The sequence below is a fragment of the Shewanella sp. A22 genome (assembly GCF_053850585.1).
This window is the reverse complement of record NZ_JBSQBN010000009.1, coordinates 1-57671: the sequence shown is the minus strand read 5'-3', so window position 1 is coordinate 57671 and position 57671 is coordinate 1. Positions and strand designations below refer to the sequence as shown.

Sequence of the window (57671 nt, the reverse complement as noted above, 5' to 3'; positions counted from 1 at the left end):
CGCCTCGATTAAAACGTTTTTATCTCGAACAAAACTTAACCAGCAAAGATCAACAGGCCCTAGTCATTAGTCAACTGCATTACAACCGTGTCGTTACTCGGTTGTCCCAGCAAAAAACAAAAAGCCTCATTATTTGAATGAGGCTTATAGTGGTGTCAAATAACTACACCGGTGCTAGATTTTTTTTTAGCGAACCATGGTGACCATCACGCTTCCAATCCACATCGAGTAATTCTAAGCCCGACAAGCTAAATGCTTGACCAAACCCTTTTACATATAGACCATGGTGCGGTGTTAATTTAAACAAATTAAAATCAGTTAAACTTGCAAGATTATCAACCATGTCACCAAAGCGCGAGGATAACACGCTAACCCCTTTACTAAACGTTACGCTGTTACGATCAACGATCTCTGCAGTTGCATCAAAGGTTAACCGTTTACGGGCAAACACACTTTTGGCTTCAGACTCATCTTCTATTAACATGACAGAAAGTCTTGAAGAAGCCTTTAAGTTAGTACCGTGTCGTGCGAGCTCGCTGACCAAAATATAGAAACCATCATCAGCCAATGCAAAAGGTGCGTAACTTGCGTTAGGGATGCCGTTTGCATCTTGAGTTGCCAATTGCAAAGTGGTTCGTTGTGCTTTAAACGCTTCTATTTCAGGTAATAATTTTTCACGCAAACGCTGATCTGTTTCTGTCGACATCAATAGTCTCCTTTAACGTAATATGTTGATTAGGTATGCTTGCCTACAACATCAGTTATTAGGCTGCACTACTCACTCTAGCTTTTAGCGCTTTAAAACGAACCACTTGGTCGTCCAATAGTACTCTTTGCCTGTCACGGCCAAGGTACACTTTAAATATCATTTCACCTTGGTCGCCAAAGAAGTTAATCGAATGGCTTTCATTACCTCTAAATGGCTTACTAATCAATGCAATTGCACTAACGTTGTCTAACTTTAAATGTCCATGCAACCCATCGCCCTTGGTAATTAAGTTGTAATAACCATGTGCATATTTACCCTTAGGGAATGGGCCTTTAAATTCAAAAACACTACCAGACACTGCAATAATGGTTGTCATCGGCCCCCATTCCGGTAGCGATGCTAATAAAGAGTCCTTTTCAAGCAAAGGTAATAACGTGACTTGCTCTTGAGGTAACAGAGAAACAACTTGCCACTCACTAACCTTAAGCATTGTCGCTATCTGGCTTGGCATCGCGTCAGGATTTTCAATTAAATAACGTTGAATATTGTCTATTGACTCAGTCATAAATAACTCCAATTTTTCAATAGATTATTGCAATATAAAAGTGCGGCGACTTAACATCGCTCGCAGCTTTATTGATCAATTTACGATAAAGGGAATCGTTGAAAACTGGCGCCCATTAAAACGAATAACGTGCAGACAACTTGAAATTACGGCCTTGTGAATACAAAGTTTGCCACGCCTGACGATATTCTTCATCACCGATATTTTCAATCGCAAAGTCGACTCGAACACCTTCAAACGTACCCATTGCTGGTTCCCATGCGGCATAAACATCCCATAACTTATATGAATCATATTGATTAAGATTATCGGTAGGTAATTGGTCTTGATTGGCCACATAAGTAAAGCGAGTGCCTAACTTCATATCGCCATCCATAATGACTTGCGATAAATCGACCCCAAACTTTTTAGCAGGAATACCGGAAAGGTATTCATCTGTAGTGTCGTCCTTTCCTTCTGTCTGTCCATAATTGAATATAAGACGCGTTTGTTGATAACGATAACGCGTCGTCAATTCAAAGCCCGTTAATTTAGCTTCATCAACATTATTCCAGGATGTGGTTTGATCTAAACCAGGAATACCATAAAGAGGGTTAGATACTGATTGCTCGATGAAATCATCCACATCGTTTCTAAATACACTCAAGCTCAATGCTAATTCATCATCACCGGCTAAATCAGTAAAGCGTAGATCGGCCTTAACCTCTTTGTTTTGTGCTTTTTCAGCTTTCAAATCAGGATTAATCTCGAAGGTATTGCATAACCCATTGGGCAAGAAACCAGGAATAGACGGAATACAGTAATGTGAACCAGTCGAATACATTTCTTCAATACTCGGTGCACGGAACGCCTCATCGTAGCGGGCACTTAACGTCAACCAAGGCATAGTTTTCCATACCAAACCAATTGAAGGTGTAAATGCGTTATCGTCAGCAGACAGATCTAAACTGTTACTGTCATTTTGATAAGTGTCATAACGCACTGCGGCATCTAATGCGAGTGTATCGGTTAGTGCAACATCGGCTTTTGTAAATGCCCCCCAAACGGTGGTTTCACCATCAATATCATCAGGTCTTTCTCCCACCTGACCACTATCATCACGCACAGTACTAATGCTGTCTTTATAACCATCTATGCCGTACGTCAACATGGTATTTGCAAACGTTGAACTGTTATTTAAGCTAAAGCCTAAAGTTTTAAATTCTGTACTGTCTATTTGGTTTTTCGTTATTCGATCTTCATCATAGTCAGTATCGTTCCAATATAATGTGGCATTAAGATTAAGTAATGCGCTATCAGCAGGATTAAGGTGATAATCAAGTGTCACATTTTTGTCTTTCGTATTACGTTGTACTAATGGAACTGAGCTGCCAACATTGGTCGATGGATTACTTGGCACCAGCTCGTCGGTGTCAGAAAAACGAGCTGAAAATTGTAAGCGTTGGTCATCATCAGGCTCCCACCCCAACTTAGCTAAGCCACTACTCGCCTCTGAAGCACTATTTTCTAGTGCTTGGTCATTACCAATATTGATATTATTACTGTCATGGTAACTTCCACTTAATAACCAATCTATTTGATTAGCTAAACCGTAAACGGTAGCACTGGTTTTAAATTTATCGCCATTGGTTTCGAACCCTTGTTTAACGTAGCCACCAAATGTATCGTCATGTTCAAGAAAGTCTTGGGCAGATTTAGTATTTTGCGCAACGACTCCTCCAATAGCCCCACTGCCCCACAAACTACTTGCTGGACCGCGTACCACTTCAATCGAACTTAATAATTCAGGGTCCATAAAGAACGTACCACGATGACCTGAATTAGTGTTTTGCCTTGCTCCATCAATTGTTTGTAAAACTCTTTGACCACTTAAGCCACGAATTTCAACGCCTTGAGAAGAAGCTCTCGGTCCATTAGTGACGGTTACGTTTGCTTCATTTTTTAATGCATCAGCCACCGATGCAGGTTGAGACTCTTGCATCTTCTCTTCTGTGACAACAATGACACTACGACTGGTATCAGAAGACTTTTCGTTGATGCGGGTGGCTGTCACCAATACTTCATCAAACTCAGTAACCGCTTTTATTGGCTGCGCATACGCAACGGTGCTAAAAACCATTGCCATTGCTACTACTAGTGGCTTTTTGGTCATTGTAAAACCCTCGAACTAAAGAACATGAGAAAACTCAATACCGCGCAATTTTAAAACGATGCATTAAGTGAGATTTAAGGCCATTGACTGACGATTTCTCGAACTTTACCTGAGAATAAAAATTAGATCAAATAGAAATCATTATCATTTGCATTAAGGCTAATATTGCAGTAGATTAATAACAAATAGTCGACAAGTAACTGTTAATAAAAGATTTGTAAAGAGTGTAAATATTCCAGCAATCATTATAGCAATATAAGGCTACATCGTTGATTGTGTGAAATTTAGTCAATATAGCAATTTATAAGAATCCAGATAATGACCCCTAAACGATATTTTGCTTTTGGTTGTTTAACCATTTTTGTTCAAGTTGGCGTACTTGCTGCGCAAAATAACCAGCAAACAATTCCGTTAATCTCGGGCATAGTCACGGGATCGCACCAAGCTGTAAAGGTATCAATAATGATGCCGAACAAACGTCCGTCTATATCGACAACATCATTTAAACAACGGCCGTTAGATTCAGTAAATCCAATTCAAGTGCAACAATCAGAGAACACAACAAAGAGTACAACAGCTAAAATAATGCCATTAAACACGACAACTAATGCCACTAAATCAGCGGCTATAAGCACAGTCGAAATGAACAAACCTCATGACCGAAAAATGTATCAACCTATCACAAAAATGGCGCATAAAACTCAACACGTCCAGCAAAATACCGATGCTGAAAGTATTGTAAAAACTCATTCAGATGTTTTGGCGTTAAGTTCAAGTGAACTCAACTCTGTAACCGCGCCCCCCCCCCCTTTAGTGGCCTCGCAAGGTGCGATTCAACACACTATAGCGCTTCCAAAACCCACGTTTTCAGTACCACCAAGCCAACCTTACTATCCCAAAAAAGCCCGCCGACGAGGATTAGAAGGTACTGCTACAGTTGAGGTTATGTTCAACCAACTGGGTGAACAACTTTCACTCACTCTAGTAAACAGCTCAGGATTTAGTTTACTAGACGCTGCAGCATTGGATGCTGTCGAAAAATGGCAGTTTGCCGCCCCAGCCTCCTCAGAAGCTTATGCCTACACCGTCAGAATACCCGTTAAGTTTGCGCTAAATTAATAGGGCAACATTGGTCTCTAACTAACTTTTATTACTAATTTTTACCATTAAATAAGCAAAGGAACACCATGTCGCAACCGTTATATATTCAGCTTTCGCAACAACTTGGCAACCTTGCTTGGCCATTATTTATTTGTGCATTTCTATGCCTATTGATCGTACTGGAGCGCTTAGCATTAGTCATCAGTGAGCAGTTAACACGTGATACATGGTTAACCGATTTACGTCAACAGAGCCTAAGTGCGACTCCTGTAAAAAGGCAACAGCTGATAATCTCACTCAATCAAGGCCGTAGTATGCTTGCACGAGGAGCAGCTTTACTGCTCATACATGCAGAACAACATAAAACAATGCGTGAAGAAGTAGTGAACCTTTGGTTGTTAAAACAAAAAGAAAAACTGCAATCAGGTTTGCGTGTATTGCAAATAATCGGAATTATCACCCCGTTATTAGGATTACTCGGCACAGTTCTTGGTTTAATTGAAATGTTTCACCAACTGGGTTTATCAAATGGTCCAGTAACCCCATCCCAGTTAGCTACGGGGTTAGGGCTAGCCATGAACACCACCGCTGCTGGATTAATTATTGCCGTTCCAGCCATAACAATGGCCCACCTGTTAACGTTATGGGCAGATCGACGTTGCAATAAAATGGCTCATGCATTAAACCAACTCAATTTATGGTTAGATGGCTTAGATCAAGCATTAAACATTGGTGTCGATGCTCCGGCACAGTTGCCCCAAACACCCACTTCACCAACAAAAATAAACAATGACAGTTCCTCTTGTGATGTAGAGGTGAATTGATGATCCACACAACAAGTACCTCTAACTATTCTTCAAACATGTCCAATGTTCAGCTTGGCTTAGATTTAACACCCCTTATCGACATTATTTTTATTGTGTTGGTGTTTTTATTACTCACGGCCAACACACAACTTCTCACTCTACCTGTTGATGTGCCGACACAAGCTGGCTCAACATTAAGCGGATTATCTCAACAGCAGCACATCACCATTAATATCTTAACAACAACACCTTATTGGGCTCTTGACGGACAAAAATTTACACAGTTTGAAGCTTTCGAAACGGCATTCATTAATACCATGAGTAGCAAGCCCAAAAGCACAGTGGTGATAGCAGCAGACAAAGATGCGCCTGTACAACCTTTGATGACAGTACTCGCTTTACTTCAGCGCCAACAAATCAGCCAAACTCAAATTGTCATGGAACCTTAGATGGATACGACTAACGTTTTTCCTTCACTCAAAAATTAATTATAAATCACGTAGATTCGGAGTTACCTCATGCCCAAGCTAGAACATAAACCATCATTAACCCGCTTTTTCAGTACAACTTTGGTTGTCAGTATGCTGTTTTCAACCTTGTTCATCAGTCATTTAGCCTCTGCCGAGAATCGTGTAGTGAGTGCTGGAGCTGGAATAACAGAGCTTGTACTTGCTTTAGATGCAGGAGACGAATTAGTGGGAGTAGACTCTACCAGCCAACTGCCCAGTAACATGACATCAGTGGCCATATTGGGTTACCACAGAATGCTTTCTGCTGAAGGCATACTCGCGCTATCTCCTACTTTAGTGTTGGGCTCTGATGCTATGGGCCCCCAAACGACCTTAACGATATTATCGGGTGCAAATGTTGCCGTTACAGTACTGCCAAGCGCAGAAACTAAAACACAGCTATTAACTAATATTGACCAAATGGGACAGCTGCTTGATCGCAAAAGCCAAGCAGTAAAACTTGCTGCGCAAATTGAACAAGCATTTACACGCCTTGAAGCCAAACAACAACAAATAACCGCAATGGGTAAAGTGCCAAAAGTGTTATTTTTATTGCTACAGCAAGATAGGCCTGCTCGTGTGGGAGGCGACAACACCGCAGCAGATATCATTATTAAGCTTGCAGGCGGCCAAAATATTGCGGGGTTTGATGGTTATAAAAGTGTGTCTCAAGAAGGCATTTTAGCCATGCAACCAGATATGATTTTAATTTCAAATCGCAGTGATGAAGACACACCAACCGCGGCAACGACCTTACTGACAAAAATGCCCTTACTTATTCACACACCTGCAGGTGAATACAATCAAATCAAAAGTTTACCGCCACAGGCTTTACTTGGGGGGTTAGGGCTTAGTGCCATTGAAGCTGCAGATCTGCTTGCCAATGAATTTATTGGCCTAAAAAACCACTAGTTTACTGTCTATTTTACACGGTTTCATTAGCCATTATCGTCAGGAAATATTATGAAAAATCAGCGTTGGCTTTGGCCCTGCATAATCACAGCGCTAGTGATTATAAGCCTGTTGTCTGTCAGCATAGGACCATTACATATTAGCCCGTCCACCAGCTTCAATGCCATGATTAACTGGGCTACGCAGCAGCCTCTGTCTGTTGTTGCGCCACATGAACAACTGGTTATTAATAATGTCAGATTACCCAGAACACTTCTGGCACTAGCCGTCGGGGCGACACTTGCTCAGTGCGGCGCCGTGATGCAGGGACTATTTCGTAATCCACTAGCGGATCCGGGGATCATTGGTGTGTCATCAGGTGCAGCATTGGGCGCGGCACTATGCATAGTATTATTTCCACAAGGCGGTGAATACTTGGTGGCTTTCAGTGCCTTTGGTGCTGGTTTATTTACCACTTTATTGGTGTACAAACTGGCATCAAGTGTCAGTGGTACTTCTGTCGTATTACTATTATTGTCAGGTGTAGCCGTTGCAGCATTGGCAGGGGCAGGAATTGGTTTACTCACGTATATGGCCAGCGACATGGCATTAAGGGATTTAACATTATGGCAAATGGGCTCTATTGCAGGAGCGCAGTGGCATTATGTCATTCTTAGTCTAGTCGCTCTGGGACTTCTCAGTTGGCAATTTACACAAAATGCCAATGCACTAAACGCTTTATTATTGGGTGAAGCCGAAGCACGACACCTGGGGGTCAATGTCGATAAACTCAAACGAAAGCTGATAGTACTATGTGCTATTGGGGTTGGTATTGCGGTGGCAGCGACCGGCATTATCGGTTTTATAGGTTTAGTTGTGCCACATTTAGTTCGCATGCTAATTGGCCCAGATCATAAGCTATTGCTGCCTCTAAGTGCCATGTTAGGTGCTGCCATTCTGGTGCTTGCTGATATTGGAGCACGTTCCATTGTTGCACCATCAGAGTTGCCAGTCGGCTTAGTTACTGCGTTATTAGGTGCGCCATTTTTTATTGTTTTATTACTCAATCAGCGCAATAAGTTGGTATAACATGCTCAGCTATTTTAACAGAAAACCGACCCAAACCACTCAACAACAAACGGTTGCTACACCAACAAACACTGTAGTCATCGAGCTCAATAACGTATCGGTACACATAGGTAAAAAGTCAGTGTTGAATAACATTAACCTGCAAATAAAACCCGGCCAAGTGACTGCATTACTTGGCCCAAATGGCGCAGGAAAATCAAGTCTTCTCAAATGCCTATCGCAAGAGATTACGCTTACTGGCGGAAAAATAAAAGTCTGGGGCAAAGCGTTACCACTATGGGAGCGACCACATTTAGCTAAGTCACTCGCCGTACTACCTCAGCATGCCTCGCTTACCTTCCCTTTTAAAGTACATGAAGTCATTAAAATGGGGCTTTATCCACTAACGATTAGCCAGCAAGAAGGTAACAATTTAGTTGATTACCAATTAAAACAGGTCTCGTTATCAGCACTTAAATATCGCAGTTACCCTACCTTATCTGGTGGTGAAAAACAGCGAGTGCAATTAGCTCGAGTATTAGCCCAATTGGCCCAAGCAGAACATTCACCTATATTACTTTTAGATGAACCAACCTCAGCATTGGATTTAGCCCAGCAGCATAGAGTGTTATCACTGGCAAAAGAATTAGCTCACCAACATAACTACACTGTTATTGTGGTTCTACACGATTTAAACCAAGCCTCTCGTTACGCCGACAGGTTAGTCATTCTAGACAATGGTTGCGTTGTCAGTGATGGAGCACCAATTGAGGCGCTAACTGCAGAGATGATTAACACAGTATGGCATTACAACCCGGTGGTGGTGATGGAACCAGGTAATCCGACGCCATTACTGTTTTAATCACTAAGCATTCGAGACTTATCGCAGATAAACAAAAAAGCCCTCACATCTTTATTGATATAAGGGCTTCACAAAATCTGATTAATGCATTAGCAAAATAATTGCTACAAACACGCCCCCCAAGTAATACCATCCTTACTGCATTGTTTTATATTAGTATAATTACTTTGCTCTGTTAACCGAGTCCAGCTAATCACCCCAGTATTTGCATCATAGTTTTTATCGGTGGTCACTCGATGTTCTTGAGAGTCGTCAGTTTTACGTTTGTACCAGCTAAAGTCAGTATCTTGTAAGCCAGTATCATCTGTAAATGTATAACCATAATCAGTTAATAAAGTGACTAACTCTGTGGTTGAATATTCTGCAGAACGGTCTTGTAAATTAACCCAATCATTAAGCGTGGGAAACGCCCCATTCGTTTTAAATTGTGAAAACTGCATAAGATAATGAATATTGTTTTCGCTATAATTAACGTAATAAACACGCTCATAAGCTTGAGTAAAAATGTCGGCCGCGAATTGACACTCACCAGTATCTGTTGAGTAGGTATTGCTTAGTGTAAATTGTACCGGTAAGAGTTCGACGTCATGAGTAACCATAACACTTTCGTTATTAAAACAAGTCTCTAACTGACCATCTGCGGTATTTCGCTCATCATAACTAGCGATGTACCTGCCATTATCCCCCCATGAAAATGCGTTGTTATGACGGCGATAATAGACATATAGAACGGCATCAGTTACGTCGCCATTATCATCGCTGACCATTCTTGCTGATTCTGAGAAAAATTGACTATCGTCAGGGTAGAAAACAACGATATCTCGGTACCAGACATTTTCAGTAAGCTCTTCTGCAGCAGGCGCTTTATCGAGATAATGAATGACTCGAATATAACTAGCGTCTTTGTATGAATCATTTTTTAACAGTTCAGCTTTCTTCTTCAAACTTAAGCTCAACCCAGTAACGTAACGGCGCGCCGTTTGTTGCAGTGCTTGATTGCCATTTTCAATAAAATCACTGAATAAATCATCAATCGATATATTAGATTTTTGAGTAAAATCATCAATAGCTTCATTGATAAGCGAAGCATAGTTTAGCTGGCTTTGAGGATTTTCAATGAGCTGCTTACAACTAGCTTGAAGGACCTCGGCATTTTTATCTGTACTGTTAACGGTAGGAGATGAAGATAACATGTCCCAAACAGCAGACGTTAGAGGCGTAATATACGCTGCTTTTTCAGGATTAAACTGACCATAAAGCGGTGGGTAAACAAGCTGATAAGCGGAGGTAACAACGCCTTCGGTTTCATCAATTGCACCGACAGGAACATCTACTCTTACCGGTACTAAAGTTGCACAAACTTGTTGTTCGGCATTATATTTCAACGAATATTCACCGCCTGAATCGGTGACGTCATTTGGCTCATCTTCATCAAACACACCGTTATTGTTAATATCTAACCACACAGTTGCACCCGTTAAATAGCCATCAATCACTCTCCCCTGATGCCCTTGTTGTAAAGGGATAGGTAATACCGTCAACAGTGTTTCAGCACTGTTTGTTGCTCCTTCATTATCGGTAACAGTCAGTTGGATATGAAATTCGGTTTCTTGTTGTACATCAGGAGCAATAAAACCAGTTACAGATTGTGTGGCATCAAAAAAAACAACTGTGGGTGCACCATTGTCAATTTGTAGCCATTGATAAGTTTGAATTTGACCATCGGAATCAGCACTACTGGCGCCATTCAATTGAACTTCTGTCATAGAAATAACTGATGAAATAAACGCAATATTGGCTATTGGAATTATATTTTCCAAAGGTGGAGGCTGGCTCAATGATATGGGGTCTGAATCACCGTCACTGCCACCACCACATGCTGTTAAACCCAATAATATCGTTAATGTAACTATCCTTTGTAAATTCACTGTATATCCTTATCTTTTATAGATTTAAAATCGGTATTTATCGGCAAGCTAATTGTTACTAAATTGATGGTTTTAGGTAAATTTCTTGAGGGATACTATCATTTAGCAATATATAAATCTAACTAAGATTATACTTTTAAAGGAAAAAATATTGCGTTAATGACTATTACCATTGTTAGCAAAAAAACGCATTAACGATTCCGTGTTGTCAATATACTGTCATAATGCACGTTATTTTATTAAACTAAGCTTATCTCTGGATATTTGTTGTTCATGGCATGTATTGTCAGTTTTATTATGCAGTGATATCGATATAAGAATTGAAATTTAAAACAATAACGCGAATAAAGGCGCGGTGATCACCATGGCTATACCCGTAAAAATCATGGTTAAACTTGCAACAACCCCTTCCTCTCGACCAATTTGATTTGCTTTAGCCGCTCCCGCACCATGGGCTGATGCGCCTAATGATATCCCTCGAGCCAGGCTGCTTTTTATCTTGGCTGCTTTAAAAAGAGGATCACAAATGAGCATTCCCATAATACCTGTCACTAAAACTAACATTGCGGTTAGTTCAGGGACGCCACCAAATGCGCTTGTTGCTTCAATAGCAAATGGAGTTGAGACCGACCTGACTATCAAGCTGTGTGAAAGCTCTGACGGCATATTGGTAAATTGAAGAATCAACCAGGATGAGCCAACGCCTAAGCATAAACCTGTCAATACTCCAAAGCTTATCGTTAATGGGTAGCGCTTAATGAGTACGCGCTCTCTATATATGGGAACAGCAAATGCAATGGTGGCAGGAGCCAGTAAAGCGGGTAACCAATGAGTAAATAGAAAGTAGTCAGCCAAAGGTATGTTAAATATCACCACAGTCAATAAAATAATAGTAGGCGCTAAAATAATGGGGGCAAACCAAACACGTTGCTGGCGTAAATACAAACGCTTACTGAAATAATAACCGGCTAATGTGAGCAATAAACACAACACACCTAATAATGAATCATTCATTTTTGTAACCTAAAATTTAACCTAAAGCAGCATTTACTTAAATGCTAAGCGTTGCGAAGTAATGTTATGTAAACGTTGTTTTCGTTCGAACTTAAATAATCTGTCTACGATGAACGCTGTACCCACTAACACACTCGCACTCGCCAGTAACATGCACACAATCAACTCTGCTCCATAACTTTCGAGTATTAACTTATATTTGGTAATGGCAACGACTGGGGGAATGAAAAATAATAACAAATCACCAATTAACCAAGCTGAACCTTGATTAACAATTTTTTCGGGAACCCACTTACAAGACAATAAGACTAATAACATCGCCAAGCCAATAACACTGCCAGGAATAATAGAATGGACAGAGTGAGCAGCCAATTGACATAACCAAGCAAATAAACATAAACCACTTACTTGAATGATTAAGGTTGTTTTACACTTTAAATAGGCATTATGGGTATTCAGTAGAGATAACATTTGGTTTCACGATATGATTTTGAGTTGATATGAGGAGTTTACGCTTGCTTAATTGATAAAAAAAATGAATATTAATGATTGACTACATCACCTTTGGTTATGCTAATGAATCTTAAAACACTACACTATTTCACTGAGGTTGTTAACGCTGGCGGTTTCGCTAAAGCATGTGATACAGCATTTGTAACTCAACCAGCCCTCTCTAAGGCGATACGTCTACTGGAAGAAGAACTTGGCATGGTATTGTTAGAACGCGGCAAACGTGGTTCACAAATACGATTAACTGAAGCCGGTCAAGTTGTGTATCAACATGCATTAACGTTACTGGAAGGTCGCCAACTGATGCTGGCTGAGCTGGATAGTTTGCGTAACTTAAGTGGTGGTACACTGAGATTAGGATTAGCGCCGCTTGGAAGTGCAGAGTTATTTGCCCCAGTGATAGCGAAGTTTAGGCAACAATATCCTAATGTTGAATTGAAGTTACTAGTACGCGGTGGGATTGAACAAACGGTAGCATTACACAAAGATGAAATAGAGCTTGCGACTGGTATTATTGATTTCGACGATGAATTTGATGGCATCCGTGTTCGTAACGAGTCTATGGTGGTGGTACTACCTGCAGCTCATGAGTTAGCGAGTAAAAAAACGTTACAGTTAAGTGAACTGAATCAATTAGCTCAAGTGATGTTTGAACCAGAATACGCCCTATACGAACTAGTATTAGCGGCTTGTACAAAAGCAGGGTTTAGGCCTATTAATATTACAAGAGTCAGTCATGCAGACTTTGGGATCGCGCTTGTCGCCGCCGGTATCGGGGTAATGATACTTCCCCAAATTATTGCAGAGCGATACAGGGTAGATGCGGTGGTCAATATTCCCTTAGCGAGTGAGGATTTACGTTGGGAGCTTTCATTATTTTGGCGTAAACAAAAACACTTATCTTTTGCCGCTCAAGCCATGCTCAAGCTAGTAAAACAACATTTGAGTCAACTAGAGAGTCAACCCAAAATCTAATCAACTGAACAACGTATACGTTTTGCAAAGAATTTCTACCCCAAGTCTGATGCTCTGTCTTTCACCCAATAAAAAGCCTTTATTTTTGAGAGGTCTTGTTCGTTGGCTCTTGCGGAGGGATAGCTTGCTGCTAATAAAGAGGAACTCTTGGGGTCAAAGTCCTATCTTTCGCCCAAATAAAAAGGCCTTATCTTTCGATAAGGCCTTTTTATTTGAATGTGGCGGAGGGATAGGGATTTGAACCCAAAGCTCTCGTATTAAATATTAAATTAGTCGTTTAAATTCATTTGGTTGCAGAGTTTTACATCATCAAATTCTGCAATTGCTAACTAAGATTGACTTTATTCCTGAAGTTGAAAAAAGTCAATAATTATGAACTGATTTCATTTGGGGCGCTGCTTGGCTGTTAAGCCCGCTTCTTTATAAAGATCAGGACAGCACAACTGCTTCTAGCGGTAAATGAGCGCATCAAAGCAATGACAAGTGTGAAGAAATAGAATAGAAAACTAAGGCCAAAAAGCTTTGGGTGAGCAGAGTATTATCTTGACTCACCGGGAGCGTCCATATATGGCCATGTTATTTTTCAATCTCATTCATTGTTAGTTCTTGCATAATATTATCATTAATTTAAACTCTTTTACGTATGTTTGCCTAAGCGCTTACTGTATCACTTCGACACAGCCAAACCTTAAGCGACTGTCCAAGGGCGTGGTTTCCCGCGAAAGTTGCCGCGCCCTTGCTTTAAGCTGATGAAATATTGGCTTTATTTTGTTGAATCCAGATATTTCACCTTCCTAAATTCTTTAACTATTTTCTCTATTTTTAAAAATTACCAAGCTTATGGTTACTTCTAGTACCCGTTAACTGCTGGATTTGCTCTGGGGTATACACTTTACCTTGATGCATAACGACTACCCTGTCAGCCTGTTTTATGGTTTCAGGTCTGTGGACAATAGTAATCCGCACCATCTCGAGGTATTTTATTTGCTCACTAACTTTTCTTCATTTTCAATGTCTAAATGACTGTTTGCTGTTAGATAGGTTACTCATACATTTTGGCGGTTGTCGTCAATCGGGCTAAAATGCTGCTTGAATGATTCGATATACATAATCTGACTCCTGAAAAAGGAGTATAAGATCACAAGCGCGTGATCAGATCAATATTTTTCTAAAATCGCTCAAATAACATTCACGATCTGACCTTGGCGATACTGCTGCCAATAATCTCACCATTTGATACGGTTGAGCTTAATTAATCTGTATATTTATTAGTTGCATTAGACTTTTTTGACTATATCTTGATTCTATGTAGAGATTAAAACTATAAATATAGATATTAGAATTATTAACACTGAATTATAAAATCGTTTTCTTTTACTTGAGTATTCCAGCATGATCATCTCTGCAACAGATTCATCATTTTCATATGTTTTCGAAAATCGATTTATTACAAATTTATTAGTATTTGGTATTTTCGTGAAGAACTCACTTTTATTAAGAATAGGTTTTAAATCTCCAACTTCAATTCCTGTTTCTTTAGATAACTTCATTAGGCTGATACCACTTTTATTTGCAGCTATTGTTTTTACAATTTCATTTAATATCATTAAACTCCACCCCTACGTTAAATCTCGGTAACAAATGTTACCGAGATACATTTACTTTAAGAAGCTTTCATAAACTTCATCACATCAGCGCCAATTAATTTACCAGCTTGATATGCAGCGTAGGCAGCGGCAGCCAGAACAAAAAAACCACCATTCACTTCATTTATTTCATTTATTGTTAATTCTTTCATTCTTCATCCTAATTATTAAAAAACTTTCTTAATAACCTTATATTTATAAATATAAGAATAATTTAACAGAGGTCTATGGGCACATTGTAAACAACTATATTACAAATTAACCGTAACGATAAAAAATCTTCTTACATCATTAAAGGTCACTTAATTAATATTACATTTCTTGTTGCATGCCGATCATGACACCAATCAGAAAACAATCGACGACAAATGCACCTGCAGCAATAGCAAAAATAATACCACCATCAACCTGTTCAATCTCTTCAAAAGTTAGCTCTTGCATTATATTTCCTTAATTTAAACTGTTTAACGTTATGTTTGCCTAAGCGCTTGCTGTATCACTTCGACACAGCCAAACCTTAAACGACTGTCCAAGGGCACGATTTCCCGCTAAAGTTGCCGCGCCCTTGCTTTAAGCTGATGAAATATTGGATTTACTTTGTTGAATCCAGATATTTTACCTGCTTAAATTCTTTAACTCTTGTCTCTATTTTTAAATATTGCCAAGCTTATGGTTACTCATGAGTACCCGTTAACTGTTGTATTTGCTCTGGGGTATACACTTTCCCTTGATGCATAACGACTACCCTGTCTGCCTGTTTTATAGTTTCAGGCCTGTGGGCTATAATGATTCGAGTCATCTCTAGATGTTTTATCTGCTCACTGATTTTTGCTTCATTTTCAATATCTAAATGACTCGTCGCTTCATCCATAAACAGAAGGCTGGGTTGTTGATAGAGAGCTCTTGCAAGCAATAATCGTTGTACTTGCCCACCTGAAAACTGACTGCCCATATCGCCAACCAAAGTGTTGTAGCCCATGGTCATCTTACTAATGTCTTTATCTATGGCAGCATGTTGAGCACACTGCTGCATCCGAAGGTAATTAGGCTCAGGGTCAAAAAATGTCAGGTTATCGGCAATAGAGCCAGATAGCAGAGTATCGTCTTGCATTACCGCGGCTAGTTGCTGGCGATACTGGATTAAGCCTATTTGGCTTATATCCTGACCATCGAGCAATATTCGCCCCTGTGTTGGCGTCAATAATCCCAACATTAATTTTACTATAGTAGTTTTACCGCAACCAGATTCGCCGACTATGGCCACAGACTCATGGGCATTGATGGTAAATGACACTTTATCAATAACATTTTGCTCATTATCACTGTAGCGAAAACTCACATTTTCAAGCTGCAGCTGACCACTAACCAAATTTAAAGGGCTAATACTGTCTCGATTCGCCTCTTGCTCACTTAGAGCTATATCAGAAATACGGTCTAAATGCAGCCTTAGCATTCGAAACAATATCAGTTGCTCTATTAAGCTGGCAAAACGCTCAGTTAGCTGATTTTTATAGGCAATAAAAGCGAGCACCATGCCGATAGTTAACCCGCCGCTCATCACTATGGACGCAGCCAGGTATACCACTATGATATTTTCTAGCCCAAACAATAATTTGTTCATCGCATCAAAACTTATCTTCAACTTGCCTAAACGAATATCGGTATTAATGACTTCACTGTAACGGTTTTGCCATAGGTTTTGTCTTTGTGGTTCACAAGTAAATAATTTGATTGTCTGTATTGCACGAATGTTCTCTAAGAAATTCGTCTGCTCCTTCGCCGACGCCTGAATGGATTCTTCAGTGGCCCGATGCAGCGGCCGGTACAAAGCTAATCTTAGCAAGGCATAGATAAAAATTGCAGCTACTACAACCAAGGTTAATTTTACGCTGTAAATGAGCATCATGATCAATACCGCTATCGACATCACACCATCAACCACGGTTTCAACCAAACCAGTTGTAAGCCTTTCGCGTACCTGTGCTAATGAACCAAAGCGTGAGACTAAATCACCGATGTGGCGCTTCTCAAAATAGCTCATTGGCAGACGGAGCAAATGCCTAAGTAGATTAACCCCCATTTGCATATTTAATAAGCTGGAAACTCTTAGTACTAACCAACTACGAATGCCAGTAGTCAGAACATTGATAATAGCGAGTAGTCCGAAACCCAATGCCAGCACAGTTAATAAAGGCTTATCTTGACTTATTAGTACCTCATCAACCACCCATTGCATATAGTAGGGCGTTACTAAGGCGAATACCTGCAGTAAAATAGACAATACAAAGAGTGTAGTTAAGGTCTTTGTGAGGCCTGTCATCTTACTCCACAGTTGAGACAGCCCCATCTGTTGACGCTCGTCCTGTTTTTCAAAACCTTTAGTCGGAGTTAACTCTAACGCTATGCCTGTAAAGTGATTTGAAAACTCTTTAACCGTGAGCTTTCTTTTACCTAAAGCAGGATCATTAATGCTTACTCCAGACTTAGTCACACCAGTGAGCACAACGAAATGATTCATATCCCAATGCAACACACAAGGTAAAGCTAATTTCCCCACATCTTCTATCGGGCATTTAAGTGCTCGACTTGCTAACCCCATGTTATCGCTTAGGGTTATCATGTGCTGTAAACTCATCCCCTTGAGGTCAGCACTAAAACGTTTCCTTAACCCTGCCATATCAAGTTTGTGACCATGAAAACTGGCAATCATAGCAAGACAAGCAAGACCACATTCTGCCATTTCAGCCTGTAGAATAAGCGGCACTCGTTTTTTACCTGAAAACTCAAGCAGCTCAATAGGGTTATTGACTTCACCATCTATTTTAACAGTTGTATTCATTAACCAACTCTTCCTTGCAAGCTATAAATTGGGTCTAATAGCCAGTCGAGTAAACTGCGGCTATCTAGCACTATATCAGCCTCCAACAGCATGCCGCTTTTCAGTGGGAAAGCTTCACCATAAGCCATCATATCTTGAGTCGTTAATTGAGTCCGCACTCTATAAACTGGTTCTGATAATGCCACCGGCACGATCGCTTCACCGTCTAGCAACAAGGCTTTATCAACACTAAAAATACGACTCTTTAGAAAACCAAATCGCTGGTATGGAAATGCGTCAAATCTTAATCTCGCCTCATCACCTGACTTTACAAATCCTGCGCTCCTAGTAGGCAGCAACAATTCAGCAACGAGCTTAGCACCTTGTGGAATTAAGCTAATAAGCGGACGGTTGGTAACGATAAACTCTCCCTCCACAACCTGAATAGAAGCAACAGTCCCCGCTTCAGCAGCGCGAATAACATAACGATAATTATTTTCTGTTTCATCTATTTGACGCAAAAGCTCTGAGCGTCGTCTAGATCTATCGCCATCTTTAAGTGCATATTGGCTTGGTAAAACATCTAGCTCAGCAATAGCCGCATTAAGCAAACTCTGTGTTTGTACTCGGTTTGATTGTAAATTTTCTATTTCTTGCCTAACTGCAATGAGCCTTTCTTGTTGAGATTGATAATCTAAGGTTGATAGAAAACCGTCTTTATAGAGGGTTTCATGCTGTGCTTGCTGCTTCAATTGCAATGCTAATTTATCCGCCAGTAGCGTTTCAAGGTTGGTGAGCACAGCAAGAGAAGAGTGATGATCTGAAATGACTGTTTTTAACCGCGCAGTTTCTTTAATTAGCATGGTTTGATTAATAGTGTGTTCAGTTTGAAGTAATACTGTTTGTAGCTTTAATTCATCAATTAATGACTCACTTAATTCTTCACCTGAAAGCATGCTACGTCTCAGCACTATGGTCACTAAAGGAGAGCCTTTCTTTACAAAGTCACCTTCTGAGACATGTAGAACATCAATATTTCCATTGCGATTGGCATAAGTTTTAATTAAGCCCTTGTCAGGTACTAAATAACCACGAACGGTTTCTTTACGAGCATAATGAGAAAAAGAAAGGAATAAAACTATAGCGAGAATAATGCATAGCAAAATAGAAGTGACGGCATAAATCGACATCGGCTGTGCTAATGACACATCACCATGTAATTTTTGCTTTTGGGCTTCAACAGCTTGTTGACGAAACAATGAAGACATAATATCCATATTCTCAATTTAATACCAATATCCATTGGTAATGAGTGTTATTTATGAGCTAAACTTTTGCTTAATATTGTTACATACATAAAGACTGCAAACATTAAATAACAAAAAAAATAACTTATGCAACTTAATTTTTCATTTAAATTAACAATCATTGAGTGACTTGAATTTAGTTTATTAAAACTAAATTTTGGGAATACGACCGTTTATGTCACTGATTAACACCATCCTCATTTTGTTGTTTTGGTTAATAAAATCAATTGTTTGAATTTGAAAAATAAAAACTGAGCTTGCGCGTAAAGTAGGATTTGCCTTCACTGTACGAATAATTAATGATAACGATAACGATAACGATAACGATAACGATATCAGATTATTACGCTTTCTCTATTTCCCAAGCGATACAACTAAAGAACGATTTTAAATTGATTTTTATCGTAAATCGATAATGTGATAAATAACAGTGATCATGCTGATTTTATCTTCAACTCTTTTGATTTTTTAACATGCGCAGCATGTGGCTTTTTGGGTTCAAAGGGGTTTCCCCTTGCCCGTAGCTAGTATCCGATCTTTTTGGAACAAAAAGTGGGATACTAGCGTACCGGGTTACGTACTAGTCCCGCATAATTGTGGGCTGCTTTTTGCTTCGCAGTCGATGACTGCGAAGCTGTACTTTTTCGCACTCGTTGAGTGCGGTATTTGAGGTTTGTTTAGGCCAAACCTAAACATTATCATGTTGTAAAAAACAAATGGCCATGCGGGTTTTACACCATCTCAGACAAGCTAATTTCAACGCTAATAAGCTTTAAACGTGAATGTTGTTCAAACCTTAATTAATCAAATCTATATGTTTACTATTTCGCTTCATCCATTTGCTTTCTAAAACGACCACTGACATGTTTAATGCCGCCACTGGCAACATGAATGTCATCTGTGGCAGCAGTGCTGCCAATTTGGGCTATATAGCACTATTGACACTCACTACACAGCATCACTCGATACAAGCATAACCTCATGCCTGGACGTTAATTAAACATCTTACATTCGCAGCGATTAATAAAAAATCGGTCATCACTTTATAAAAGTAATGACCGATTTCCTGTTTACTTAGTGAGCAACTTATATTGTATTCAATCTAATCTGAGGGAGTACGGTTAACGCATCATTTAGCAAATATTGAACGCGTGTTTTATCATGTATCCAATGAATTGTTAATCTGACTGTCCTTGCTTGTTAACGCGTCTTTTAGCTCTATATCACCAGTGTTGCGGGTGACGCTTATCAATCTATTCCTAAGCTCCTGCGGTAAGTCTTCAGTAAAAGCTTTCATGATGGATTGCATGAGCTCTTTAGCGCCTGCTCTGCCATTTAATATCAATCGTTTATGCATTCGCTCTAACATTTGATTAATAGGCTGTAATGCCTCGGCAGTCATTACGCTCAGTTTATCTAGCATTGATTGCTTTTCTGTTATTGACGTATCTAGTGCTACGTTTGCTCTGTTTTTTATGCCAATAGATATATCTAATGTCGTTTCTGTTTTTGTTTTCTCATTCAAACGTTCATCTAATTCATATTCAAACAGCATTTTCTTGCTGAGTGTCTTTTGCTTGTCTAGCAGTGCAAGATAAATATCTTGGTATTTTTTAGCTTTTATCTGACATTGTTGCTCTAACAATTTTTCCCGCTCTGTGAACGTGTCACAGCTTTCACTCACAATTGCTAATTGACGTGTTAATTCGTCGAACAATTGCTGACTATCACTTATGTTCCAGCCCAATACATCTAATTCTTTTTCTAAACCGCTGATATGCTCAATCAAACGAGTTAAAAAATTGTATGGCCTATCGCGCTTAGCAAGCTTCGCCTCTCTGCGCATTTGCTTTCGTTTTTCAGATTTACGAACCGATTCCGGATGAAATGCAGCATTGATGTTCTTCGGATGAAAGAGATGTTCATTGACAAACTCATAGAGCATCTCTTGCATGTGATGCGCAACGTCACCAGCCTGTTCATAATTCAAACGCCCAGTTTCAGAAAATAAATTAGCTGACATATCATCACGTTTAAATAGAAACTCATTCACTTTTTTAATTTGTGCGATACGCAAATCGTACTTGCCTGTTAAAGCATTTTTTCCCGAAATAAACGCGTGAACATGCGCACCTGTATTTTCATGCGCTAAGCGCTCATCATCATGCAACAGCATTAATTTTATAGGATAATCTGGATAAAAATGTACGATGAATCCCTTCATTGTTTGCATCATTTCTTTACCGCTCACAATGTCAGCACCAATTCCATTCACAATTGGGATTTTGAATAATATTTCTTGGAAATTAGTAAAGTTTAACGTTTTTGGCTTATCGATAAGTGCATTATGGGCGTTGATATAATTGGTTAGTTGCTCAATTTTCTGTGATTTACGCTTCATATCAAACAGATTAAATCGATATTTCGAGTGATGAACATTCACAACATTTTCAGACGCTAATATCTCGTTGATAAATTCAATCCCCTCATCACAAAAACCGTCTTTTTTAATCCATTGATTTAGTTTGTATTTTGCACTAGATTTGAGCTTTCCCCATTTATCGGCATTTTTGGTGTTAAGTTCAGGTGGCTCAACAACGTCAAGCAACAATTGCTGTCTTTGAGCTTGAGTAAACGCGTCAAGTCGAACGATACCGTCCTCTGTGTCAATTAAATTTGCATGTGACAATGAGCTGTCCCATTCGATTTTTATTTCATTTTTAGTGCGCATAAGCTCATGAGATTTATTTAAATATTTTTGTTTAAGCTCAAGTTGCTCCATAAGTCGTAACGAATGAATTAATGAAGCTTTTCCATTTCTGCGCCCCTTTTTATTCAAGCCATAATTTGCAAAAGAATAGAATAAAGTACAACTTCTCATAGTCATTGTTCTACCCTCCAACATTATGACTTAAAAGCATTTTTAGATGCTCTGTTATCAAATGAGGGTGACTAATGAGCAATTGCGATATCTGTTGCTCTGTGAGCTGAATATCAGTGTTCGCGACTGTGTTTGAAGTTGCTTTAACATCAGATGTGTTTCCATCGGCAGCTATAGATTCATAAAGCTGTTTGGGTGTAAATATGCCGCTAAACTGTTGTTCGACTTTGTTCACAAAGTCGGGTGCATCTGCACACATCCAGCGTGCATAGTGGATGTCAATCATTGCAGTGCTTTCGTGCCCTAGTTGTCGGGCTATCCACTCTTTTGAGACACCAGATGTCAGAGCTTGACTTGCAAAAGTGTGTCTAAGTTGTCCTGCGCCGCGGTGCTTCACCTCGGCCGATATTAAGAATGGTGTGAAAAACGTTTTATTAAATTGTTTCGCACTTAAAAACGGCTGATTAGTTTGAGTGTTGTAAAAAACGAGTGATAAATTTTCGATTTTTTTCGTTTTATTGTCGCGCTGAAGCACTGATATCTTTCTAGCTTTTCGATGACCTGTAATCAATTTTTGTTGTGTTAATATACTAATAGCAGAAGCACATAACTCTACTGTACGTTGAGAACCTGGGGTTTTTGGAGTTTTATATTGCTTATCAACTAACGCAATTTTGACTTTGAGTTTTGCATTAATAAAGTCAATATCTTCCCAGCTTATTGCCAACAACTCACTTATACGAAGCCCCGTGAGTGCACATAACTGAAAAGCATTTTTCCCTGATAAACATCGAACATCTGTTTGCGCTAACGCTGTTAATTCAGCTCGAGTGAAAGGATTTGGCTCAGCGTGACAAACACTTAAATTTTGAATACCTTCCATTGGATTACGGGCTATCACACCATCGCGAAACGCATTATTAAATATCGCACGCAGAATGATATAAAACTCATTAATTGACTTGTTTGCATAGCTTTTATGCAATTTTTGACGCAGCTGAATAATGTCACTGTGCGTGACAGAATCAATATAACGTTGTCCGACCAACTTAATGATTTTTGATGCTTTACAGCGCTCAGAACGTAATGTTGAAGGTGCCACTTCATATTTTCGAGAAGATAAATATTGTTGAACATAAAACTTGATACTTAGGTCTTGCATAACTAACCCTATGCAGCTCTGACGGCTGCTTTCTCTTAGGGTTAGATTAACATATCTTTGAACATGCACAATACAAAAATATGAAATAACTTGTTATATTTCAATAATTTATATATTTTTAATATTTTAAAAAATCAATATTCTGTTAATTGTAACGTCTGTAAAAAACCTCCTTCATCTCAATTTTCAATGTAAAAATAACAGTTTAATGAGCCTATCTCACTGTGCATTTGAGCATAGAATATACTCAATCGCTTCTAACTTGCCCATCAAGTCTCGTCGAATAAAATCGCTAAAATATTTTGTGCTTCTTAAGAATTCTGGATTATTTTTGTTCGACACAAACCTGTCAACCTCAAGATAAACAGCTCGAGCATACATATATTCTTCATTAAGTTTATCACCTTCCTTTTCTAGTTCTGCAACTTCTGAAGATGTTAACTTTAGTGCTATCGGATCAGCGACTTTATCGAACAGAGTGTAAGTGGTTAAACCGGTCTTTTCATCGATTCCCGTTGTTAGCCACCCCTTAAACACCAGGTCCTTCAAAAAATCATCTACCATCTGTTTAATTTCAGCGTGCTTAAATCGCTCTTTGTTAAGCATATTGACGGCATCGTCAACAATTTCAGATGCAAAAAAACCATCGCGTCTCTGTCGAGTGAAAACGTTTTGAAACGTAAAAACTAATCCCTTCATATACACCTTTATCATAATTAAGTTATTCAATATGCATTAAAATACATATTTTATGTATTGTTGTAAATACTGATAAGTGGATCGATATGGGATTATTAACATATTCTGGAAGTTATTGAGATTTTGCATGCAATCAGCGCAAGCCTTAATTGGTATGAACATAAAAGTAGCGAGAATTAGAAAGTCTTGGACACAAGCAGACCTTGCCAGCAAGTTAGAGGTTGAGCAAAGCTATATCAGCCGTATTGAGAAAGGGGTTATTGCTGTGTCGTGCGATAGGATTTACGAAATTATTCATATTTTAGGCTGCGAACACACCGATATTTTCCCTGATGCAGCGGAGGTTGAACGTAAGTTGGCAAAAGGCATTATTGACTAAACTATGCTATTCGCAGCACACGGTAAATCGTCATTAGATTAACGGCATTTGGCTGTAGGAATATGTTGAATGGAATAGAGCTTGGTAATTAAAATTGTCGCCAAGGCGCTGTAAAGTCACCGGCGTTGTTACGCAGTCATACCATGCGATAACTTAGTTATCGTCGCATTAATCATGTCCATACCTATGGTGGTATCTAATAGTGTTATCGGTTGTTGATTAGCAAACGTCTGGTTGGGTGTCTTTAGCCATAAAAGCATTTTATCTTGCGTACCAAAGTACTCTGTTCCTGCTTGAATAGTACTGATGAGCATCAACACACGCTCGGTCGCGATGGCTGGCAACAGCTTATCGTGAAGTCTTAATTTTACCCCTAATACTGTTTCTAATTCACGCCTAGATAAGCAAGTTAACGTCATCGCATTAGCTAGCATGTCAGCGGTTAACCCCTGCCGAATAAGCTCTATATCTCTATATGACTCACGATGAGGAGCATTGATGCATGTACCAACTAATGCTGAATGCGCTTCATTAAACATACAGGCCGACTCCAACAGACAATAGTTATTTGATAGCAGTATAAGTGAATTTCAAAAGCCTGAAGACCTAATTTATTAATGCATCAATAGGGGCTCAACATCTTTCGCTTCAAACACACTTGTGAACATTTCTGCGTTACAAAGAGCGAACAAAGTTAGGTTTTCAGATAACTTCTAGTCTCCCAATTACCTACAACTCGTCTAATAACTGAGCACCAAAATCAATTTCTACACTTTCAACTAAACTTTCAGCACTTCTACGCATACTTGCTGTGAGCGGCACTAATTTGTCGGGGTGTTGTTGCATGTCATTTTCAAGAATAGATAAAAAACTTTCCAATTCAGCGGTATTAGGTATTGCATCAAACAATCCTTCGATTGTCTTTAAAGCGGCACGATATTCATCATCAGAACTCAGAGATATCTCATCGTGACCAGTAATAATTTCATTTCCGACAGAAGGAGAATCAAGCCATGCAGTTAAATCATCAGGAACTGGTGCCGTTGCGTCACATTTTAAAAGCAATATATTGAGTTTAGTATTCTTCATCATCAATTCTTCTCTTTGAATCGTCACTATTAGAGTAGCAACTCCCGACTCTGTGGTATTACTAAAATTTGATCGACTGATTTGTGCTTAGTTTCTTATTGCTAAGCTATCCTGTCACACTTTTGGACAGAAACAATTTAGGTACTAAGCTCTAATTTGCGGATTTCAGATTAATATTTCTATGGCTTAACGTTCGGCTCAGGCGCAATTAGCAAGAGCTGGAGTTTATCGCTTGGAACCGTTTGTTATGGCTCAAAGGCGGTAAACATAGAATTCAGGATTAGTTGCATTCCTGACCAATCATATTGCGAAATCTTGGACATGTCTTGCTCACACTCTGTTATTTTTCGATAAAATTTCTCTTGTATACCTTTTTTATTCAGCAACTCACCTTGATACTTACTTAGTGATTTATCAAACCCATGCCACTCAACTAAGATATATTCACCATTATCCTTTAGTATGTCCTCTCCTAGGTATAACTCTATGCTACCGGCAAGATTGTTTATGTTTACAGATTGCACTCCAGTTGGTCCGATCGTCGGGTAATTTTCAGCTAAAGGTAAATCAGGATAATGTATTACCCGAATATTTTCTGGTAAGTTAGTTTTATCAAGCGATTTTTTTGCAACATAAGCAGCTGTATCGTTATCAAGAAGTGCAATCGTTTTGTTTTTAATACCAACACCAACAAAGCCTTTCACTTGAGAGACTAAGGAGCTAGCACCACCCGATGCATTTGCTAATCCAAAATCCATGAATCTGTAATAATCAGCCAAGTGGGGATATAGTAGTTTTAGTGAACGCTCTATAATTGACTTGTCCGACGAGCCTTCTGTGAGCACTATTATTTTTGAGTTTACATCAACTCCCGACAACAACGTGTCAACAGCGTTATCACGAACTTTATCTTCTAATTCGTAATATCCAGCATTAGTTACTTCCGTAAGATCTTGGACAACGCTAGAGTCAAACGGGCAAGATTCAAGAATAACTCTAATATAGGAACGTACATCACTACATGGGAAATTTAGCATCCACCCATTGGTGTCACTAGCAAGATACTTTGCAGCATCAGACAATTTAAACTCGTCTTGATCAACAAATGAACTCCATGGAACTTGTCTAACTCGCAACTCTTTAAAGCTAGCAATAAAGTCATCAATCGTTACACAATTTAAGAAGTTATATTCTTCTATATAAAATTCAGGCATTCCATCCGGGCGGTCATCTGACAGGAATGATTTCCGTTCATCAACACTAGCTTCAAATTGACGTTTTACAAACGCCATGGTATACCCCATTATTTCTAGCCGCTCAATAGTGTTTTTTACAGAAGATTCATATTGATGTGCAGTTTCAAGACAGTCTTCCTCTTCATCAACTTCTCCCCAAACTAGTGGGTTGCGACTGCTTAATTTTTGTGCGAAGGTTTTCTTGTCAGACTCTGTGAATAGTGTCATCACCTCAGAGTCGACGTAGCTTTGTGAAGACAAAACAGGATAGTCGTCAATATATAATTCAGTATATGAACCCATTTAACCCTCTCTAGTCCTACATTTGTATTATCCATATGCGTGTATATTTGTAAAACGCATGAAGCTTTCTGACAGCAATTGCATAGCTTCGTTAGCTTCCTTGCTCTGTAACTGGTTGAGAGTCAGTGTTTTCGCCACTAATCTCTGGTGGGTTAAACAACCAAATAAGTACAAATATGGTTATTGCTCCCCCCGCATATATGCCGAAGTATGCGGCTGTACTCTTTGCTCCAGTTTCTAAATTTAGGAACCCAGGAATAATTGATGCGATAGATGCTAGTGAAATAGCAAATAGTCCACGAAGAATAAATATTTGGTATGTTGTTGGATTTGGAACAACCAAAGCAATGACTACACTTGCAATAAGTGCAACACACCCAATACTAACACTGGTTATTAACTGCCATTTGGGAATATTCTTTTTGTCTTGCTTTGCTGGCATATTGAAACCTTGAGTTGGTAATTTATTACTCTCAAACTGTGATTTTAAAGAAATAGATTGCTCTCTTGGAAGATACTCTAATACCATACGCTGCATATTAGAAAGAGCGCTTTTAGCTGGATTAGCATGTTCCCCTAACTTTGATTTCCAACTGACAATAAACTCCGCGTGCATCAAATAGGACTCCAAAATCACTTTGCAGTCTTCAGCTAACCCAGTAACCCATTTTCCTTTTGCATGTGCGCCAAGTAAGTCTGAATCTCCTACGAAGCGCTCAACATAGTTAAAATACTCATTTCCAAGCTTCTGACATTCTAGTAGCTGAGATAATGAAGGCTCAGTATTATTTTCATTGTATTCTATAACTATCGGCATTATGTAAGATACATAGGAAGACTTCAGGCGGGCAATTTCTTTACCTGCATCAACAACCGCCTGCTCATTAGTCATTACTTAGTCGTCCCCTTTGCCATAGCCAATGCCAGCAATGTATTTAGATCAGAATTATCAACACTCTTTGTCACCAGCATTCGAACTGAGCCGCAATGTTTACCAACTATATGTTGGCATTCCGTACGACTTAAGGTCTTACCGCTTCGGATCGCCTCGTTGATATCTTTTTCAATGGCCGCCAGTTGCTGCGTCGTTGGATGCCAATCTTCTAGGCCACAGGTATCCCTTAAGAATCCTTCCAAATTTTTACTCATATTTCTTTCCTTATCTTTAGGCTAGTTGATTCGACTATTTAGCTAACGTCTTATAATCGTGCGCATGAGCAATTACCTCATTAGACCAGAAAACACGCACTCTTAACTAATTGTATTAACTATAAGTTATCAGTTTGCTAACAGATATACCATCAAGAAAACGGCATATACGTTTTCCAAACCTACTATTTAAAAGTGGTAACGTTTAAGTATCTAATTTTAAATGCTTTTAGATTTAAATGTATGAGGTGACGCTCACATATATCGATTCAAAATCACTAAAACCTTGCGATTCAAATACTACTGTAGAACACTCCTGTTTCAGCTCCTCGTGATGAAAAATCAAAAGCAGGACATAGATTAGAATTTATAGGGTAATTAGATTGCAAGTTTGTTCTTCGCGACTCCCAACTAACAAGCTTTGGGGCAAAAGTTTGTTAGATTTAGCAGAACTGCATTGGACCTAATTTGCCTCAAGTGAGGCGATGACCTTAACAGCGATTTCTTGAGGGCATTCGCCGTATGATTGCTGGAGACTAATAAATGATTCTGCATTAAAGCAGACGCTTATGACATCCAAAGGTGTTCCTTTGAGTGTTTGCACTGGAAAAGTCACCATATTTTCCTCGATACTTAACTGCTCCCAAATAATAATTTGACCTTCCTTGTCTCGTAAACGCCTAGACTCTTTTAATTCTGAGCATCTTCTTTTTAATTCCAGCCATAATTCGATGGACATATCATTAGAGCGCGCTAGTTTGTGAAACGCGGAAAATTTCGCTTTATATCTCTTACTCACATAACGCATATAGCCCCCGAATTTTACGTATTGTTTAGAAGTATCTTAGCACGGCGACCCCTTTTAAATGCTGCAACCATCTCACATAAAGCTCCAGTTAAAACCACTTACTCACTCTTATATACAAACTGATTTCGCTCTCAGTGAGAGCGAAAAGGTTTGTTTCGCACTACCCTGTAGCTGATGATATCTGGGTTACAGAGCATTTAAGACAATTTAATAAATAAGCAATGTTTGAAACACTTGTTTGATTAAACTGTTATATTTCGCACTCACTGACTGCGAGCCATTTTCAACAGCCTAATTATTCGCTCTCTGCTGTAGCGAAATAATTACAGTTTTAGCAGTGTTTGTGCCTCAACTGACACTGTTGCTGTCAATTGCGGCAAGCATCTTTTCGAACTTTAATGTTTATCTATTAACAACACCCGATCATCAAATGTCATATTCAATTATCTCAATATCCTTTAGCAATGCGTCAACCCTCACATCTTTACCATAACGGCTATAAGTGATGTTTGGATTAGCGTGGCCAACGATTTGCGCCACGATATGCTCGCTGATATCTAATTGCTTCATTTCATCAATAAACGTGTGTCTTAGGCCGTATGCGGTTGGACGCTTATTCGCTTGCATGCCGATTTCATTTTGAAGCTTTGCGAGTTGTTTACAGTAGTTTTTTGACCAGTCTTCGTTAATTCCAACGGGTTTATAGTCAAACAGCTGTATTTGTTGTGTTTTGCGTTGAGTCACAAAGGCCATAAAGCCTTGTTCGAGTAATGCACTATGAATTGGTACATAGCGCTTAGCATTGATGTTTTTTATTCGTTGCCCTGCACCGCTGTCATCAACGCTTATGCAGTCAACGCCATCTACTTGCTTGATATCACTTAATAGCAGCTGGCACGCTTCAGATGGCCTTAAACCGCCATAAAGCATCATGAGTGTGACCCACTTAAAATCGTCGGTTGAGTCGTTAAATGCAGTCGAGCGAATTAATCGTTTTAATTCAGATGCAGTCCAGCGGTTGCGACCTTGATTCGCTTTGGCTTTCGGTTTTTGACCGACGGTGACACTTTCGAATGGGTTGTGATTGGAGTAGTTCATTAGCTGACACCATTTAAAGAACTGAAATATGGCGGCTAAGTATTCTTTATTGCTTTTGTAGCTTCGGCCTTGAGTCAGCAACTCATCGCGATAGGTCATCGCATCAGCGCTGGTGATATCGTGCACACATTTATCATCAGTTTTAAACTTGGTTTTAAGAGCGGATTTTGATGATACGGTATCAATAAAATGTCGAGTACGCTGCTCAAGCTGCTTAATAGAGAGAGGCCTGATGGCTGATTTTTGTTTTGAAATAATAAATGCGCTTAATGCTTCGTTTAACCCAATAACAGGCTTTGCTTGCGCAACAGCTGTGGTTTCACGATGCTCTGACAACTTAGTGTCTCTGATTGGGATGAAATGAGGTTTCGGCGTGATGTTGAACGTAATATCAGAATCATCAGCATCAAACTGAGCTCTAAGATTGTTAATGACCTCATCGACGTAGCGAATAAAGTCGTTAATACGTGTTTGATGGTCAATAGACTTGATGATTTTTTTGAGTGTTCCGGCAACCTCAATGTTGCGGATAACCGCTTCTGCTCTGTCACGAGTCAGTAAGGAGACTTTTACGTCAAAGGGGAAGCCCTTGTCGCGTAAATATTTGGATAAACAGATACGTGTAAAGTATACGTTGTTGGGTGCTCGATAAAGATACATTGTCTGAGTCAATCCTTATGGAGAGCCCCTCAAACGCCAGAAACAAAAAAAGCCGTTGATAATCAACGGCTTTTCTCGTATTTAATGTGGCGGAGGGATAGGGATTTGAACCCTAGAACGGGATAAACCGTTGCCGGTTTTCAAGACCGGTGCATTCGACCACTCTGCCATCCCTCCGAACGGGCTGAATAATATAAGTAACGAGTTTGGTTGTAAACCATAATTTTCAAAAAAAACCTCGAATGGTCGGCATTTAATCAGCTCACTCATCTTTTTGTCACCATTGATACTATTTTTAGTAACAATGATTCATTGAATGACTTTTTATAGGCTCAAATCACTGAAATGAAAATGAGATGATGCTGAAACAAGGAATCTGCTGAAGCTTTTGCGGTGCTTTATGCTAATATCGTCTCATTATTTTTCGTTGTCACAGTTAAATTACCACTATATGAATTCAACGCTACTGCCTAGTGCTAAACTCGCTCCTCAATATCATTTACCTGATCCATCGACTTCTGCTTTTTTTCTAAGTCATATCTTACTTGGTCAAGAACGGGTTGTTGATTCTTTTAAGCTAATGAGCAAAATTGATTCACAACATTTATTTCTTGCTGATTTTTTAGGTGTCGATAGACCACTATTTATTGATGCATTGGCAAGCCAAGCAAATACTCCTTCAAATAGTTACTTGGTGGCGACAAAAAAGTTGCTGGAAAATGAAGAGATTCAGTTTAAATGGCAGCAAGCCCTGCCATCTGAGCATGTGGGTATTATTGCCAAGCAAGAATCTCTGTCTTGTTATTTACAAGGGACAATTCGCCGCGCAGATTTGCTCGGCAGAATGGTTAAAACAGATAAATCGAGTGTGTACAAACCAGGTGCATTAGCGACAAATCATTTTGTATTTATTTGCTTAGCATCATTATGGCAGCGTGAAAATTTGTGGGATTTGTTGATGCAAATTTTGCATGATGGCTTTTACCGTATCAATAATGAGCTAGCCCCCATTCCGCTTAATTGTAAAATTGTGCTTGTTGGCTCTGGTTTATCATATAGCCAGCTTCGTGTTGAAGACCGTAACTTTAGTAAGCATTTTCCATTATTGGCTGAAATGAGTAATGAAGTCGATTTAACTCAACACCCTGAATTTGCATATGTGCAATGGCTGAATGTCCTCGCCCACTATGAGTCTGTCGAACTAGAAACCTCAAGTTTATTACCGTTATTTTGGTATAGTTCCCGTTTAGTTGAGCACCAACAACGGTTGAGCTTAAGCATGTTGGAGGTAAGACAATTATTAGGACAAGCAAAAGCCTATTGTGGCCAATCTGTTTTAAATGCTGCCGCAATAGCTAAAGCACTGGAAAAATTAACCTTCCGTCACAACAGCTCTGAAATATATTCAGCACAAAGTTTTGACGATAATTTCATAAACCTGCCAACTAAAGGTGCTATGGTTGGTCAGATTAATGGCCTGACAGTCATTGATACTGGTGACTATACCTATGGTGAGCCGGCCCGTATTACCTCTTCAGTACATTATGGTGATGGTGAAGTGGCCGATATTGAACGTAAATCTGAGCTGGGTGGTAATATTCATGCTAAAGGCATGATGATCCTGTCAGCTTGTTTGTATCGAATTTTTGGTCGTGATGCACCATTACACCTGAATGCCAATATAGTGTTTGAACAGTCTTATCAAGAAATCGATGGTGATAGCGCTTCACTGGCTGAATATTGCTGTTTAATGTCTGCAATAGCAGAACAGCCTATTATTCAAAGTTTAGCGGTTACAGGCGCGTTAGATCAGTTTGGCAATGTACAAGCCATTGGCGGTATAAATGAAAAAATCGAAGGTTTCTTTAATTTATGTCAACGCCGAGGCTTAACTGGTGAACAAGGTATTATTATGCCTAAAGCAAACATATTGCAGCTTAATCTCGAACCCGAAGTGATTGAGGCCGTTGATAAAGGCATATTTCATATCCATGCCATTGAACATATGGATCAAGCTGTCGAGCTATTGATGCAAATGCCTGCTGGCGTAGCCAATGAGGATAATGACTTTGCTCCAGACACGCTTTACGGATTAGTACAACAACGTTTAGATAAACTAGCAGGACAAGATGACGATGGTGTTGAACTGAACTTTTTAGCTAAATTGCTAGCTAGATTACGTATTATTTAGTGATCGGAGTTGTTTAGCTTACACGTGTTCGCTATCTTGTTGATATTATCAGTCAAATAAGTGGTATTGATTTAAATGGAAAAAGCGAATAGTTTCACTAAAGAGCAACTTGTTGCGTGTGGTCATGGTAACCTTTTAGGCCCAAATAGACCGCGCTTACCTGTCGACAATATGTTGATGATCGACCGTATTATTACCATCAATGAAAATGGTGGTGAATATGGTAAAGGTGAAATTATTGCCGAACTCGATATCACCCCCGATTTATGGTTTTTTGATTGCCACTTTGTCAGCGACCCAGTTATGCCTGGCTGTCTAGGCTTAGATGCTATGTGGCAACTGGTAGGTTTTTATTTAGGCTGGGAAGGCGCTGAAGGCAAAGGACGCGCGTTAGGTGTAGGTGAAGTGAAATTTACAGGCCAAGTATTACCTGAAGCAAAGAAAGTCACCTATAAGCTGAATATTAAACGTAAAATCCATCGTAAATTGGTAATGGGTATTGCAGATGCCACAATGGAAGTCGATGGACGCCAAATTTACTCTGCAACAGATTTGAAAGTGGGCATTTTTAGCGATACATCGACATTCTAATCATATTAGATATTAGAGCATCACCCAGATTTGAAATTGACCTCAATGCCCTCCGATATTTATCGCGAGGGCATTTTTTAAGTCGTACTATTTGTTAAAAAGGCCATTGAGGCGACCATCAATACCTTCACGCCATCCGCCTAACCACTGAGACCGAGAATCCAGATTCGAATGGGGACAAACCTCCTTAGAACGCCCTCCTACTCCGGCTTGAAATCCTTTTGAAAATGCTCTGTCTAAACGATCTCTTTTTTGTCTTTTCATGCAATAGTCCTCTTCCATTAACAGGCTTCTGTTTGACATGGTAAAGCTGAAGCCTTGAATATAGAAATAGAACGTTTTTTAACCAAGATCAACAAAAAAAATCACCATTTTAGCGATCTTTTATTAAGGTATTGAGAATTAGATTAAAAAAAATCGAGGAATAATTCCTCGATTTTTTCTTGATTTTAGACTACCCCTTTACAGAGGTACTAAATGATGCTGATCAGAATTAGCTTATTTTTTCACTCGACGACGCAACCATAATAAAGGCAAGGCAAATAACCAAGCAAAACTAGCCGCACCTTGACGCTCATAAGAGGCGTCATCCTCAGGATCCGTAATCTCACTAGCGCAAGCTTCACCAGATGACGGTTTCAAAATAACCATACGCGGTAAATAAGACGTAACAGGATCGCCATTGCCATCTAATTCAAATAACGGTAAATCATTTTCACCAAGAATTAAATCACCATTTACATCAACCTGATACAGTGGTTTACGAATAAACGCCGTGCCAACAATGGTGCCGTCTTCATTAATGCTATTAGCTTCAACAACTTGAATGTCTGTATCGTAAGTTAACTCTACACCTGTGCCATCCAAAATAGTGACTTCATGATTAACCCATTCACTATCACTATTCAGTTCATAACCTTTAGATCCACAGGTGAGAAGATCATTTAAATTAGAAAACTCACTGGTATCAGTGTCAAACAAAAAACCCACTTTAGGGCGCGGTTTTTCTTTTTCGTAAGTTGACTCAATGTAACCGACCACTTGGCCTTTATTATTGATATCTTTAGGTTTACTGCTTAAGTCTGATAATGATGTTTGAAAATCATTCGGCGTAACAATCCCTTGTTCTGGATTATTGGTATCAAACATAAAGAATTTATCACGTAAATAACCACTGATGTATTTACGATAACTACCCACTAACATGCCACTGTCGTTAATATCATAGGCAATAGATCGTGTTACATCATCGTCCATCTCAACCCAATTATATTCATACTCTCCGTTGGCATTCTTTTTCCAATAAGCCGCATCAAAATATAATTCATCGGTGTTACCATTGCGGTAAACATATGAGCGCCCAACGATATCATCGTTATTGTTAACACCCAATGCTTGTGCGGAGTATATCAATGTTGAATCAGTTGCAGGAGTAAGCCCTAAAGGTAACGTTGTGCGATCTGCTTCGCCGTCATCACCAATATTATTCAAATCCCACACTAATGCGCGTGTTTGGTATTGAATATACGTACGGTCGTTAGAATCCGGATACTGTGAGTCTTGAATACAAATAACCAATGGAGATGGGTTGTCGGTATCAGCATCTTCAGCAGCAGTGATACAGCTTTCAACGCGGTCTTCACTTGATGAGGATAATGCGGTACTACCATAACCCACAACAAGGTTATTATCATTCACATCAGCCGCTACAGATGAGCCGCCTAATTCAACCGTTGCAGCGGAAGTATCACCACTTTGTTCACGTTCAAAAGTTGTATAAGGAGGCAGTAATGGATATTCCACATCATCCTTTACTGCAATCGCACGTAATTCAAAGTCGCGATAATACCAAAGCTCTTGTGTGGTACTGGTACCTTCATAAGCCAAGGTTTTTTCTTCGCCAGTGTACGAGCCCACTTTGGTGCCGTTATTGTTTAGGCCATAAAAGAAGGTATCAATTGAATTAACGATGACTTCACCGTCGCTGTCTACATTAGTTGTATCTGCAGGATTTGTGGTGCCAGCCAAACTAAAAAATGTTGGAGTCCAAACGTTGGCACTGGCTGTTACAGTAAAATTATTTGCCACTATTGGTGTTAACACTGAATAGGTAATAGTTTCTGAATCAGAAATACCATCTTCAATATCAATAATGCTGTCTTCAACATCGTCGGTGCTAAGTTTCTTCTTACCTTTTGAAATCCCAACAATGTTATCTTCATTGTTCACGGCCATGGCATAACCATTACGTGTGCCGTCAATGGTGCCGTTTAAATCAAAATCTTCGATATTAACAATTTCATAAACTGGTGCCGCTTGGGCTGAACCAATCACACTGAATACACCTATCGCAACGAGGGATAAGGCTTTATCAAACTTTAACTTCATGTAACAATTCCTGTTTTATTATTCTTTACTTCAGTGATTCAAGCTCTTCCCAACGCTCGAAGCAAACTTCTAAACCTTGTTCTTTTTCTGCCAACAATTGCAAGGTTTTGTTCACCGTATCCTGCGGTTGATTATAAAAATCAGCGCTACCTACAGTTTGTTGCAATTGTTCAATCTCTTGTTCGAGCTGTTCCATTTGACTCGGAAGCGTATCTAATTCTTTTTGCAATTTATAAGACAGTTTTTTAGCTGCTTTTTCAGGGGTGTTTGCAGGCTTTGTTTCGACCACTGCGGAAGGTTGGACAACATTAGTTGCAACTGGTTCCTCAGAATAAAACTTTGCCCCTTGTGCAACCGCATCTTGATAACCACCAACATACTCAGCCCACTGACCATTACCAGCAAACCACCAGCTACTGGTCACTGTATTATCGATAAATGCTCTATCGTGACTGACTATTAATAATGTACCTTCAAAATCAGTAAGCAGTGACTCTAACAATTCTAGGGTCTCAATATCAAGATCGTTTGTTGGTTCATCGAGAATAATGAGATTTGCAGGGCGTAATAATAACCTTGCGAGTAATAAACGGTTCTTTTCTCCACCAGAAAGGGCTTTAACTGGTGTACGAGCACGCATTGGTGAAAATAAAAAATCTTGCAAATAACTTAAAATGTGACGATCTTGTCCATTAATAGTAACCGTGCTTTTACCTTCACCCACGTTTTCTTCAACGGTTTTTTCAGGATCAAGCGCTTCACGATATTGGTCAAAATAGGCAACATCTAGCTTGGTACCCACTTTAATTTCACCAGACTGTGGTTGTAGTTTTTCTATCAATAACTTTATTAACGTTGATTTACCACAGCCATTAGGCCCAATTAATGCAATACGGTCACCACGCATAACAGTGGTGCTAAAGTTCTTAACTAAATCTTTATCTGGTAAATTATAGTTAACGTTTTTTACATCAAAAACTAACTTACCAGAACGTTCACTGTCTGACACTGCCATTTTAGCATTACCTTGACGATTCAAACGCTCACTACGTTCAACTCGTAATGCTTTTAATGCCCGAACACGACCTTCGTTTCGGGTACGACGTGCTTTAACACCTTGACGGATCCAAGTTTCTTCATCGGCGAGCTTTTTATCAAAGTGGGCATTTTTTTCTGCCTCGACTCGTAACCATTCTTGCTTACCATCTAAGTATGCTTGATAGTTACCAGGCCATGAAATAACCACTCCGCGGTCTAAATCAACAATACGAGTCGCCATTCGTTGAATAAAACCACGGTCATGGCTTACAAATACAATCGCACCTTTAAAGCTTAATAAAAATTGTTCTAACCATTCAATAGTATCAATATCTAAATGGTTGGTAGGTTCGTCAAGTAGCAGCAAATCTGGGTTAACAACCAATGCACGCGCTAACGCCACTTTTCGCTGCCAACCACCAGACAATTCGTTTAATGGTTTATCTGGATCAAGGCCTAACAATTGACAGTTTTGGATAATGCGTGAATCTAATTGCCATCCGTTATTGTGATCCAACACTTCTTGCAGACGTTGCATTTGGTTGAGCATACGCTCCATCTGCTCAGGATTAGCATCTGCAACATCATGGGACAGTTGATGATATTTTTCTAATGCTTCACCAATATCTTTAAGGCCTGCTGCAATGTATGCGTAAACCGTTCCGGTCTCGGCTTTCGGTGGATCTTGCTGTAAACGACTCACGTTAACGTCGTTGGCAATATTGAACTCACCATCGTCAAGCAATACATCACCTGATAGCACTTTCATTAAACTTGATTTACCAGCACCATTGCGCCCGACAATACACACTCGTTCACCAGGTTCGATGGTAAAGTCTGCATTTAGCAGCAAAGGAATGTAACCGTAGGCTAATGAGCCATTATTAATCCGTACCAGACTCAATCTAAACTCCTAAAAAATCTTGTAATTGTGTGGCATCGAAAGGCCAAAATAACTCACGTTTACCCTGTACAAGTACTGGAATACTCATGCCATAGCGAGCTGCAAGTAATGGACTATCACAAATATCAATGTGCTGATAAGTGATTGTGGTTTGTTCAATTAGGGTTTTGGCTATATCACACAGATGGCACCCCTCTGTGTGATATAGCACATAAGCTACAGAACTACTTTTTTGCATGAGTCAGTAGCCACACATTATGAATATGAGGATTACGCTTATAATCCAGCGGTAAACATAAGTGGTCGATATTGGTCACGTCGATACCAGCTTGATTCAACGCTTCGATATCCATTTTGAATTTACGCTTGTTGTTTGAAAAAATCAGTTCACCATTTGCAGACAACAACTTAATCAATCCACCTAACATTTCAACATGGTCGCGTTGCACATCCCAACTGTCTTCCATACGTTTAGAATTTGAAAACGTTGGTGGATCGATAAATATCAGCTCAAATTTCTGATGACTATTGTCTTTTATCCACTGTAAACAGTCTGCTTGAATAAAGTCATATTGTTTACCAGACAGTCCATTTAAGGCAAAGTTTTCTTTTGCCCAGTTAATATAGGTATTGGACATATCGATAGTGGTAACTGATTTAGCACCACCAATTGCAGCATGTACAGAGGCAGAACCCGTGTAAGCAAACAAATTAAGGACGTTTTTATCCTTAGATTTATCACCAACCAATTTACGTGTCACACGATGGTCAAGAAACAAGCCAGTGTCTAAATACCCGGTTAAGTTAAGTTTGAATTTAGCACCGTATTCTTGTGTGATAACTTCCACTTTACGTTCATCAATTTTTTGATATTGATTAGTGCCTTTTTGGCGCTCGCGGGTTTTTAACGTAATCCGATCTGGGTGGATACCTAATGCACCAGGCAGTGCTAATAGCACATCACTAATACGGCGTTTAGTGACCGCTTCTGGAATTGTTGCTGGAGCAGAGTATTCTTGAATAACCACATAATCGACATATCTATCAATGGCAACATTGTATTCTGGTAAGTCTGCATCATATAAACGATAACTATCGATGCGCTCTTTTTTAGCCCATTTTTCAAACTGTTTAACGTTCTTTTTAATACGGTTGGCAAAAGCCGGAGCAATGTCGGCAATATCAACACTTTCAGGCAACACAGGTACATCTCTGCGAGTGCTTTTTGCGTGTAAAGTATAAAGATTAAAAGCACACTCTAATGCACCATTAAACATCTTCATTTGTTTGTCGGCTTTAAGTTTTAGCGAAGAAATGAGTTCGATGTCGCTACAAAGCATGGCTATTTTCCAACCGCCAAACTCTTTCTTAAACTTGTCACCGAGCTGGTAGTAGAGTTGTAACAGTTCAGTGACATTACCTAAACGCTCACCATAAGGCGGATTCGAAATTAAAAAACCTTCGCTTACAGGCGGTGTTACATCCAGTGCATCTGAAACACTAAATTCAATTAACTCTGCCACGCCAGCATTTTCAGCATTACGCTTAGCAATTGAAATCAGATGAGGTTCGATATCAGAACCGTAAAACTTGAGTTTACAGCGGGTTTTACCAAAAGTCGCACGCGCTTGAGCCTCATCAAAAATGGCTTGCCACATTGCTTTATTGTGACTCTGCCAACTTTCGAAACCAAATTTTTCACGCTTCAATCCTGGCGCAATATCGGCTGCCATTAACGCCGCTTCAATTAATACCGTACCGCTACCGCAAAATGGATCGAGTATTGTAATAGGATTGGCTTGCCATCCGCTGCGAACCAACATATTGGCGGCAAGGTTTTCTTTTAATGGTGCTTCACCTGTAGTTGAACGATATCCACGTTGGTGTAAAGACGCACCAGAGAAGTTCATCGAAATAGTTAATTGGCCATTACGATAATGAGCGTCAATCTTAAAATCTGGATTAACACGTTCAACATCGGGACGTGCAGTACCATCATCTCGAAAACGGTCAACTACAGCATCTTTAATTTTCAGGGCGCCAAATTGGGTGTTATTAATAAAGCCACCCGTGCCGTGAAAATCAATGCTGAAGGTTTTTTTATGTGAAAAATGCGATGGCCAATCAATGCAGTAGGCTGCGTTATAAAGTTGCTCGGCAGAATCACAAGCCCCTTTATAGATGACTAATACGATACGGCTCGCTAAACGAGTCCATAATGTAATCCGATAAGCCAGTTCTAATGGAGCAGAAAAATAAACTCCAGCAACACTTTCTTTAACATCGGTCGCCCCAAACTCTTTAAGTTCAGAAGCAAGGCTATATTCGAAACCCTTTGGGGCAGCAGCAAAAAAATTAAACATGTAATAGTCAGTCATCGGTTACGCAAAATTCAGTGCGACATTATACCTGCTCAAACACATAACCCCAACGACTTATCGAAATGGACTTAGAAATTCTCCAATTTGGGTGCTAATTTATCAAGATCTCCCTTTAACGCCCTTACTCGCTTATTTTACCAGCAAACAAACGGAATTATTAAGATTTTACTTGCAAAGATAAATAGGGATCGCTATAGTTCGCCCCGCTTTGAAGCACACAGGTTGACACGCAAACTAGCATGTAACTTGGATACAACAGAGTAGCGTTTATCGGACGCGGGATGGAGCAGTTGGTAGCTCGTCGGGCTCATAACCCGAAGGTCGTAGGTTCAAGTCCTGCTCCCGCAACCACTTTCTTACTTGATAAGAATAATTAAACGCAGTCAAAATCAGTCGCGGGATGGAGCAGTTGGTAGCTCGTCGGGCTCATAACCCGAAGGTCGTAGGTTCAAGTCCTGCTCCCGCAACCAATTTTGAAAAGTAGAAGATAATGCATTCTTAATCAATAGAATTAAAAAAATTGATGCGTTTATCGGACGCGGGATGGAGCAGTTGGTAGCTCGTCGGGCTCATAACCCGAAGGTCGTAGGTTCAAGTCCTGCTCCCGCAACCATTTCTTAGCAATAAGAATATTAAACGCCCAGTCTTATCGGACGCGGGATGGAGCAGTTGGTAGCTCGTCGGGCTCATAACCCGAAGGTCGTAGGTTCAAGTCCTGCTCCCGCAACCATTTTCTATTAGTCAATTTTCATTCTTACCTAAAATAACATCATAAAATCAGCCCATAAACTCGTCAGGCTCAACTTTTAATAAATAAAGGGTCGAAGGTCGTCGCTTTTTATCAAGGTCCTGCTCCCGCAACCACTTTGTTAGTCATAAAAAAGATCACACTTTTATTATCATACGCGTTATACCAATCTCATTAAATATCTGGTCAGTTCAGAGTCTCTCAGGTTTTTCAATTCAAGGCACATTGATGTAGAAATGGTTGTTGCCTTTTAAATCGATGTAACACAGAAGTGGAATACCTGAGAGACTCCATTCTGGCAGGTTTCAAAGTCCTTTATGCTTCGTTAGATGCTTTCAAAATACGACTGCATGGATGCTGGAGGTAGAGTAACGCAGGAGCTTGTTACCGAGAATCACTATTCGCTTCAATCATCTGCCTTGCCTACAGCACTTTTAACTCCCGCTGAAAGATCACATATTTAATAGGATTGGTATTAGAGGTTCGTCAAAAAGTCGTTAATGATGTCATTAACTAAAGCGGGCTGTTCAGCAAATACCATGTGAGTTCCACCTTCGATAATTGCAATCTCTGCTTTAAATAAGTTGTTGTATAGAAAGTTGGCATACTTCACAGGTGTCAATTCATCTTTATCACCCACAATAATTTGAACTGGGACATCAATCTCTGTTAGCTGTTCGATCACATCAAATTTATCGCAAGCATGAAAATCATTTAACATCACCTTAGCACCGTTTTTTTTCATGGATGAATTGATTTTTGTTCTTAAGGGCTCTGTAATGTTTTGATTCGCTGACAATACATAATCGGGGATCCCGCCGTCGTGTTCTACTATCGCCGACAACGAGTTTAGAAGTTGGGGCATCACTTTTAACCGCGCCCCCGCACCAATTAACACCAATGCGTTAATGTGGATTTTTTTTAATAATGCAACTTGCATCGCTATGGCACTACCTAATGAATGACCTATCAACACCACATTAACCAGGTTTCTGTCTTCAATGTAATTCACTAGCCATTGTGCAAAATCACTGACATTAGATAATTCATCGCCCATTGGGTGGCCTGGTAAATCAGGTGCAAAAGAATGTTTAAAACAAATCTGTTGATACTCCCAAACAACATGAGTACATCCTGAACCATGCAAAAATATTAACGTCATACTTAACCTCTTATGCTCTAACGTACCTGATTCGATGTCGGAAGTGCCGATTTCCACCAACTCAGCATCCCCCCTTTAAGTTGGTAAACATCATTAAATCCAAACTGCTTTAGCTTTCGAACCCCAGGAATACTTCGATGGGCCGATAGACATATCACAACGGTTGTGATGTGTGGAGACATCTCGTTCTGGTTTACCGCATCCATTGAAAGGGTTGTGATAGGTATATTTAACGACCCTTCAATATGTGATTTAGCCCATTCCAATTTTGAGCGTATATCTACAATTTGAATATTTTCAGCTTTTAGTCGCTCGTATAACACTTGTGCGTTCATTTCCGGAACTTTCCCAAATGGGATCCACAGACACAACCTCTTTAAAATCGACATTTTTAAATTCCTAATAAATGTTATAAAACGATTAAGTCGCATTTAGCCGTGACTTGATCGTTAAGCACAACAGGCTTTCCGTTAACATACGTTATTCCTACAACTTCTACTTCTTAAGGCAAAAATTCAAGCATTGAGTGGTTAATAGTTAATATTTAGACCCCGCATAAAAAAGTTAATATTAACGTTCAGGCTTTACACTATATAGGTAAACAATTGATAGAACACTCTATGAGTGAATCAGTAATCCTAACGAAGGTTTTGGTTGACACAAATAAAAATGCCGGATGATTCCTCATCCGGCATTAATTGAATACTTTTAAAAAGTTACTTTAACCAGTGTTTTACTTTGGTACGATTGTTATTGTCTCGACTTTGCTTAATCAATTCATCGTCGGCTTTAAGTTGACTCGTTTTTGCTAACCGGTCATAAAGCAAAACATTCACTGATGCCGCTAAATTCATACACCCTATCGTTGGAACATAAACAACATCGTCGGCGGCATCAATGAGTGGTTGTGGAATAGTGCCATCTTCTGGACCAAAAATATAAAATGCATTATCTGGATGAGAAAACTGCGGTAATGGTGTCGCACCTACGACAAGATCAACACAAATCACTTTAGCTTTGGCAGGTACATGATCAAGTAACGACTCTACGCGAGTTAAAGGAATACTTTTGGCGGCATCTTTTGTGTCAACATCATATTGCGCGTCACCTGATTTAGCCGCTAACTCGTAGCGTTTACCCGTATAATAAACTTGATCGGCGCGATAACAACCAGCGGCACGCATAATGCCACCAACATTAACTGGTGTTTTAGGATTGACTAAACCAATTGTCACTCTTGTTTGAATATCTTCCATATTTACTGATCAACTTTTCCGTTTATACTGCCTGAGCGACAATACGTTGACGTAATTGTTGCCATGCGGCTTGCACTAATGAAAAGTCATTTTCATCTAATTCTTCGTTTGCCAACGCTAAGCATTTCACCAACTTTTGATCAAGTGCGGCGATATCCTGTTCAGGTTCGACTTCTAATTCGGCTAATACAACAGCGATATGGCCTTGCAAATAACCGCAAGCAAACAATGCATCATCGTCACTGTGACTAACACTGTCTTCAATCCAAGATTCTAACGCTGCATCGTACTGTTCTAACATGCTCTAGTTCTCCACTAAATCTGGGTTGGCTACTTGATACATCACGTAATCATGGTAACCAGTGACTATTTTGTAATAGCCCGCGAGTGCTTTGTCTAATTCAGGGTCGCCACTATCCACAATAAGTGGCCTGCCTTCAAGTGCTTTTAGCTTAGTTTTTGTGGCTAAGATTAAAATATTGTCTTTTTCCAGCTGTCTGATCAGCTCCGGTGACAATTGTTGGTTACCTCGTCCTAAAATATGCCCTTGCCCGCCAATTAATGTCATCACTAATTTAATTGTAGTATTTGCCTTTTTACTGGCGGTCAATGCGAGCAATTGTTGTGCAGTTACATCTTTGGCAATCACGCTTTTGTGCTGAATGACATCAACACCCAATAACGTATTATCTAAACCTAATTCGTCCATTACAGCCGCTACGGTACTACCTGAACCCATGATATAAAGTTCATCGTCCATTGATTCAATCACATCAGCAGCAATATCAGCCAGCACTAATTCATCAACTTCTTTACCGCCCATTTTAACGGCTTGTATATATCGAGGCTCTTCTGGAACCGTCATTTCACCAAATTTTTTCGCTTTTACAATCCCCTGTCTAAACGCAATCTCATCAATATCCATTACATCTGCAGACATTAAGCTCACTAACTCACCTTGTAGAAGCATACTAACCACAACCCCAGAAGCATGCGGTGTTATACCATAAACACCAGAGTGAATTTTAACCCCTGCAGGCACACCTAAAACCGGGAATGATTCATCAACTACGGTATAAACATCGCGAGCCGTTCCATCTCCACCTGCAAACAGTAGTAAATCTAATTGACGATCAAGTAAACATTTCACGGCTTTCTGTGTGTCTAAGGCAGACGTTTTATTAGCAGAATTTGTTTTGGCAACGATATAGGCTTCTTCAGTGGCAAAACCCATTTGACGACATAGCAATCCGCCCATGTCGCCAGATGCCGTGATAATGTCAATTTGTTTGGCAAACGGTAACACAACATCTAAAGCTTGTTGCATTCGTTGTTGTGCTTTTGGAATCGCGCCTTTGGCTATGGCTTCTACAGCTACACCATCAGAACCTTTTAAACCCACACTACCACCAAGGCCAGCTAATGGATTAATAATGACGCCTAAGCGAAAACGTTTCACATCGACTCCTTGTTGTTATAACAACACGATTGATACTAACTTTTTTGTTTTTTTACAGATACTTCGCCATTAATATTGGGAATAAGCATTACCGCTATCATGGATAAAAATGCACATGTCGCGGCAAATATCCACACCCACATAGTGTCGCTTCCATCACCCCATATTATCCCGCTAATCCATGTGCCAAATGCGCCGCCCACACCAAAACTGACACTGGCATATAACGCCTGTCCAGTACTTCGATGACTCACGTCAAAATGACGATGAATAAAATGGATTGAAGCCGCATGAACTAAACCAAAAGTAAAGGCATGCAATAATTGGCTGATGATTAATAATGAAACATATTCAACGCCAAAGGCTAAAAGTAACCATCTAATTGCCGTTAATAAGATACTCGTAACAAGTAAGAAACCAATACCATAACGACGAATAAGCCTTGATGAGTATGAAAAAATAATGATTTCAGCGAACACACCTAATGCCATCAGCATACCCGCGGTAGTTTCTGAATACCCCACTTGTTTAAGGTACAATACAAAAAAGCCGTAAAAAGGCCCTACACTCATTTGCAGTAACATTGCAGATAACATAAACCACACAAGTGATTTATCAAATGTGAGTTTAGGACGTTCAGATTTCTTAACAACCACACTACGGTTAGCGGGTAGAGGCAATGAGCAAATAAATAAGCCTAAAAATAGAATCATCCCCATATAAGGCAAAACCTCTGGCCCCCAGTGATCGATTGCTAATCCACCACTCATCACCAAAATGATATAACCTACACTGCCCCAGCTGCGGATAGATCCATACCGTTCAGCTTTGTCACCAAGTGTTTCTAAGGTAATAACTTCAAGCTGCGCTAATATGGCATTCCAAAAGAACGTATAAATAGCCAAGCTAATGGCCAAATAAACAAAACTGCCATCAAAGAAAAAACTCGTATAGGTAAGAGCTGCGGCAAAAGAACCGAATTTAATTAGCTCTGAACGCATCCCAGTACGATCAGCTACCGCAGCCCAAACGTTTGGTGCGACAATTCGAGTGGCCATTAAAATCGCCAATAAAAAGCCTATCTCTTGGGCATTGAAACCTCGGCCATCAAAAAACACTCCCAAATAGGGAACCATGATGCCAAGAATAGAAAAAAAGAAGAAATAACAAGCGCTGAGCCAGCGTAAATCTGGCTCAGCGCGTTTAACTGAAGGCATTATCGCATTCCGATTACAGGGGTTTGGCTAGTCACATCATGATTTTGCGCACGATGTCTTAATAAATGGTCCATCAACACAATTGCCAACATTGCTTCAGCAATAGGCACTGCGCGAATGCCGACACAAGGATCATGACGACCTTTGGTGATCATATCGATTGTTTCACCTTGCACTGTCATGCTTTGCCCTGGAACACTAATGCTTGAAGTAGGCTTTAGTGCAATATGAGCAACCACAGGCTGGCCAGATGAGATCCCGCCCAATACGCCACCAGCATGGTTCGACGCAAAACCTTGTGGCGACATTAAATCACGACCTTCAGACCCCTTTTGAGTGACAACGCCAAAACCATCACCAATTTCAACGCCTTTAACTGCATTTATGCCCATTAACGCATGGGCAATATCCGCATCGAGGCGATCAAATACCGGTTCGCCTAATCCCACCGGAACACCAGTGGCAGCAACGGTAATTTTGGCACCAATTGAGTCACCAGATTTACGCAAGCCACGCATATATTCATCTAATGCATCGAGTTTACTGGCATCAGGGAAGAAAAATGCATTCTGTTCAATTTGAGTTAAATCAATTGTGTCAGCACTTATAGGTCCGAGCTGGGCAAGATAGCCATGAATGTCAATACCATGAACTTGCTTGAGGTATTTTTTTGCTACCGCACCAGCGGCTACTCGCATTGCTGTTTCACGTGCAGACGAACGACCACCACCACGGTAATCGCGCATGCCATACTTTTGTTGATAGGTATAATCTGCATGACCTGGACGAAACGTGTCTTTAATGTCTGAATAGTCTTGGCTACGTTGATCGGTATTCTCAATCAACAAACCAATAGAGGTGCCTGTGGTTTTTCCTTCAAACACGCCTGACAAAATTCTTACTTCATCAGCTTCACGGCGTGCCGTTGTGTAACGTGACGTGCCAGGACGACGTCGGTCTAAATCATGTTGCATATCTTCAACAGTTAGCTCCAGTCCAGGAGGACAACCATCAATGATACAACCTAGAGCAACACCATGGCTTTCACCAAATGTTGTAACTACAAAATTTTGACCAATACTATTTCCTGACATGCGCGTTAACTACCTCTATTAATTATTCACTTCATTGAGTGCGATTCTTGTCGCTATTATTCACTATCTTTATAGATGGCGAAAAGTGATTCATTTTCAACTAGCTGATCACGGGTTAACACAAACACGCCATCACCGCCAAATTCAAAATCAACCCAAGTAAACGGCATATCAGGATATTGCTCAATCAAATGCACCATTGAATTACCGACTTCAACGACCAGCAAACCCGTTTCTGTTAAATAATCTGCCGCATTGGCTAAAATACGCTTGGTTAAATCTAACCCATCATTACCAGACGCTAATCCTATCGCAGGCTCATGATGATATTCTTCAGGCATATCACCAATATCTTCAGCATCAACATAGGGAGGGTTAGAGACAATTAAGTCGTAATGCTGACCTTTAGGGATCGCCGAGAATAAATCGGATTGCATCGGGAAAACACGCTCCAACACACCTAAAGATTCAATATTAATTTGTGCAACTTCAAGTGCATCTTCACTAATATCTAACGCGTCAACTTCGGCATCTTCAAATGCATAAGCACAAGCTATGGCAATACATCCACTGCCGGTACATAAATCCATAATTCGATTAACCGGCTTATTGTATAACCAAGGGCTAAATTGATTATTAATCATTTCGGCAATGGGTGAACGCGGTACAAGTACACGTTCATCTACGTAAAATTCAAGCCCAGCAAAGTTAGCTTTATTGGTTAAATACGGTACAGGCAAACGTTCACGTACACGACGAATAATCAACTCAACGATTTTGTGTTTTTCACTGCTGGTTAAGTTACTTAAAATAACCTGCTGGCCGACTTCTTCGGGTAAGTGTAGAGCATGAAAAACCAATGCAATCGCTTCGTCCCAAGCATTATCGGTTCCGTGACCATAATAGATATTGGCGTCATTAAAACGACTGACAGCCCAACGCAACATATCAGCGATAGTACGCAACTCAGTGACAGCTTCATCTACAAAGATCTTATCCAAAACACACTCCTTAAAAATTGTTCTACGCTATTGTAACTGATGTCTATTAAGATGACCTAGAATTCAATACAATACGCCCATGAAAGACGATAATTATCCAGACTTATCGCTGTTTAGTGCATTAATCGAGGGTATCAAACCGCTAAAGCAAGATACTCACCACTTTAAACAGCCTGTCAAAGACAAACAACAATTCGAAATAAAAGAACAGCAGATCCATGCTGACAGTTATTTTTCGGATACATATCAGCCGCTTCTGCCGGTCGATGGTCCTATGCGTTGGATTAATACCAACACAGATAAACATGAATTAAAACGCTTAAGACGAGGAGATTACTCACCCGATCTATTGCTTGATTTACACGGCATGCGACAAGCTGAAGCCAAACTTGAATTAGCCGCACTTATCCAAGCATGTGTTAAACAAAACACTGTATGTTGCTGCGTGATGCACGGTTATGGGATGGGAATTTTAAAGCAGCAAACACCAATGTGGTTAGCCCAGCATCCAAATGTGAAAGCATTTCATCAGGCACCAAAGGAATGGGGGGGGGATGCGGCGTTATTGGTATTAATTGATATTGGTGATCAGCCTCACCGACGTTAATCGATAATAGCAAAGGATAAAAAGGTAAGTGTTCACTTACCTTTATTGACACGGGCCAATAGCAACCTGATTAAAATTAGGCAACTTGATGTGGCGCGGTCATAGCCACAAAACTGCCTTGCATGCCATGTTTGTCAATATGAGCGACTGCGGACGTAGCAAACAAAGGCGGTTCAATACCCGCAACAAGTTCACTGACCATAAAACCTAAAATAGGCATGTGAGCAATCACTAAAACATTATCGGCTTTATACTGTTCTGCATAAGCCAATATAACGTCCACAGCCATTTTCGGATCACCGGAAGGTGTAACATCATCTAACACTAACCATTTGCGAGGTTCAGATAAATGCCGACTAATTTCTTGCCAAGTTTGCTGCGCTCGCAAATAAGGACTGACGATGACCAAATCAAAATGGCTGACCTGCTTTGCTAACCAGTTAGCCATTAACCCCGAATGAACGCGGCCAGCATCAGTTAACTTACGTTCTCTGTCTGACGATGCATCAAAACTCGCTTCGCCATGGCGCATCAAAAATAGTTGCATACTTCTCTCGTGATGTTCTTATTATCGTTCTTAGCCAATTGTAGCGTCAATCATCGCAACAACAAACCTAGTATTGAGGTTATTTCGATAAACTTTAGTCGATAATTGCATAAAACAGGCTAAGGTAATTTGCTAAAAAGTAATAACAAGATCAATATATAACAAGTTATGTTATCTGGAGCCTCCTCTTGCCCGAAATTCCAGCAGTTTATAAAAGTCAAAATGACCATCGCCAGTACCAATATCGGGTGTTGAACAATCAACTTCGAGTATTACTGGTTGAGGATATGCAATCAAATCAAGCTGCTGCCTCAATGGCGGTTAGCGTAGGTCATTTTGATGACCCCGTTGAGCGACCAGGTATGGCACATTTTCTTGAGCATATGTTGTTTCTAGGTACAGAAAAATACCCCGATTCAGGTGAGTACCATGCTTATATTAATCAACATGGTGGTAATAATAATGCTTGGACAGGTACAGAACAAACAAACTTTTTCTACAGCATAAATGCTGAAGCTTTAGAAGGTTCGTTAGATCGATTTAGCCAATTTTTTATTGCCCCAAAATTTGACTTAGAATTAGTTGACCGAGAAAGGCAAGCAATAGAATCAGAATTTAGTTTAAAGTTAAAAGATGATATTCGCCGAGTCTATCAAGTTCAAAAAGAAATGGTGAATCCCAAACACCCCTTCTCGAAGTTCTCTGTGGGTAATCAAGCCACCTTAGCGGGTAACCAAACCGTTATTCGAGATGAATTACTGGCTTTTTATCAACAACATTATAGTGCTAATATTATGACATTGTGTGTTGTCGCGCCACGGACTCTCGCTGAGCTAGACACCATCGTAGAACAATATTTTTCCGATATTATTAATAGAAATGTAAGTAAACACTATCCACCCGAAGCACTAATAACAACAGATCAAAAACAAAAACATATACAAATAGTACCGTTAAAAGAACAAAAAAGAGTCAGTATTTGTTTTTCACTCCCAGAGATAGACCAATTTTATAAACGTAAACCCCTCACCTTCATCAGTCACTTACTCGGTAATGAAAGTCCGGGAAGTTTACTGTCTTATTTAAAAATACAGGGACTAGCTAATAATTTATCTGCTGGCGGTGGTGTTAATGGTTACAATTTCAAGGATTATTCAATCAGCATACAATTAACCGACAAAGGTTTTGCAGAGCTTGATAAAGTCGTAACCTGTGTTTTTGAGTACATCGAACTGATTAAGCAACAAGGTTTACAAGCATGGCGTTACCAAGAGCGTGCCAACCTTCTTGATACAGCATTTCGATTCCAAGAACAAATCAAAACGTTAGACTTAGCCAGCCATCTCAGCATCAACATGCACCATTACGATATTGAAGACACTATTTACGGTGATTATCGCATGGATGAAATGCTCGAAGATGAAACAAGATACCTGCTTTCAATGATGTCAGCCGACAATATGCGCCTTCTAACGGTAGCGAAAGAATCTCAAGTTGAACAACAGGCTAAGTGGTACGACACTCCATACCAAGTCAGGCCACTATTACCAGAACAAATCGAGCTTTGGTCTACAGTTTCGATTAGAGATGCACTCAAACTTCCAGAACAAAATCCATTTATTGTCGAAAATCCTCAAGCTCGAGCAGATAAAAGCAGCACACCTGTACCAATTATTGTATCTGAAGGGGATGGTTACCGTATATGGCATAAAAAAGATGATGAGTTTAATGTCCCTAAAGGACATTTATATCTATCGTTAGATTCAGACCAAGCGAGTTCTACGCCAAAACAAGCCGCATTAACGCGATTATACGTCGAAATGCTTATCGATTACCTGACAGAACCAACTTACCAAGCTGAAGTCGCAGGCCTTAATTACAACATCTACCCCCACCAAGGCGGTATTACGCTGCATTTAACTGGTTTTACCGGTAATCAAGAAAAACTATTAACCTTAATCATCAATAAAGCACGCGAACGTAATTTTACTGAACAGCGCTTTAACATGATAAAAAACCAAATTTTACGCAGTTGGAATAATGTTGCTCAAGCCAAACCAATATCACAATTATTTACCAGCTTAACCGTCACACTGCAAAAAAGAAGTTTTGAACCTGCAAGAATGGCTGAAGAATTATCAATGCTAACCCTTGATGATCTACATAACCATGTCAGCGCATTCTACAAGAAAATCTACCTTGAAGGTTTAGTCTACGGAGATTGGCTTGTCGAAGAAGCACAACAACTAGGCAAACGCTTGCAGCATCTGTTGTCATTAGTCACCAAACCAAGCGCAGAATCCTCCCGCGAACTCATAAACCTCGACAAAAGAGGCTCGTTACTTCGCGAAAAAAGCATTGAACATCAAGACAGTGCAATTATTGTGTACTATCAATCACGCACTGCAACCCCTGAGCGTATGGCGTTATTCAGCCTATTAAACCATACAATGTCATCAACCTTTTTTCACGAACTACGTACCAAACAACAATTGGGCTACATGGTTGGAACAGGATATTTACCGTTAAATAGACATCCAGGAATGATTTTTTATGTGCAATCGCCAACAACAGGACCGAGGCAACTACTCGAAGCCATCGACGAATTTATTGCAGATTTTAATTATGCTGTAATGCAAATAACCAACGAGCAATGGGAAAGCACTAAACAAGGCATGATAAGCCAAATAATGGAACACGATACCAATCTAAAAACACGCAGCCAACGATATTGGGTAAGCTTAGGAAACCGCGATTATGCATTTAATCAACGTGAAATGGTTGTAGCCGAAGTTGAAAAACTCACAAGAGCCCATTTAATTAAATTTATGGTAGCCCATATGCGCAGTAAAAATTGTGACCGCTTAGTATTGTTTAATGGCGGAGAACAGCACCACAGTCAAGCTAGCCTTCGCTCCAACAACATGATCGTAGATTTAAAGACATTTAAACAACAGGCAGAAAAATTTCAGTTTTAGCGCATTCACGGCGAAGTAATACCCTCAAGGTAGAAAAATGATTTAGACACATAAAATGTAACAGCCGACGTTAACAGTATAGGTGACCATATAAAACATTCGCAGGATGTAACTAATTGATTAAAAAATAACTCTATGTAAATTTAATCGTAATAATAGGGTAATAATCTATCAATCGAACCTTTTTTGTTAACATGTTTTTGACAAAGGAGCTGCTTTCTGAAAAAGTAGACAATTCATCAACTTCTTTGCGGCATCAAAAGAGAATAAGTATAAATCTATGCCTAAAATTTTACTTTTTATCTGTGCTTATTTTATTTTTAGCTTCAGCGTTACGGCTATTGAAGCAGATAACACAGAATCAAATTTCGATCTTCTTTTAAACCACACAAACTATGGGGTTGCAGATGGTTTATCACAAGAAACGGTTACTTCTATAGTAGAAGATCAAGAAGGATATGTCTGGATTGGTACGATAAATGGTTTGAACCGTTTCGACGGCAACGAGTTTAAACAGTTTTATGCCGATGATAAGGAAAACTCTTTACCAAGTTCTTTTATTCGAAATTTACTTATTGATAACAATGGAGAGCTGTTGATTGGTACGGATAAGGGTTTGGTACAATTTGATAAAGATACAAACTCTTTTTCAAGAAACCAGATCTCAATGTTAATAGGAGAACAAGCTATATGGTCTATATCTAAGCAGAATGGTGAGATATTTATTGGATTAAACAACCGAATTATTTCTTATAAAGATATAAAAATGGATGTTTTTGATTTTAAAAATATAGAAATAGGAGAAGTAAAAAATATAGTAAGAATCAAAGAGTCAATTTTTTTAAGAAATTATGATGGAGATATATTTAGACTGACAGAAAATGAACTGTTAAAAATTTTATCATCTTCTAATGAAATGACAATTATAGGAGAGAAACTGATCGCATCCACTGCTCATGGATTATTTGAACTCAATAACAAACAAAAAAAAATATCAAATTTAGACTTTACCGCTATTGAAGTGAATACAAAAGAAAATGTAAGGGAAATAGTAGGAATCAGTAAAAACATTTTATACACAATAAAGTTAAGCGGTACAAAAATAAAGCATTTAAAGATCGGGACTTTAGATATAAAACAAGAGAGGTTGAATAAAGCCTTTATTAAAAATGGTAACAACATATACATTTCTAATTACATAGATGGTTTCTTTGAAATATCAAAACAAAAAAACTATATAAAAAAAATAAATATTCCAGAAAAAAACATTTGGTCAATGACCATTAATGAAAGCGATATTTACTTAACTAACAATGAGAGCAACCTTTACAGATACAATAAGAACTTTGAACCAGCCGGCGTTGAATCAATAAAAACAAATCATGGGCCAAAATCTATCACCTCGATCAACAACAATATATTTATTGGTTCAGCTGACGGATTAATAATTAAAAACAAAATAAATTCTAATGAAAGAAAAATACTAAACAAGGTAATTTTTAACGTTCGACTGTTTAACGATAAAGTTTATGCATCTACATTTGACGGTTTTATTTTTATATTTAATTCTATTGGCGAAAATATTGAAGTTCTAGATACAAATACTGGATATCCTATATATGATACATTACTTATAGGAGACACACTTTGGATAGCATCTCAAAGCGGCTTGATTTCGTATAAGAACAATCAATTTGAAAACCTATTTAATAAAGATTTTGTTTTTAACATTACAGAAAACAATGGCAGCATTTATTTTGGCACTAGAAACGCTATACTCTCTGTTGAAAACAAGAAAATAACAACCGTTTTAAATAGAAAGAAAATCATTTATTCTCTTATCAGTGTAGGAGCTACACTTACAGCAACTTCAAATAGAGAAGTAATAATTGTAGATCTGAAAGAAAACCGAAATTATATACTTCCAATAAACCATGGTTCATTTAAAGATTACAACACTCAATCCGCACTAAAAATTGGAAATAAAGTTATACTTGGCAGTTACCAAGGTTTGAGTTTAATAGACCCTCAAGAAACAATTGCAAAATTAAAAAATGATATAAAAAGAAAAGTAAACCTTGAAGAATTACTATTATTTAATACTCCTGTGGAAATAGGTAGTTCAATCTTACCTATGCCTTTAAATAGTTCAAAATCAGTAGAATTAAAATACTCAGAGTATCCTTTTACAATAAAATTCAACATATTAGGGGAAACAAATCAGAATTTTGAATTTTTTTATTATTTGGAAGATTTAGAAAATAGCTGGCTGTCCACTAAAGGTAATAACACTGTTACATATACAAGTCTCTCTTCCGGAAAGTATACGTTTAAAATTTATGCTGTAAATAGATTAACAGGTAACAAAACAGATGTGAGATATCTTCCAATAATTATTACCCCACCGTGGTGGTTATCGAAAACTGCGATATTTATTTATACATTTTTTATTTTAATTGTAATTTCGTTAATAATAAAATCAATTATTCGTCGTCGTCAAACACAAAAACAAATAGCCCAGAGTGAAGAACGTTTAAAATTATCATTGTGGGGTAGTGGCGATGAAATGTGGGATTGGGATATCGAGAGTGGTAAAATTTACCGCTCCAATATTTGGGGTTCTTTAGACTTTCCTCAAGATGGACGTCGATCTGGTAACCCTGAGGAAGAAAGTAATATCCATCCTCTTGATAGAGAGCGAGTAACAAAAGCATTAAACGATCACTTTAATGCGTTAACTGATCACTTCGAAATCGCGTATCGAGTCAAAGCACGCGACCAACAATGGATATGGATATTAGACAGAGCTAAAATAGTTGAGCGAGATCAAAAAGATCAACCTCTTCGAATGACTGGTACCATCAAAGATATCAATAATATAAAACAAGCTGAAGAACAATTGCGCTTGTTTGCTAGAGCAATTGAAAATATCTCTGAAGGAATGTTTATTCTCAATGAAAAATATCAATTTGTTGAAGTCAATAATGCTTGTTGTGAACTCACCGCTTCAACAAAAGAAAAATTTGTTAATGAAACACTCAATTTCAATCGTTACCCAGCCAGTTATTCTGAACAAATTAGAAACTTGCTAAAGCAGCAAGGTCGCTGGAGCGGTGAGATTGAAGCAAGTAAAGGTAAAGACGGCTTCTTCTTAATGGAGCTAACGATCGATGCTATATACAATGAACAAGGCGAGACAAGTCATTATGTTGCCGTTTTTTCTGATATTACCCGCCGTAAACAACAAGAAGAAGAACTTAGAAAGTTAACCAATAATGATTTACTAACAGGATTACCTAATCGCTCTAGTCTACAGGTGACTTTAAGTAACCTAGTGAAAAAAGATATTCATCACACCTTAATGGTACTTGATTTAGATAATTTTAAACGTATTAACGACTCTTTAGGACATCAAATTGGTGATCACCTATTAATTGGTGTCGCTGAGCGCATAAAGTCAATCATTCCCAAACATGCCAGTTTGTATCGGCTTGGCGGGGATGAGTTTGCTCTACTGGTCGATCAAAACTCGGACATAGGCTCATGTGCGGCAATTGCCAACCAAATCATTCAATGCCTTAAACCTGCATTTACAGTTAATAATGAAACGTTGGTTCTCGGTATTAGTATTGGTATTGTGCTTTACCCTGAAGATGAACAAAACGAACAAGCCTTATTACGTAAAGCTGATATTGCAATGTATCACGCTAAATCGGGTGGCGGAAACCGTTATCAATTCTATTCTGAATCATTAAACCAAAATGCATTACGTCAGCTGGAAATTGAAAGCTTAATTAGAGAAGCGCTCAAAGACGATTTATTTGAAGTTTATTATCAACCTAAGATTGATGTAAAAAAAGATCACCTTACAGGAATGGAAGCACTAGTAAGGTTAAATCATCCGAAACTAGGATTGATTGGACCGAATGAATTTATTCCACTTGCAGAAGAAAATGGTTTGATCGTTGAGATTGGAGATGTTGTTTTACGCAAAGCATGCTTTGCAGCGCAGAAATGGCTGGAACAAGGACTATTTAGTGGTCGTGTTGCTGTCAATTTATCATCAAGACAGTTTGCTCTTCCTGATTTACAACAAAGAATAGAGTCAATTTTACGACTCACAAAGCTACCTGCGAAACACTTAGAACTGGAAATAACAGAAGGGACTGTGATAAAAAACCCTGAGCAAGCCATCAAAGTAATGCAGCAGCTATCGAAAATGGGCGTCAGCCTTGCACTAGACGACTTTGGTACTGGCTACTCCTCTTTATCTTACCTAAAACGATTCCCGATAAACTGTTTAAAAATTGATAAAACCTTTGTAGATGATATCGATAAATCCGATCAAGATTTAAAAATGGTCGATTCTATTATTACCATTGCTCATAATATGGGATTATACGTTGTAGGAGAAGGCGTTGAACAAACGGCACAACTCAATATATTAAAAGCACTTAATTGCGAGGAAATTCAAGGGTATATCTATAGTAAACCAATAAAAGAAGCTGATTTTGAATCAATGCTAAACGCAAATAAATTAAAATATGAGTCATTAAACGGTACTGTAATGAAAAAATAAATAATTCTCTCTTATATTTGGCATGACAAATGCTAATACAAGTCCAGTTGTCAAAATAATATTGTTATTTAACCCTGAGCTTGAATTACTAAACATAAGAGAGATTAAAAATGATTAAAGGAATAATTACAGTAGCGGTTTTATCGGCATTATCTGTTGGTAGCTATGCAATGGTAAATGGAATTGAAACGCATGAAGCTAAAATCCCTGGTCTTAAAGTCCTAGACACTCAAGTAGTTAAAATCCCTGGCCTTAAAGTTCTAGACACTCAAGTAGCTAAAATCCCGGGCCTTAAAGTCCTAGACACTCAAGTGGCTAAAATCCCAGGTCTTAAAGTTCTAGACACTCAAGTGGCTAGAATCCCAGGTCTTAAAGTTCTAGACACTCAAATGGCTAAAATCCCGGGTCTTAAAGTTCTAGACACTCAAGTGGCTAAAATCCCGGGTCTTAAAGTTCTAGACACTCAAGTGGCTAAAATCCCGGGCCTTAAAGTCCTAGACACTCAAGTGGCTAAAATCCCAGGTCTTAAAGTCCTAGACACTCAAGTGGCTAAAATCCCAGGTCTTAAAGTCCTAGACACTCAAGTGGCTAAAATCCCAGGTCTTAAAGTTCTAGACACTCAAATGGCTAAAATCCCAGGTCTTAAAGTTCTAGACACTCAAGTGGCTAAAATCCCGGGTCTTAAAGTTCTAGACACTCAATTGGCTAAAATCCCAGGTCTTAAAGTTCTAGATACTCAAGTGGCTAAAATCCCAGGTCTTAAAGTTCTAGATACTCAAGTGGCTAAAATCCCAGGTCTTAAAGTTCTAGATACTCAAGTGGCTAAAATCCCGGGTCTTAAAGTTCTAGACACTCAAGTGGCTAAAATCCCAGGTCTTAAAGTCCTGAACACCCAAATAGCTTAAGGAGATTCCTATGTTTACTTCTCTAAAAATAGCACTTGGTTTAGCAAAACCTGCTCGCAAGAAAGTGAAATTACCTGATGGGTTAAATCACCTTGAAGTCATCCAAGCAAGATCTTGGTGGAAGTAATGAGTAAAATATAGTTAACCATCCGTATTAAAAAAGGAGCATTAGCTTAATGCCGTTCACTTAAGGTGAGCGGCACTTTTTCTTTTTGCTACCGGATACTTGTTTTTACTGACTTTTAAGCAGCGTGGATAACTCCTCTCTCGCTTGCCTTCTAACTTAAATTGTTTGGCATTT

At 39.2% G+C, this 57671-nt stretch carries 49 protein-coding genes and 5 tRNA genes; 18 read left to right on the top strand and 36 right to left on the bottom strand.

Features of this window, described 5'->3' with window-relative positions; all coding sequences use genetic code 11:
- Nucleotides 1-163: 163 nt before the first annotated feature.
- The 3 genes from hutZ to ACWXWT_RS03330 form a co-directional block, all read right to left on the bottom strand.
- A complete protein-coding gene (hutZ, locus tag ACWXWT_RS03340; RefSeq protein ID WP_456040196.1) occupies nucleotides 164-706 on the bottom strand; it encodes a heme utilization protein HutZ in 543 nt (180 codons plus the stop codon).
- 58 nt (nucleotides 707-764) lie between these two features.
- Complete coding sequence (gene hutX / locus ACWXWT_RS03335; RefSeq protein ID WP_456040195.1) at nucleotides 765-1274, bottom strand: heme utilization cystosolic carrier protein HutX; 510 nt, start codon at nucleotides 1272-1274, stop codon at nucleotides 765-767.
- Between the two features lie 115 nt (nucleotides 1275-1389).
- Complete coding sequence (locus ACWXWT_RS03330) at nucleotides 1390-3426, bottom strand: TonB-dependent hemoglobin/transferrin/lactoferrin family receptor (protein WP_456040194.1); 2037 nt, start codon at nucleotides 3424-3426, stop codon at nucleotides 1390-1392.
- Nucleotides 3427-3744: 318 nt separating this feature from the next.
- Between ACWXWT_RS03330 and ACWXWT_RS03325 the strand changes: the two genes are divergently transcribed.
- The 6 genes from ACWXWT_RS03325 (at nucleotide 3745) to ACWXWT_RS03300 (ending at nucleotide 8663) form a co-directional block, all read left to right on the top strand.
- Nucleotides 3745-4545 carry an energy transducer TonB gene (locus ACWXWT_RS03325; protein WP_456040193.1) on the top strand — a complete coding sequence of 267 codons (801 nt, stop codon included), beginning with the start codon at nucleotides 3745-3747 and terminating at the stop codon, nucleotides 4543-4545.
- A gap of 68 nt (nucleotides 4546-4613) precedes the next feature.
- On the top strand, nucleotides 4614-5351 hold the full coding sequence (locus ACWXWT_RS03320) for a MotA/TolQ/ExbB proton channel family protein (RefSeq protein ID WP_456040192.1): 738 nt from the start codon (nucleotides 4614-4616) through the stop codon (nucleotides 5349-5351).
- Nucleotides 5351-5782 (top strand): ExbD/TolR family protein, encoded by a 432-nt coding sequence (locus ACWXWT_RS03315; protein ID WP_456040191.1) that lies wholly within the window; start codon nucleotides 5351-5353, stop codon nucleotides 5780-5782. Before ACWXWT_RS03320 ends, ACWXWT_RS03315 begins: the two co-directional genes overlap by 1 nt.
- 69 nt (nucleotides 5783-5851) lie before the next feature.
- A complete protein-coding gene (locus tag ACWXWT_RS03310) occupies nucleotides 5852-6754 on the top strand; it encodes a heme/hemin ABC transporter substrate-binding protein (RefSeq protein ID WP_456040190.1) in 903 nt (300 codons plus the stop codon).
- 51 nt (nucleotides 6755-6805) lie between these two features.
- Complete coding sequence (locus tag ACWXWT_RS03305; RefSeq protein WP_456040189.1) at nucleotides 6806-7822, top strand: FecCD family ABC transporter permease; 1017 nt, start codon at nucleotides 6806-6808, stop codon at nucleotides 7820-7822.
- A 1-nt stretch (nucleotide 7823) separates the two neighbouring features.
- Entirely contained in the window at nucleotides 7824-8663 is an 840-nt protein-coding gene (locus ACWXWT_RS03300; protein WP_456040188.1) for a heme ABC transporter ATP-binding protein, read from the top strand.
- Nucleotides 8664-8767: 104 nt separating this feature from the next.
- Here the strand turns inward: ACWXWT_RS03300 and ACWXWT_RS03295 are convergent, their stop codons facing one another.
- From ACWXWT_RS03295 to ACWXWT_RS03285, 3 genes are all read right to left on the bottom strand, one after another.
- A complete protein-coding gene (locus tag ACWXWT_RS03295) occupies nucleotides 8768-10591 on the bottom strand; it encodes a PKD domain-containing protein (protein WP_456040187.1) in 1824 nt (607 codons plus the stop codon).
- A gap of 327 nt (nucleotides 10592-10918) precedes the next feature.
- Nucleotides 10919-11605, bottom strand: coding sequence for an LrgB family protein (locus ACWXWT_RS03290; RefSeq protein WP_456040186.1), 687 nt, complete (start codon nucleotides 11603-11605; stop codon nucleotides 10919-10921).
- A gap of 33 nt (nucleotides 11606-11638) precedes the next feature.
- Entirely contained in the window at nucleotides 11639-12076 is a 438-nt protein-coding gene (locus ACWXWT_RS03285; protein ID WP_456040185.1) for a CidA/LrgA family protein, read from the bottom strand.
- A gap of 105 nt (nucleotides 12077-12181) precedes the next feature.
- Here ACWXWT_RS03285 and ACWXWT_RS03280 point away from each other — a divergent pair, with 105 nt between their 5' ends.
- Nucleotides 12182-13090 carry a LysR family transcriptional regulator gene (locus ACWXWT_RS03280; RefSeq protein ID WP_456040184.1) on the top strand — a complete coding sequence of 303 codons (909 nt, stop codon included), beginning with the start codon at nucleotides 12182-12184 and terminating at the stop codon, nucleotides 13088-13090.
- 1304 nt (nucleotides 13091-14394) lie between these two features.
- Here the strand turns inward: ACWXWT_RS03280 and ACWXWT_RS03275 are convergent.
- The 8 genes from ACWXWT_RS03275 to ACWXWT_RS03240 all read right to left on the bottom strand — a co-directional run bounded on the left by ACWXWT_RS03275 (nucleotide 14395) and on the right by ACWXWT_RS03240 (nucleotide 23603).
- Complete coding sequence (locus ACWXWT_RS03275) at nucleotides 14395-14697, bottom strand: hypothetical protein (RefSeq protein WP_456040183.1); 303 nt, start codon at nucleotides 14695-14697, stop codon at nucleotides 14395-14397.
- 56 nt (nucleotides 14698-14753) lie between these two features.
- Nucleotides 14754-14888, bottom strand: a complete 135-nt coding sequence (locus ACWXWT_RS03270) for a hypothetical protein (protein WP_456040182.1) — start codon at nucleotides 14886-14888, stop codon at nucleotides 14754-14756.
- Nucleotides 14889-15048: 160 nt separating this feature from the next.
- Nucleotides 15049-15177: a class IIb bacteriocin, lactobin A/cerein 7B family gene (locus ACWXWT_RS03265; RefSeq protein ID WP_456040181.1), complete on the bottom strand. Its 129-nt coding sequence runs from the start codon at nucleotides 15175-15177 to the stop codon at nucleotides 15049-15051.
- Between the two features lie 232 nt (nucleotides 15178-15409).
- Nucleotides 15410-17575, bottom strand: a complete 2166-nt coding sequence (locus ACWXWT_RS03260; protein ID WP_456040180.1) for a peptidase domain-containing ABC transporter — start codon at nucleotides 17573-17575, stop codon at nucleotides 15410-15412.
- Nucleotides 17575-18822, bottom strand: coding sequence for an HlyD family secretion protein (locus ACWXWT_RS03255; protein ID WP_456040179.1), 1248 nt, complete (start codon nucleotides 18820-18822; stop codon nucleotides 17575-17577). Before ACWXWT_RS03255 ends, ACWXWT_RS03260 begins: the two co-directional genes overlap by 1 nt.
- A gap of 1198 nt (nucleotides 18823-20020) precedes the next feature.
- Entirely contained in the window at nucleotides 20021-21748 is a 1728-nt protein-coding gene (locus tag ACWXWT_RS03250; protein WP_456040178.1) for a hypothetical protein, read from the bottom strand.
- Nucleotides 21749-21752: 4 nt separating this feature from the next.
- Entirely contained in the window at nucleotides 21753-22904 is a 1152-nt protein-coding gene (locus ACWXWT_RS03245) for a tyrosine-type recombinase/integrase (protein WP_456040177.1), read from the bottom strand.
- Between the two features lie 219 nt (nucleotides 22905-23123).
- Nucleotides 23124-23603, bottom strand: a complete 480-nt coding sequence (locus ACWXWT_RS03240) for a hypothetical protein (protein WP_182680885.1) — start codon at nucleotides 23601-23603, stop codon at nucleotides 23124-23126.
- Nucleotides 23604-23730: 127 nt separating this feature from the next.
- Between ACWXWT_RS03240 and ACWXWT_RS03235 the strand changes: the two genes are divergently transcribed.
- The gene (locus ACWXWT_RS03235; protein WP_182680886.1) at nucleotides 23731-23982 is read left to right on the top strand and encodes a helix-turn-helix domain-containing protein; all 252 of its coding nucleotides are present in this window, start codon (nucleotides 23731-23733) and stop codon (nucleotides 23980-23982) included.
- Between the two features lie 128 nt (nucleotides 23983-24110).
- Here the strand turns inward: ACWXWT_RS03235 and ACWXWT_RS03230 are convergent, their stop codons facing one another.
- From ACWXWT_RS03230 to ACWXWT_RS03195, 8 genes are all read right to left on the bottom strand, one after another.
- Nucleotides 24111-24521, bottom strand: a complete 411-nt coding sequence (locus ACWXWT_RS03230) for an antitoxin Xre/MbcA/ParS toxin-binding domain-containing protein (protein WP_456040176.1) — start codon at nucleotides 24519-24521, stop codon at nucleotides 24111-24113.
- 190 nt (nucleotides 24522-24711) lie between these two features.
- Nucleotides 24712-25074, bottom strand: coding sequence for an AbrB/MazE/SpoVT family DNA-binding domain-containing protein (locus ACWXWT_RS03225; protein ID WP_229780245.1), 363 nt, complete (start codon nucleotides 25072-25074; stop codon nucleotides 24712-24714).
- Between the two features lie 242 nt (nucleotides 25075-25316).
- A complete protein-coding gene (locus ACWXWT_RS03220) occupies nucleotides 25317-26609 on the bottom strand; it encodes a HEPN/Toprim-associated domain-containing protein (protein ID WP_456040175.1) in 1293 nt (430 codons plus the stop codon).
- Between the two features lie 91 nt (nucleotides 26610-26700).
- The gene (locus ACWXWT_RS03215) at nucleotides 26701-27501 is read right to left on the bottom strand and encodes a hypothetical protein (RefSeq protein ID WP_456040174.1); all 801 of its coding nucleotides are present in this window, start codon (nucleotides 27499-27501) and stop codon (nucleotides 26701-26703) included.
- Nucleotides 27501-27758 carry a hypothetical protein gene (locus tag ACWXWT_RS03210; RefSeq protein WP_456040173.1) on the bottom strand — a complete coding sequence of 86 codons (258 nt, stop codon included), beginning with the start codon at nucleotides 27756-27758 and terminating at the stop codon, nucleotides 27501-27503. The genes ACWXWT_RS03215 and ACWXWT_RS03210 overlap by 1 nt, the downstream gene beginning before the upstream one ends.
- 463 nt (nucleotides 27759-28221) lie before the next feature.
- Nucleotides 28222-28566 (bottom strand): hypothetical protein, encoded by a 345-nt coding sequence (locus ACWXWT_RS03205; protein ID WP_456040172.1) that lies wholly within the window; start codon nucleotides 28564-28566, stop codon nucleotides 28222-28224.
- Between the two features lie 426 nt (nucleotides 28567-28992).
- Complete coding sequence (locus ACWXWT_RS03200; RefSeq protein WP_456040171.1) at nucleotides 28993-30324, bottom strand: tyrosine-type recombinase/integrase; 1332 nt, start codon at nucleotides 30322-30324, stop codon at nucleotides 28993-28995.
- Between the two features lie 87 nt (nucleotides 30325-30411).
- Nucleotides 30412-30501, bottom strand: a tRNA-Ser gene (locus ACWXWT_RS03195).
- A gap of 274 nt (nucleotides 30502-30775) precedes the next feature.
- On the opposite strand from ACWXWT_RS03195, the gene ACWXWT_RS03190 reads away from it, so the two are divergent.
- Nucleotides 30776-32515 (top strand): AAA family ATPase, encoded by a 1740-nt coding sequence (locus ACWXWT_RS03190; protein ID WP_456040201.1) that lies wholly within the window; start codon nucleotides 30776-30778, stop codon nucleotides 32513-32515.
- A 75-nt stretch (nucleotides 32516-32590) separates the two neighbouring features.
- Nucleotides 32591-33106 carry a bifunctional 3-hydroxydecanoyl-ACP dehydratase/trans-2-decenoyl-ACP isomerase gene (gene fabA / locus ACWXWT_RS03185; protein WP_456040170.1) on the top strand — a complete coding sequence of 172 codons (516 nt, stop codon included), beginning with the start codon at nucleotides 32591-32593 and terminating at the stop codon, nucleotides 33104-33106.
- Nucleotides 33107-33193: 87 nt separating this feature from the next.
- Here the strand turns inward: fabA and rmf are convergent, their stop codons facing one another.
- The 5 genes from rmf to rlmKL form a co-directional block, all read right to left on the bottom strand.
- Entirely contained in the window at nucleotides 33194-33370 is a 177-nt protein-coding gene (rmf, locus tag ACWXWT_RS03180) for a ribosome modulation factor (protein WP_011638106.1), read from the bottom strand.
- 234 nt (nucleotides 33371-33604) lie between these two features.
- Nucleotides 33605-35494, bottom strand: a complete 1890-nt coding sequence (locus tag ACWXWT_RS03175; RefSeq protein ID WP_456040169.1) for a DUF3466 family protein — start codon at nucleotides 35492-35494, stop codon at nucleotides 33605-33607.
- A 25-nt stretch (nucleotides 35495-35519) separates the two neighbouring features.
- On the bottom strand, nucleotides 35520-37436 hold the full coding sequence (locus tag ACWXWT_RS03170; protein WP_456040168.1) for an ABC transporter ATP-binding protein: 1917 nt from the start codon (nucleotides 37434-37436) through the stop codon (nucleotides 35520-35522).
- Between the two features lies 1 nt (nucleotide 37437).
- Nucleotides 37438-37674 (bottom strand): glutaredoxin family protein, encoded by a 237-nt coding sequence (locus tag ACWXWT_RS03165; protein WP_456040167.1) that lies wholly within the window; start codon nucleotides 37672-37674, stop codon nucleotides 37438-37440.
- The gene (rlmKL, locus tag ACWXWT_RS03160; RefSeq protein ID WP_456040166.1) at nucleotides 37661-39799 is read right to left on the bottom strand and encodes a bifunctional 23S rRNA (guanine(2069)-N(7))-methyltransferase RlmK/23S rRNA (guanine(2445)-N(2))-methyltransferase RlmL; all 2139 of its coding nucleotides are present in this window, start codon (nucleotides 39797-39799) and stop codon (nucleotides 37661-37663) included. Before rlmKL ends, ACWXWT_RS03165 begins: the two co-directional genes overlap by 14 nt.
- Nucleotides 39800-40092: 293 nt before the next feature.
- Here rlmKL and ACWXWT_RS03155 point away from each other — a divergent pair.
- The 4 genes from ACWXWT_RS03155 (at nucleotide 40093) to ACWXWT_RS03140 (ending at nucleotide 40547) form a co-directional block, all read left to right on the top strand.
- Nucleotides 40093-40168 (top strand) — tRNA-Met (locus tag ACWXWT_RS03155).
- 43 nt (nucleotides 40169-40211) lie between these two features.
- Nucleotides 40212-40287: transfer RNA gene (locus ACWXWT_RS03150), tRNA-Met, on the top strand.
- Between the two features lie 67 nt (nucleotides 40288-40354).
- Nucleotides 40355-40430 (top strand) — tRNA-Met (locus ACWXWT_RS03145).
- A gap of 41 nt (nucleotides 40431-40471) precedes the next feature.
- Nucleotides 40472-40547 (top strand) — tRNA-Met (locus tag ACWXWT_RS03140).
- Nucleotides 40548-41040: 493 nt separating this feature from the next.
- Here ACWXWT_RS03140 and ACWXWT_RS03135 read toward each other — a convergent pair.
- The 8 genes from ACWXWT_RS03135 to prmB all read right to left on the bottom strand — a co-directional run bounded on the left by ACWXWT_RS03135 (nucleotide 41041) and on the right by prmB (nucleotide 47754).
- A complete protein-coding gene (locus tag ACWXWT_RS03135; RefSeq protein WP_456040165.1) occupies nucleotides 41041-41727 on the bottom strand; it encodes an alpha/beta fold hydrolase in 687 nt (228 codons plus the stop codon).
- Nucleotides 41728-41744: 17 nt separating this feature from the next.
- On the bottom strand, nucleotides 41745-42062 hold the full coding sequence (locus tag ACWXWT_RS03130; protein ID WP_456040164.1) for a rhodanese-like domain-containing protein: 318 nt from the start codon (nucleotides 42060-42062) through the stop codon (nucleotides 41745-41747).
- A gap of 381 nt (nucleotides 42063-42443) precedes the next feature.
- The gene (locus ACWXWT_RS03125) at nucleotides 42444-42983 is read right to left on the bottom strand and encodes an RNA methyltransferase (protein ID WP_456040163.1); all 540 of its coding nucleotides are present in this window, start codon (nucleotides 42981-42983) and stop codon (nucleotides 42444-42446) included.
- Nucleotides 42984-43005: 22 nt separating this feature from the next.
- Nucleotides 43006-43284, bottom strand: coding sequence for a YfcL family protein (locus tag ACWXWT_RS03120; protein WP_456040162.1), 279 nt, complete (start codon nucleotides 43282-43284; stop codon nucleotides 43006-43008).
- Nucleotides 43285-43287: 3 nt separating this feature from the next.
- Nucleotides 43288-44442, bottom strand: a complete 1155-nt coding sequence (locus ACWXWT_RS03115; protein ID WP_456040161.1) for an ATP-NAD kinase family protein — start codon at nucleotides 44440-44442, stop codon at nucleotides 43288-43290.
- A 35-nt stretch (nucleotides 44443-44477) separates the two neighbouring features.
- Nucleotides 44478-45659 (bottom strand): MFS transporter, encoded by a 1182-nt coding sequence (locus tag ACWXWT_RS03110; RefSeq protein ID WP_456040160.1) that lies wholly within the window; start codon nucleotides 45657-45659, stop codon nucleotides 44478-44480.
- On the bottom strand, nucleotides 45659-46753 hold the full coding sequence (aroC, locus tag ACWXWT_RS03105) for a chorismate synthase (protein ID WP_456040159.1): 1095 nt from the start codon (nucleotides 46751-46753) through the stop codon (nucleotides 45659-45661). Before aroC ends, ACWXWT_RS03110 begins: the two co-directional genes overlap by 1 nt.
- A gap of 56 nt (nucleotides 46754-46809) precedes the next feature.
- Nucleotides 46810-47754 carry a 50S ribosomal protein L3 N(5)-glutamine methyltransferase gene (gene prmB, locus ACWXWT_RS03100; protein ID WP_456040158.1) on the bottom strand — a complete coding sequence of 315 codons (945 nt, stop codon included), beginning with the start codon at nucleotides 47752-47754 and terminating at the stop codon, nucleotides 46810-46812.
- A 79-nt stretch (nucleotides 47755-47833) separates the two neighbouring features.
- Between prmB and smrB the strand changes: the two genes are divergently transcribed.
- A complete protein-coding gene (gene smrB, locus ACWXWT_RS03095) occupies nucleotides 47834-48361 on the top strand; it encodes an endonuclease SmrB (protein ID WP_456040157.1) in 528 nt (175 codons plus the stop codon).
- 76 nt (nucleotides 48362-48437) lie between these two features.
- On the opposite strand, the gene sixA is transcribed toward smrB, so the two are convergent.
- The gene (gene sixA, locus ACWXWT_RS03090; protein ID WP_456040156.1) at nucleotides 48438-48908 is read right to left on the bottom strand and encodes a phosphohistidine phosphatase SixA; all 471 of its coding nucleotides are present in this window, start codon (nucleotides 48906-48908) and stop codon (nucleotides 48438-48440) included.
- A gap of 188 nt (nucleotides 48909-49096) precedes the next feature.
- Between sixA and ACWXWT_RS03085 the strand changes: the two genes are divergently transcribed.
- From ACWXWT_RS03085 to ACWXWT_RS03075, 3 genes are all read left to right on the top strand, one after another.
- Nucleotides 49097-51886 carry an insulinase family protein gene (locus ACWXWT_RS03085; protein ID WP_456040155.1) on the top strand — a complete coding sequence of 930 codons (2790 nt, stop codon included), beginning with the start codon at nucleotides 49097-49099 and terminating at the stop codon, nucleotides 51884-51886.
- A 280-nt stretch (nucleotides 51887-52166) separates the two neighbouring features.
- Entirely contained in the window at nucleotides 52167-56465 is a 4299-nt protein-coding gene (locus ACWXWT_RS03080) for an EAL domain-containing protein (protein ID WP_456040154.1), read from the top strand.
- 110 nt (nucleotides 56466-56575) lie between these two features.
- The gene (locus ACWXWT_RS03075; RefSeq protein WP_456040153.1) at nucleotides 56576-57370 is read left to right on the top strand and encodes a hypothetical protein; all 795 of its coding nucleotides are present in this window, start codon (nucleotides 56576-56578) and stop codon (nucleotides 57368-57370) included.
- Nucleotides 57371-57671 lie beyond the last annotated feature (301 nt).

What these genes read in the sequence shown, in the direction of transcription:
- hutZ (WP_456040196.1), bottom strand. Translation starts at nt 706, where the DNA reads ATGTCGACAGAAACAGATCAGCGTTTGCGTGAAAAATTATTACCTGAA.
- hutX (WP_456040195.1), bottom strand. Translation starts at nt 1,274, where the DNA reads ATGACTGAGTCAATAGACAATATTCAACGTTATTTAATTGAAAATCCT.
- ACWXWT_RS03330 (WP_456040194.1), bottom strand. Translation starts at nt 3,426, where the DNA reads ATGACCAAAAAGCCACTAGTAGTAGCAATGGCAATGGTTTTTAGCACC.
- ACWXWT_RS03325 (WP_456040193.1), top strand. Translation starts at nt 3,745, where the DNA reads ATGACCCCTAAACGATATTTTGCTTTTGGTTGTTTAACCATTTTTGTT.
- ACWXWT_RS03320 (WP_456040192.1), top strand. Translation starts at nt 4,614, where the DNA reads ATGTCGCAACCGTTATATATTCAGCTTTCGCAACAACTTGGCAACCTT.
- ACWXWT_RS03315 (WP_456040191.1), top strand. Translation starts at nt 5,351, where the DNA reads ATGATCCACACAACAAGTACCTCTAACTATTCTTCAAACATGTCCAAT.
- ACWXWT_RS03310 (WP_456040190.1), top strand. Translation starts at nt 5,852, where the DNA reads ATGCCCAAGCTAGAACATAAACCATCATTAACCCGCTTTTTCAGTACA.
- ACWXWT_RS03305 (WP_456040189.1), top strand. Translation starts at nt 6,806, where the DNA reads ATGAAAAATCAGCGTTGGCTTTGGCCCTGCATAATCACAGCGCTAGTG.
- ACWXWT_RS03300 (WP_456040188.1), top strand. Translation starts at nt 7,824, where the DNA reads ATGCTCAGCTATTTTAACAGAAAACCGACCCAAACCACTCAACAACAA.
- ACWXWT_RS03290 (WP_456040186.1), bottom strand. Translation starts at nt 11,605, where the DNA reads ATGAATGATTCATTATTAGGTGTGTTGTGTTTATTGCTCACATTAGCC.
- ACWXWT_RS03285 (WP_456040185.1), bottom strand. Translation starts at nt 12,076, where the DNA reads ATGTTATCTCTACTGAATACCCATAATGCCTATTTAAAGTGTAAAACA.
- ACWXWT_RS03280 (WP_456040184.1), top strand. Translation starts at nt 12,182, where the DNA reads ATGAATCTTAAAACACTACACTATTTCACTGAGGTTGTTAACGCTGGC.
- ACWXWT_RS03275 (WP_456040183.1), bottom strand. Translation starts at nt 14,697, where the DNA reads ATGATATTAAATGAAATTGTAAAAACAATAGCTGCAAATAAAAGTGGT.
- ACWXWT_RS03270 (WP_456040182.1), bottom strand. Translation starts at nt 14,888, where the DNA reads ATGAAAGAATTAACAATAAATGAAATAAATGAAGTGAATGGTGGTTTT.
- ACWXWT_RS03265 (WP_456040181.1), bottom strand. Translation starts at nt 15,177, where the DNA reads ATGCAAGAGCTAACTTTTGAAGAGATTGAACAGGTTGATGGTGGTATT.
- ACWXWT_RS03260 (WP_456040180.1), bottom strand. Translation starts at nt 17,575, where the DNA reads ATGAATACAACTGTTAAAATAGATGGTGAAGTCAATAACCCTATTGAG.
- ACWXWT_RS03255 (WP_456040179.1), bottom strand. Translation starts at nt 18,822, where the DNA reads ATGTCTTCATTGTTTCGTCAACAAGCTGTTGAAGCCCAAAAGCAAAAA.
- ACWXWT_RS03250 (WP_456040178.1), bottom strand. Translation starts at nt 21,748, where the DNA reads ATGACTATGAGAAGTTGTACTTTATTCTATTCTTTTGCAAATTATGGC.
- ACWXWT_RS03245 (WP_456040177.1), bottom strand. Translation starts at nt 22,904, where the DNA reads ATGCAAGACCTAAGTATCAAGTTTTATGTTCAACAATATTTATCTTCT.
- ACWXWT_RS03240 (WP_182680885.1), bottom strand. Translation starts at nt 23,603, where the DNA reads ATGAAGGGATTAGTTTTTACGTTTCAAAACGTTTTCACTCGACAGAGA.
- ACWXWT_RS03235 (WP_182680886.1), top strand. Translation starts at nt 23,731, where the DNA reads ATGCAATCAGCGCAAGCCTTAATTGGTATGAACATAAAAGTAGCGAGA.
- ACWXWT_RS03230 (WP_456040176.1), bottom strand. Translation starts at nt 24,521, where the DNA reads ATGTTTAATGAAGCGCATTCAGCATTAGTTGGTACATGCATCAATGCT.
- ACWXWT_RS03225 (WP_229780245.1), bottom strand. Translation starts at nt 25,074, where the DNA reads ATGATGAAGAATACTAAACTCAATATATTGCTTTTAAAATGTGACGCA.
- ACWXWT_RS03220 (WP_456040175.1), bottom strand. Translation starts at nt 26,609, where the DNA reads ATGGGTTCATATACTGAATTATATATTGACGACTATCCTGTTTTGTCT.
- ACWXWT_RS03215 (WP_456040174.1), bottom strand. Translation starts at nt 27,501, where the DNA reads ATGACTAATGAGCAGGCGGTTGTTGATGCAGGTAAAGAAATTGCCCGC.
- ACWXWT_RS03210 (WP_456040173.1), bottom strand. Translation starts at nt 27,758, where the DNA reads ATGAGTAAAAATTTGGAAGGATTCTTAAGGGATACCTGTGGCCTAGAA.
- ACWXWT_RS03205 (WP_456040172.1), bottom strand. Translation starts at nt 28,566, where the DNA reads ATGCGTTATGTGAGTAAGAGATATAAAGCGAAATTTTCCGCGTTTCAC.
- ACWXWT_RS03200 (WP_456040171.1), bottom strand. Translation starts at nt 30,324, where the DNA reads ATGTATCTTTATCGAGCACCCAACAACGTATACTTTACACGTATCTGT.
- ACWXWT_RS03190 (WP_456040201.1), top strand. Translation starts at nt 30,776, where the DNA reads ATGAATTCAACGCTACTGCCTAGTGCTAAACTCGCTCCTCAATATCAT.
- fabA (WP_456040170.1), top strand. Translation starts at nt 32,591, where the DNA reads ATGGAAAAAGCGAATAGTTTCACTAAAGAGCAACTTGTTGCGTGTGGT.
- rmf (WP_011638106.1), bottom strand. Translation starts at nt 33,370, where the DNA reads ATGAAAAGACAAAAAAGAGATCGTTTAGACAGAGCATTTTCAAAAGGA.
- ACWXWT_RS03175 (WP_456040169.1), bottom strand. Translation starts at nt 35,494, where the DNA reads ATGAAGTTAAAGTTTGATAAAGCCTTATCCCTCGTTGCGATAGGTGTA.
- ACWXWT_RS03165 (WP_456040167.1), bottom strand. Translation starts at nt 37,674, where the DNA reads ATGCAAAAAAGTAGTTCTGTAGCTTATGTGCTATATCACACAGAGGGG.
- rlmKL (WP_456040166.1), bottom strand. Translation starts at nt 39,799, where the DNA reads ATGTTTAATTTTTTTGCTGCTGCCCCAAAGGGTTTCGAATATAGCCTT.
- ACWXWT_RS03135 (WP_456040165.1), bottom strand. Translation starts at nt 41,727, where the DNA reads ATGACGTTAATATTTTTGCATGGTTCAGGATGTACTCATGTTGTTTGG.
- ACWXWT_RS03130 (WP_456040164.1), bottom strand. Translation starts at nt 42,062, where the DNA reads ATGAACGCACAAGTGTTATACGAGCGACTAAAAGCTGAAAATATTCAA.
- ACWXWT_RS03125 (WP_456040163.1), bottom strand. Translation starts at nt 42,983, where the DNA reads ATGGAAGATATTCAAACAAGAGTGACAATTGGTTTAGTCAATCCTAAA.
- ACWXWT_RS03120 (WP_456040162.1), bottom strand. Translation starts at nt 43,284, where the DNA reads ATGTTAGAACAGTACGATGCAGCGTTAGAATCTTGGATTGAAGACAGT.
- ACWXWT_RS03110 (WP_456040160.1), bottom strand. Translation starts at nt 45,659, where the DNA reads ATGCCTTCAGTTAAACGCGCTGAGCCAGATTTACGCTGGCTCAGCGCT.
- aroC (WP_456040159.1), bottom strand. Translation starts at nt 46,753, where the DNA reads ATGTCAGGAAATAGTATTGGTCAAAATTTTGTAGTTACAACATTTGGT.
- smrB (WP_456040157.1), top strand. Translation starts at nt 47,834, where the DNA reads ATGAAAGACGATAATTATCCAGACTTATCGCTGTTTAGTGCATTAATC.
- sixA (WP_456040156.1), bottom strand. Translation starts at nt 48,908, where the DNA reads ATGCAACTATTTTTGATGCGCCATGGCGAAGCGAGTTTTGATGCATCG.
- ACWXWT_RS03080 (WP_456040154.1), top strand. Translation starts at nt 52,167, where the DNA reads ATGCCTAAAATTTTACTTTTTATCTGTGCTTATTTTATTTTTAGCTTC.
- ACWXWT_RS03075 (WP_456040153.1), top strand. Translation starts at nt 56,576, where the DNA reads ATGATTAAAGGAATAATTACAGTAGCGGTTTTATCGGCATTATCTGTT.